General features: G+C 72.1%; 55 protein-coding genes (1 of these 55 running past the window's edge). 16 read left to right on the forward strand and 39 right to left on the reverse strand.

Going from position 1 to position 54,839, the window contains the following annotated elements:
* The 6 genes from LG391_RS28875 to LG391_RS28900 all read right to left on the reverse strand — a co-directional run.
* A partial coding sequence (locus LG391_RS28875; protein ID WP_225771575.1) for a prepilin-type N-terminal cleavage/methylation domain-containing protein occupies positions 1-815 on the reverse strand: 815 nt, incomplete at its 3' end.
* Entirely contained in the window at positions 812-1,207 is a 396-nt protein-coding gene (locus tag LG391_RS28880) for a prepilin-type N-terminal cleavage/methylation domain-containing protein (RefSeq protein WP_225771577.1), read from the reverse strand. The genes LG391_RS28880 and LG391_RS28875, both read right to left, overlap by 4 nt.
* Positions 1,197-1,688 (reverse strand): GspH/FimT family pseudopilin, encoded by a 492-nt coding sequence (locus LG391_RS28885; protein ID WP_225771578.1) that lies wholly within the window; start codon positions 1,686-1,688, stop codon positions 1,197-1,199. Before LG391_RS28885 ends, LG391_RS28880 begins: the two co-directional genes overlap by 11 nt.
* Positions 1,663-2,106 (reverse strand): type II secretion system major pseudopilin GspG, encoded by a 444-nt coding sequence (gspG, locus tag LG391_RS28890; protein ID WP_225771580.1) that lies wholly within the window; start codon positions 2,104-2,106, stop codon positions 1,663-1,665. The genes LG391_RS28885 and gspG overlap by 26 nt, the downstream gene beginning before the upstream one ends.
* Before the next feature lie 6 nt (positions 2,107-2,112).
* Positions 2,113-3,333 carry a type II secretion system F family protein gene (locus LG391_RS28895; protein WP_225771582.1) on the reverse strand — a complete coding sequence of 407 codons (1,221 nt, stop codon included), beginning with the start codon at positions 3,331-3,333 and terminating at the stop codon, positions 2,113-2,115.
* A 4-nt stretch (positions 3,334-3,337) separates the two neighbouring features.
* The gene (locus LG391_RS28900; RefSeq protein ID WP_225771584.1) at positions 3,338-5,023 is read right to left on the reverse strand and encodes a GspE/PulE family protein; all 1,686 of its coding nucleotides are present in this window, start codon (positions 5,021-5,023) and stop codon (positions 3,338-3,340) included.
* Positions 5,024-5,381: 358 nt separating this feature from the next.
* Here LG391_RS28900 and gspD point away from each other — a divergent pair, with 358 nt between their 5' ends.
* Together gspD and LG391_RS28910 are read left to right on the forward strand one after the other, a co-directional pair.
* A complete protein-coding gene (gene gspD / locus LG391_RS28905) occupies positions 5,382-7,580 on the forward strand; it encodes a type II secretion system secretin GspD (RefSeq protein WP_225771586.1) in 2,199 nt (732 codons plus the stop codon).
* Between the two features lies 1 nt (position 7,581).
* The gene (locus LG391_RS28910; protein ID WP_225771588.1) at positions 7,582-8,313 is read left to right on the forward strand and encodes an A24 family peptidase; all 732 of its coding nucleotides are present in this window, start codon (positions 7,582-7,584) and stop codon (positions 8,311-8,313) included.
* On the opposite strand, the gene LG391_RS28915 is transcribed toward LG391_RS28910, so the two are convergent.
* From LG391_RS28915 to LG391_RS28955, 9 genes are all read right to left on the reverse strand, one after another.
* Positions 8,310-9,869 (reverse strand): copper resistance CopC/CopD family protein, encoded by a 1,560-nt coding sequence (locus LG391_RS28915; RefSeq protein WP_225771590.1) that lies wholly within the window; start codon positions 9,867-9,869, stop codon positions 8,310-8,312. The genes LG391_RS28910 and LG391_RS28915 overlap by 4 nt on opposite strands.
* 203 nt (positions 9,870-10,072) lie before the next feature.
* Positions 10,073-10,591 (reverse strand): YcnI family protein, encoded by a 519-nt coding sequence (locus tag LG391_RS28920; RefSeq protein WP_225771592.1) that lies wholly within the window; start codon positions 10,589-10,591, stop codon positions 10,073-10,075.
* Between the two features lie 54 nt (positions 10,592-10,645).
* Positions 10,646-11,248, reverse strand: coding sequence for an SCO family protein (locus LG391_RS28925; protein WP_225771593.1), 603 nt, complete (start codon positions 11,246-11,248; stop codon positions 10,646-10,648).
* Position 11,249: 1 nt separating this feature from the next.
* Positions 11,250-11,735, reverse strand: coding sequence for a copper chaperone PCu(A)C (locus tag LG391_RS28930; RefSeq protein WP_225771595.1), 486 nt, complete (start codon positions 11,733-11,735; stop codon positions 11,250-11,252).
* Positions 11,736-11,829: 94 nt separating this feature from the next.
* A complete protein-coding gene (locus LG391_RS28935) occupies positions 11,830-12,216 on the reverse strand; it encodes a hypothetical protein (RefSeq protein WP_225771597.1) in 387 nt (128 codons plus the stop codon).
* Positions 12,217-12,303: 87 nt separating this feature from the next.
* The gene (locus tag LG391_RS28940) at positions 12,304-13,068 is read right to left on the reverse strand and encodes an HpcH/HpaI aldolase/citrate lyase family protein (RefSeq protein WP_225771599.1); all 765 of its coding nucleotides are present in this window, start codon (positions 13,066-13,068) and stop codon (positions 12,304-12,306) included.
* A 31-nt stretch (positions 13,069-13,099) separates the two neighbouring features.
* On the reverse strand, positions 13,100-13,891 hold the full coding sequence (locus LG391_RS28945) for a DUF1835 domain-containing protein (RefSeq protein WP_225771601.1): 792 nt from the start codon (positions 13,889-13,891) through the stop codon (positions 13,100-13,102).
* A 68-nt stretch (positions 13,892-13,959) separates the two neighbouring features.
* Positions 13,960-15,426: a DHA2 family efflux MFS transporter permease subunit gene (locus tag LG391_RS28950; protein WP_225771603.1), complete on the reverse strand. Its 1,467-nt coding sequence runs from the start codon at positions 15,424-15,426 to the stop codon at positions 13,960-13,962.
* A 74-nt stretch (positions 15,427-15,500) separates the two neighbouring features.
* On the reverse strand, positions 15,501-16,085 hold the full coding sequence (locus LG391_RS28955; RefSeq protein WP_225771605.1) for a glutathione S-transferase N-terminal domain-containing protein: 585 nt from the start codon (positions 16,083-16,085) through the stop codon (positions 15,501-15,503).
* Positions 16,086-16,334: 249 nt separating this feature from the next.
* On the opposite strand from LG391_RS28955, the gene LG391_RS28960 reads away from it, so the two are divergent.
* The 4 genes from LG391_RS28960 to LG391_RS28975 all read left to right on the forward strand — a co-directional run bounded on the left by LG391_RS28960 (position 16,335) and on the right by LG391_RS28975 (position 21,809).
* The gene (locus tag LG391_RS28960) at positions 16,335-18,767 is read left to right on the forward strand and encodes a Tex family protein (RefSeq protein WP_225771607.1); all 2,433 of its coding nucleotides are present in this window, start codon (positions 16,335-16,337) and stop codon (positions 18,765-18,767) included.
* Between the two features lie 165 nt (positions 18,768-18,932).
* The gene (locus tag LG391_RS28965) at positions 18,933-20,162 is read left to right on the forward strand and encodes a serine aminopeptidase domain-containing protein (protein WP_225771609.1); all 1,230 of its coding nucleotides are present in this window, start codon (positions 18,933-18,935) and stop codon (positions 20,160-20,162) included.
* A 153-nt stretch (positions 20,163-20,315) separates the two neighbouring features.
* Positions 20,316-21,389: a LacI family DNA-binding transcriptional regulator gene (locus tag LG391_RS28970; RefSeq protein WP_225771611.1), complete on the forward strand. Its 1,074-nt coding sequence runs from the start codon at positions 20,316-20,318 to the stop codon at positions 21,387-21,389.
* A gap of 108 nt (positions 21,390-21,497) precedes the next feature.
* A complete protein-coding gene (locus LG391_RS28975) occupies positions 21,498-21,809 on the forward strand; it encodes a hypothetical protein (protein WP_225771613.1) in 312 nt (103 codons plus the stop codon).
* A gap of 7 nt (positions 21,810-21,816) precedes the next feature.
* On the opposite strand, the gene LG391_RS28980 is transcribed toward LG391_RS28975, so the two are convergent.
* Together LG391_RS28980 and LG391_RS28985 are read right to left on the reverse strand one after the other, a co-directional pair.
* Entirely contained in the window at positions 21,817-22,497 is a 681-nt protein-coding gene (locus LG391_RS28980; RefSeq protein WP_225771615.1) for a haloacid dehalogenase type II, read from the reverse strand.
* A 16-nt stretch (positions 22,498-22,513) separates the two neighbouring features.
* Positions 22,514-22,879: a helix-turn-helix domain-containing protein gene (locus LG391_RS28985; protein WP_225771617.1), complete on the reverse strand. Its 366-nt coding sequence runs from the start codon at positions 22,877-22,879 to the stop codon at positions 22,514-22,516.
* Positions 22,880-22,955: 76 nt separating this feature from the next.
* On the opposite strand from LG391_RS28985, the gene LG391_RS28990 reads away from it, so the two are divergent.
* Complete coding sequence (locus LG391_RS28990) at positions 22,956-23,285, forward strand: nuclear transport factor 2 family protein (RefSeq protein ID WP_225771619.1); 330 nt, start codon at positions 22,956-22,958, stop codon at positions 23,283-23,285.
* Positions 23,282-24,085, forward strand: a complete 804-nt coding sequence (locus LG391_RS28995; protein ID WP_225771621.1) for an SDR family oxidoreductase — start codon at positions 23,282-23,284, stop codon at positions 24,083-24,085. The genes LG391_RS28990 and LG391_RS28995 overlap by 4 nt, the downstream gene beginning before the upstream one ends.
* Positions 24,086-24,095: 10 nt before the next feature.
* On the opposite strand, the gene LG391_RS29000 is transcribed toward LG391_RS28995, so the two are convergent.
* The gene (locus LG391_RS29000; protein ID WP_225771622.1) at positions 24,096-25,040 is read right to left on the reverse strand and encodes a 2-hydroxyacid dehydrogenase; all 945 of its coding nucleotides are present in this window, start codon (positions 25,038-25,040) and stop codon (positions 24,096-24,098) included.
* 123 nt (positions 25,041-25,163) lie between these two features.
* On the opposite strand from LG391_RS29000, the gene LG391_RS29005 reads away from it, so the two are divergent.
* Complete coding sequence (locus LG391_RS29005) at positions 25,164-25,703, forward strand: glutathione peroxidase (RefSeq protein ID WP_225771624.1); 540 nt, start codon at positions 25,164-25,166, stop codon at positions 25,701-25,703.
* Positions 25,704-26,115: 412 nt separating this feature from the next.
* Complete coding sequence (locus LG391_RS29010) at positions 26,116-27,249, forward strand: helix-turn-helix transcriptional regulator (RefSeq protein WP_225771626.1); 1,134 nt, start codon at positions 26,116-26,118, stop codon at positions 27,247-27,249.
* On the opposite strand, the gene LG391_RS29015 is transcribed toward LG391_RS29010, so the two are convergent.
* The 4 genes from LG391_RS29015 to LG391_RS29030 all read right to left on the reverse strand — a co-directional run bounded on the left by LG391_RS29015 (position 27,225) and on the right by LG391_RS29030 (position 32,261).
* Positions 27,225-27,827: a hypothetical protein gene (locus LG391_RS29015; RefSeq protein ID WP_225772076.1), complete on the reverse strand. Its 603-nt coding sequence runs from the start codon at positions 27,825-27,827 to the stop codon at positions 27,225-27,227. The genes LG391_RS29010 and LG391_RS29015 overlap by 25 nt on opposite strands.
* Entirely contained in the window at positions 27,827-29,572 is a 1,746-nt protein-coding gene (locus LG391_RS34915; RefSeq protein WP_304608577.1) for a c-type cytochrome, read from the reverse strand. The genes LG391_RS29015 and LG391_RS34915 overlap by 1 nt, the downstream gene beginning before the upstream one ends.
* Complete coding sequence (locus LG391_RS29025) at positions 29,569-30,969, reverse strand: hypothetical protein (RefSeq protein ID WP_225771628.1); 1,401 nt, start codon at positions 30,967-30,969, stop codon at positions 29,569-29,571. Before LG391_RS29025 ends, LG391_RS34915 begins: the two co-directional genes overlap by 4 nt.
* A gap of 512 nt (positions 30,970-31,481) precedes the next feature.
* Positions 31,482-32,261 (reverse strand): gamma-glutamyl-gamma-aminobutyrate hydrolase family protein, encoded by a 780-nt coding sequence (locus LG391_RS29030; RefSeq protein WP_225771629.1) that lies wholly within the window; start codon positions 32,259-32,261, stop codon positions 31,482-31,484.
* 187 nt (positions 32,262-32,448) lie between these two features.
* Here LG391_RS29030 and LG391_RS29035 point away from each other — a divergent pair, with 187 nt between their 5' ends.
* The 3 genes from LG391_RS29035 (at position 32,449) to LG391_RS29045 (ending at position 34,268) form a co-directional block, all read left to right on the forward strand.
* Positions 32,449-32,850, forward strand: coding sequence for an SET domain-containing protein (locus LG391_RS29035; RefSeq protein ID WP_225771631.1), 402 nt, complete (start codon positions 32,449-32,451; stop codon positions 32,848-32,850).
* On the forward strand, positions 32,847-33,335 hold the full coding sequence (locus LG391_RS29040) for a GNAT family N-acetyltransferase (protein WP_225771633.1): 489 nt from the start codon (positions 32,847-32,849) through the stop codon (positions 33,333-33,335). Before LG391_RS29035 ends, LG391_RS29040 begins: the two co-directional genes overlap by 4 nt.
* Positions 33,336-33,407: 72 nt before the next feature.
* Positions 33,408-34,268 carry a hypothetical protein gene (locus LG391_RS29045; RefSeq protein WP_225771634.1) on the forward strand — a complete coding sequence of 287 codons (861 nt, stop codon included), beginning with the start codon at positions 33,408-33,410 and terminating at the stop codon, positions 34,266-34,268.
* 22 nt (positions 34,269-34,290) lie between these two features.
* Here the strand turns inward: LG391_RS29045 and LG391_RS29050 are convergent, their stop codons facing one another.
* From LG391_RS29050 to LG391_RS29075, 6 genes are all read right to left on the reverse strand, one after another.
* Entirely contained in the window at positions 34,291-34,692 is a 402-nt protein-coding gene (locus LG391_RS29050) for a GNAT family N-acetyltransferase (RefSeq protein WP_225771636.1), read from the reverse strand.
* A 3-nt stretch (positions 34,693-34,695) separates the two neighbouring features.
* Positions 34,696-35,322, reverse strand: coding sequence for an outer membrane lipoprotein carrier protein LolA (locus tag LG391_RS29055; protein WP_225771637.1), 627 nt, complete (start codon positions 35,320-35,322; stop codon positions 34,696-34,698).
* A gap of 226 nt (positions 35,323-35,548) precedes the next feature.
* A complete protein-coding gene (locus LG391_RS29060) occupies positions 35,549-37,549 on the reverse strand; it encodes an alpha/beta hydrolase domain-containing protein (RefSeq protein WP_225771639.1) in 2,001 nt (666 codons plus the stop codon).
* A gap of 45 nt (positions 37,550-37,594) precedes the next feature.
* Entirely contained in the window at positions 37,595-37,912 is a 318-nt protein-coding gene (locus LG391_RS29065) for a hypothetical protein (protein ID WP_225771641.1), read from the reverse strand.
* Between the two features lie 264 nt (positions 37,913-38,176).
* The gene (locus tag LG391_RS29070; protein ID WP_225771643.1) at positions 38,177-39,502 is read right to left on the reverse strand and encodes an acyclic terpene utilization AtuA family protein; all 1,326 of its coding nucleotides are present in this window, start codon (positions 39,500-39,502) and stop codon (positions 38,177-38,179) included.
* Positions 39,503-40,792, reverse strand: a complete 1,290-nt coding sequence (locus tag LG391_RS29075; RefSeq protein ID WP_225771645.1) for a CitMHS family transporter — start codon at positions 40,790-40,792, stop codon at positions 39,503-39,505. It abuts the gene before it with no gap.
* Positions 40,793-40,902: 110 nt separating this feature from the next.
* Here LG391_RS29075 and LG391_RS29080 point away from each other — a divergent pair, with 110 nt between their 5' ends.
* Entirely contained in the window at positions 40,903-41,817 is a 915-nt protein-coding gene (locus LG391_RS29080) for a LysR family transcriptional regulator (RefSeq protein ID WP_225771648.1), read from the forward strand.
* Between the two features lie 69 nt (positions 41,818-41,886).
* On the opposite strand, the gene LG391_RS29085 is transcribed toward LG391_RS29080, so the two are convergent.
* The 5 genes from LG391_RS29085 to LG391_RS29105 all read right to left on the reverse strand — a co-directional run bounded on the left by LG391_RS29085 (position 41,887) and on the right by LG391_RS29105 (position 47,459).
* On the reverse strand, positions 41,887-42,330 hold the full coding sequence (locus LG391_RS29085; protein ID WP_225771651.1) for a hypothetical protein: 444 nt from the start codon (positions 42,328-42,330) through the stop codon (positions 41,887-41,889).
* A gap of 283 nt (positions 42,331-42,613) precedes the next feature.
* Positions 42,614-42,859 (reverse strand): hypothetical protein, encoded by a 246-nt coding sequence (locus tag LG391_RS29090; RefSeq protein ID WP_225771653.1) that lies wholly within the window; start codon positions 42,857-42,859, stop codon positions 42,614-42,616.
* Between the two features lie 317 nt (positions 42,860-43,176).
* Complete coding sequence (locus LG391_RS29095; protein WP_225771654.1) at positions 43,177-45,825, reverse strand: DNA translocase FtsK; 2,649 nt, start codon at positions 45,823-45,825, stop codon at positions 43,177-43,179.
* Positions 45,822-47,048: an aminotransferase class I/II-fold pyridoxal phosphate-dependent enzyme gene (locus LG391_RS29100; protein WP_225771656.1), complete on the reverse strand. Its 1,227-nt coding sequence runs from the start codon at positions 47,046-47,048 to the stop codon at positions 45,822-45,824. Before LG391_RS29100 ends, LG391_RS29095 begins: the two co-directional genes overlap by 4 nt.
* A gap of 264 nt (positions 47,049-47,312) precedes the next feature.
* Positions 47,313-47,459, reverse strand: a complete 147-nt coding sequence (locus LG391_RS29105; protein ID WP_225771658.1) for a hypothetical protein — start codon at positions 47,457-47,459, stop codon at positions 47,313-47,315.
* 93 nt (positions 47,460-47,552) lie between these two features.
* Between LG391_RS29105 and LG391_RS29110 the strand changes: the two genes are divergently transcribed.
* Positions 47,553-48,776 (forward strand): UbiH/UbiF/VisC/COQ6 family ubiquinone biosynthesis hydroxylase, encoded by a 1,224-nt coding sequence (locus LG391_RS29110; RefSeq protein WP_225771660.1) that lies wholly within the window; start codon positions 47,553-47,555, stop codon positions 48,774-48,776.
* Between the two features lie 4 nt (positions 48,777-48,780).
* Here LG391_RS29110 and thpR read toward each other — a convergent pair whose 3' ends face one another.
* The 4 genes from thpR to LG391_RS29130 form a co-directional block, all read right to left on the reverse strand.
* Positions 48,781-49,329 carry an RNA 2',3'-cyclic phosphodiesterase gene (gene thpR, locus LG391_RS29115; RefSeq protein ID WP_225771661.1) on the reverse strand — a complete coding sequence of 183 codons (549 nt, stop codon included), beginning with the start codon at positions 49,327-49,329 and terminating at the stop codon, positions 48,781-48,783.
* Positions 49,215-50,306, reverse strand: coding sequence for a transcriptional regulator FtrA (gene ftrA / locus LG391_RS29120; protein ID WP_225771663.1), 1,092 nt, complete (start codon positions 50,304-50,306; stop codon positions 49,215-49,217). Before ftrA ends, thpR begins: the two co-directional genes overlap by 115 nt.
* A gap of 65 nt (positions 50,307-50,371) precedes the next feature.
* Positions 50,372-51,772: a dihydrolipoyl dehydrogenase gene (gene lpdA / locus LG391_RS29125; RefSeq protein ID WP_225771665.1), complete on the reverse strand. Its 1,401-nt coding sequence runs from the start codon at positions 51,770-51,772 to the stop codon at positions 50,372-50,374.
* Between the two features lie 106 nt (positions 51,773-51,878).
* Positions 51,879-52,370 carry a MarR family winged helix-turn-helix transcriptional regulator gene (locus tag LG391_RS29130; protein WP_225771667.1) on the reverse strand — a complete coding sequence of 164 codons (492 nt, stop codon included), beginning with the start codon at positions 52,368-52,370 and terminating at the stop codon, positions 51,879-51,881.
* Between the two features lie 285 nt (positions 52,371-52,655).
* On the opposite strand from LG391_RS29130, the gene LG391_RS29135 reads away from it, so the two are divergent.
* The gene (locus tag LG391_RS29135) at positions 52,656-53,495 is read left to right on the forward strand and encodes an alpha/beta fold hydrolase (protein ID WP_225771669.1); all 840 of its coding nucleotides are present in this window, start codon (positions 52,656-52,658) and stop codon (positions 53,493-53,495) included.
* A gap of 243 nt (positions 53,496-53,738) precedes the next feature.
* Here the strand turns inward: LG391_RS29135 and LG391_RS29140 are convergent, their stop codons facing one another.
* Together LG391_RS29140 and betC are read right to left on the reverse strand one after the other, a co-directional pair.
* Positions 53,739-54,677, reverse strand: a complete 939-nt coding sequence (locus tag LG391_RS29140; protein ID WP_225771671.1) for a choline ABC transporter substrate-binding protein — start codon at positions 54,675-54,677, stop codon at positions 53,739-53,741.
* On the reverse strand, positions 54,650-54,839 hold the 3' end of the coding sequence (betC, locus tag LG391_RS29145; protein ID WP_225771673.1) for a choline-sulfatase. 1,400 nt of this gene lie beyond the right edge of the window; 190 of the gene's 1,590 nt are visible here — the last part of the coding sequence; the start codon falls outside the window, past its right edge; the stop codon is at positions 54,650-54,652. The genes LG391_RS29140 and betC overlap by 28 nt, the downstream gene beginning before the upstream one ends.

The raw sequence follows: 54,839 nt of genomic DNA on the forward strand, positions 1-54,839 counted from the left end.
GCGGCGGGGGCGCCGCCGGGGGACTCGGTCGCGGCCTGCGTGCCCTCCTGCGGCTGGGACGGGGGCTGCTGCCGCTGCGGCGGCTGGCCGGCCTGCGGCCCCGACGGCGCATTCTGACCAGCCGGCGCGCCCGGCTGCTGCCCGTCCGGGGCGGGGCCGCTGGTCGCCGCGATGGTGCGGACGCAGGCGGGCTCGAGATCGACCGGCAGCGGCACCACGATGTCGGGCCACACCGCCAGCCCCTCGGCGTCGCGGCTGCGCAGGCGGATCAGCCGCGGCGGCGCCTCCCGGTCCGGCCAGGGCGTCACCCAGCGCGGCCGCGGCTCGCCGGGCACGGTGCCGAAATAGTCGAAGCGGTACGCCACCGGCCCGCGGCTCAGCACCAGGTCGTCGGTCGGCTTGGCGTCGGCGAAGCCGTCGAGCCGCGGGTCGAAGCGGGCGCGGGAATAGCGCAGGGTGGACCGGCCGGGCTGCACGTCGACATAGAAGAAGGCGATCGCCAGGCCGGGATCGCCGGGGAAGCCGGGATCGGCCACCACCAGCCCGACCCGGTCGGCCTCGCCGCGGAAGGTCGCGGTGGGCTTGGTGCCGGGCGGGGCCTGCCAGGTCAGGCGCCGGGCCGCCGCCGCCTCGCGCCGCAGCGTCGACTGCACCAGGGCGATCGTCTCCGACGCCTCGGCTGCCCGGGCGCCGCGGTCCCAGCCGGCGGTGACGAAGCGCAGGCCCCCGGTCAGCAGCACCATCACCAGCGCCAGCACGACCATGGCGATGATTGTCTCGAGCAGCGTGAAGCCGCGCTGGTCGCGGGCGCTCATTGCACCGCCACCAGCGCCAGGGTGGTCATCTCGAAGCGCGGGCCCGTCCCGGCGGCCTCGACGGCGATGCGCAGGCGGGCCAGCCGGGCCTGGCGGCTGCCCACGATCACGGTCTGGCGTGGCGCCTCGTCCCAGCCGTCGGCGACGATCCGCCAGCGATAGCCGTCGCCGGTCTCGCCGGACAGGGTGCCGCCCATCCGCAGCGGCGTCGGCATCGTGTCCAGCTGCGCCGCCAGCCCTTCGGCGACGATGGCGGCGCGCTGCAGCCCGTCGGCGCGGGCCATGCCGGTCAGCCCGGTGCCGAAGATCCGGAAGATCACGGTCAGGATCAGCCCCAGCACGGTCAGGGCGACCACCACTTCGATCAGGGTGAAGCCGCGCTCACGTTTCATCGCCGGCCTCCGCGATCCGCACCCGGCCGGTCAGCCAGTTGACCTCGACCCGGTAGGCGCGGCCCTGGCCGGCCAGGCGGATGGTGCCGCCGGTCGACCGGCCGTCCGGCAGGAAGCGGATGCCGGGCCGGCCGTCGCGGTCGGCGGCGATCCCGGCGCTGGTGACGTCGACCGTGATGCCGTCCGCGATGCGGTGGCGCAGCGGCGCCGCGACCGGGCCGAAGCTGCGGCCCACCGGGTCGATCACCACGCCCTGCGGCCCGTCGCGCAGGATGGCGTCGCTGCGGGCCTGCCGCAGCTCCGACGCCAGCGTCGCCACGGTGCGCTTCAGCTGCGCCTGGCCCGACCCGCGCGCCAGCATCGGCGGCACCAGCGCCGCCACAACGCCGAGCACGACCAGGACGACCAGCAGCTCCAAGAGGGTGAAGCCGCGGCTGCCTTGGCCATGGGCCCGGTCACCAGCTGGTGATGTCGGCGTCATCGCCGCTGCCGCCCTCCCGCTTGTCGGCGCCCAGGGAGTACAGGTCGAAGGCCCCGTGCTGCCCCGGCGCCCGGTAGTTGTAGGCGCTGCCCCACGGGTCCTCCGGCAGCGCGTTGCTGCGCAGATAGGGGCCGTTCCAGCCGCGCACCCCGCCGGGATTGGCCAAGAGGGCCTTCAGCCCCTGGGCGGTGGTCGGATAGCCGCCGACATCGATGGCGTAGAGGTCGAGGGCGGATTTGAAGTTCTCGATCTGCAGCCGCGCCGAATCCGCCCGGGCGCCGCCCAGATAGGCCAGCACCCGCGGCCCCACCAGCCCGGCCAGCAGGCCGAGGATGACGAGCACGACCAGCAGCTCGATCAGGGTGAAGCCGGCCTGGCGGCGGCGACGGAGGGCGGCGGGCGTATCGGTCTGGGTCATGGTCTCTCAGAAAGCGAGGTCGTTGATGCTGATGACGGCCAGGAGGATGGACATGACGATGCCGCCCACCGCCAGGCCGAGAACGATGATCAGGGCCGGCTCGACCAGCGTGACCAGCCGCTTGATCGCGGCCTCCAGCTTGCGCTCATAGGCCTCGGCGATATGCGCCGAGGTCATGTCGATCCGCCCCGTCTCCTCGCCTACCCGCAGCATCTGCACGGCCAGCGGCGGGAACAGGCCGATCTCCGCCAGCGGGTCGGCCAGCCCCCGCCCTTGTCGCACGCCGGTGATGACAGTCTCCATCGCGGCGCCGACGGCGCTGTTCGAGACCACGTCGCGCGACAAGGCGATGGCCGAGGGCAGGTCGACGCCGTTGCCGACCAGGGTCGACAGCGTTCGGCAGAAGCGGGCGGTCGCCAGGGTGCGCACCAGGGGGCCGACCAGCGGCAGGCGCAGCGCCGCGCGGTCCCAGGCCAGGCGCGGCCCGGGCAGGGCCAGGACGCGGCGCGCCACGATCACCGCGGCGACCACGCCGAGCCCGACCATCCAGCCGTATTCCTGGCAGAAGCGGCCGATGGCGATGACGATGGCCGTGGGCGTCGGCAGCGCCGCCCCGGCATCCTTGAAGATGGTCTCGAACTGCGGCACCACGAAGGTCAGCAGCAGGAACACCGAGGCCAGCGAGACGATGATCAGGATGGCCGGGTACAGCATGGCCGAGACCACCATCTCGCGGGTCTTCTCGCCGCGCTCGCGCAGGTCGGCCAGCCGCTCCAGCACCACGTCCAGCGTGCCGGAGCTCTCGCCGGCGCGGATCATGTTGACGTAGAGCCGGGGGAACACCGGCCCCTGCTCCTCCAAGGCCGTGCTCAGGCTGGCGCCGGCCCGCACCCGCGCCAGCACCTGGGCGGCCAGGGCGGCGACCGGGCCGCTGCCGTCGGCCAGCGTCACCAGCGCCTGCTCCAGCGGCTGGCCGGCCGCCACCAGGATCGCCAGCTCGCGCGTCATCTGGGTGATCTCGCCGGGCTTCGGCCCCCGGCGTCGGCCCAGGGTGCCGACGGCCGCCCCGCCGCTGCGGCCGGCCTGGCTGCGCACCGGCGCCACGCTCAGCGGCAGGATGCCCGTGGCCTCCAGCTTCGCCGTCAGGCTGGCCTCGTCCGCCGCCTCGGCCCGGCCTTCCACCACCGCGCCGCTGCCGTCGATCGCCTTGTATGCGAAGACCGGCATGGCCTCACCACTCCTCGGTGACGCGGTGGACCTCGTCCAGCGTGGTCAGCCCGGCCAGGCATTTGTGCAGCCCGTCCTCGTACATCGTCACCATGCCGGCCCGGCGCGCCGCCTGGGTCAGGGCGGCGGTGGAGATGCGGTCGCGCAGCAGGTCGCGGATCTCGTCGTCCGGCGCGAAATACTCGAAGATGCCGATCCGGCTGGTGTAGCCCAGGTCGTCGCAGGCCGGGCAGCCGACCGCCTCGTACAGCTGCGGCGTCGGCGTCGCCAGCGGCCGGGCGGCGGCGGCGCGCTCGACCAGCCCAGCCGGCGTCTCGATGGGGCGGCGGCATTCCGGGCACAGCCGCCGCACCAGGCGCTGGCCGATCACCCCGGTGATGGTCGAGGTCAGGAGATAGCCGTCGACATGCATGTCGAGCAGCCGGTTGATCGCGCCGGTGGCGCTGTTGGTGTGCAGGGTCGACAGCACCAGATGGCCCGTCAGCGCGGCGTGCACGGCGATGTTCGCCGTCTCGCCGTCGCGGATCTCGCCGACCATGATCACGTCCGGGTCGTGGCGCATGCAGGACCGCAGCACCCGGGCGAAGTCCAGGCCGATCTGGGGGCGGACGTTGATCTGGTTGACGCCCTTGATCTGGTATTCGACCGGGTCCTCGACGGTCAGGATCTTCCGGCTGGGCTGGTTCAGGATCCGCAGCGCGCCGTACAGGGTCGTGGTCTTGCCGCTGCCGGTCGGGCCGGTGACCAGCAGGATGCCGTGCGGCCGGGCCAGCTGCTTCATCAGCAGCGCCTCGACCTCCGGCGCGAAGCCGATCGCCGACAGCTCGATGTCCATGCCAGCGGTGTCCAGCAGGCGGATGACGACGTTCTCGCCGTGCAGGGTCGGCACGGTGGCGACGCGCATGTCCATGCTGCGGCCGCCGACGGTGAAGCGGGCGCGCCCGTCCTGCGGCAGCCGGCGCTCGGCGATGTCCAGCTTCGACAGGATCTTGATCCGGCTGATCAGGGCCGGGGCCAGGCGCACCGGCGGCGCCTTCATCTCGCGCAGCAGGCCGTGGATGCGGTAGCGGACCTTCACCTCGTCGCGATAGCACTCGACATGGATGTCCGAGGCGTGCATCCGGATCGCGTCGCTGAAGATCTGGTTGACCAGGCGGATGACCGGCGCTTCCTGCGCCAGGTCGCGCAGATGCTGCACGTCGGGGTCGCCCGCCGCCTCCTCGGTCTCGCCGCCGATGTCGTCGACGATCCGCTCGACCGCGCTGCGGCCGCTGTCGAAATAGCGGGCGAAGGCGTCGTCCAGGTCCTCGGCGGCGGCGACGCAGGGCTTGGCCGGCCGGCGCGTCGCCAGCTCCACCGCCCGCCGGGCGTAGGCGTCGCCGGGATCGGCCATGGCCAGGACCACGCCGTCCTCGGCCTCGGCCAGCGGCAGCACCCGGCTCTCGCGCAGGAAGCGGGGCGACAGCCAGCCGTCGAACAGCGGCGCCGGCGGGAAGGCGTCGGGGCCGACCAGCGGCACGCCGTGCTGCAGCGACAGGGCCAGCGCCTGGTCGCGGCCGGAGACCAGCCCCAGCTTCGACAGCAGCGCCGGCACGGCGTCGCCCGAATTCTCCTGCAGGCGCGACACCCGCGCCCGGTCCTCGGGGCCCAGCTTCCCGAGCTCGACGAGAATGTCCAGGAGCGGTTTCACATTGCCCTTCCGGTGCCGGTCCCCCGCGCGACCCGCCGCGCCCCTTATCATCGCCGGGCGGCGGGCGAGCGGCAATCTCGGCCGTCATGGGATTGCGGTCAAACGAAATGTTTTTGTCTTATCAAGGGCTTGGTAAACCGATTTCAATAAAACTTAACATGAATGCAACAATTTCGGCTCGAATCGAGGTCGATTGCTCTTGTCACTTGTCGAGCGGGGGCCGGTCGGTTATGGCTCGGCGTCGCTGCGGGGGATGGCTTCAGTGGCTTTCAGGGCGTTTTCCTTTAGAATCCTAGGGGTTCCGTTGTTGCTCGCGCTGATATCGTGCGGGCAGCAGAAGCCGGACCAGCCACCCTCGATGTTCGACGACCTGGCCAACCGGTCCCTGGCCGCGCCCGCCGACGCCCGCTCCCGCTCCAACGTCGTGGCCTCGGCCGGCCGCACCCAGCCGGTGCGCCAGGCCCAGGTCTATCCCGGCATCGACGCGGTCCCGGGCGAGCCGGCGCCGATCGGCGCGCCGATCCAGGCGCAGCCCGGCGGCTACCAGGTCAACTTCAACAACGCCGACCTGCCCCAGGTGGTGCAGGCGGTGCTGGGCGATCTGCTGCACCAGCCCTACACCATCGACCCGCGGGTCACCGGCACGGTGACGCTGTCGACCCAGGGCCCGATCAGCCCGAACGACCTGATCGCGATGCTGGAGACGGTGCTGCGCGCCACCGGCGCCGCGCTGGTGCAGGACGGCAGGGCCGGCTACCGCATCGTGCCGCTGGGCGAGGCGGTGTCCGGCCGCACCGTGATGCAGCTCGGCACCGATCCGAAGCCGCTGCCGGCCGGCTACGGCATCACCATCATCCCGCTGCGCAACGTCTCGGCCGAGACCATCGGCCCGCTGATCGCCCCGGCGACGAATCCGGAGCTGGTGCGGGTCGACCCGACCCGCAACCTGGTGCTGATCTCCGGCACCAGCGCCGACCGGGCGGCGCTGGGCGCCACCGTCCAGTCCTTCGACGTCGACTGGCTGCGCGGCATGTCGTCGGGGGTCTTCCCGCTGCGGCAGGCCCAGCCCGAGGCGGTGATCAAGGAACTCAGCGCCGTGTTCGGCGGCGCGCCCGACCGCGGCCCGCTGAAGGGGCTGATCACCTTCATGCCGGTGGAGCGGCTGAACGCCGTTCTGGTGGTGTCCTCCCGCGTCGACAAGCTGAACGAGGCCGGCCGCTGGATCCGGCGGCTCGACCAGGGCGATTCCGACGAGGAGCGGGTCTACGTCTACATGGTGCAGAACGGCACTGCGGCCAACATGGCGCGGGTGCTGGGCCAGGCCTTCGGCAAGGTCGACGAGATGGGCGCCTCGCCCTTCGACGACGAGCTCGGCTCCGACGTCGCCCGCGGGCTGGGTTTGACCACCAGCAGCAGCAACGGCACCGACCAGGCCAACGCCGCCGGCACCGGCGCCCAGGGCACCACCGGCCAGACCACGCCGGGGCAATCGGGCACGGGAACCACGTCGCAATTCGCGCCGATCGACTTCAACGCCCAGCAGAAGGACGGCGACGCCTCGATCCTCGGCCTCGCCGGCTCCCAGGCCGGCAAGGCGGCGGTGTTCAGGCTCGACAAGCTGGGCGAGGTGCGGGTGGTGCCGGACCGGGACAAGAATGCCCTCCTGATCCGCGCCCGGCCGGCCGCGTTCCGGCTGATCGAATCGGCCCTGCGCGCGATCGACGCCAGCCCGCTGCAGGTGGTGATCGAGGCGACGATCGCCGAGGTGACGCTGAACGACCGGCTGCAATACGGCGTCCAGTACTATCTCGAGACCGGCTTCGGCGCCGCCGGCTTCACCACCCGGGACCCCGGCAGCTCGCCGTCCGGAATACTCGGCGCCCCGCTGCCGCAGGCCGGCTCCGGTCTCAATCTGGCGGTCTCCACCGGCGGTGCCCGGGTCGTTCTCAACGCGCTGTCGTCGATCACCAATGTCCGGGTGGTCTCGGCCCCGACCCTGTCGGTGCTGAACAACCAGACCGCGCGGCTGCAGGTCGGCAACCAGGTGCCGGTGCGGACGCAGCAGAGCCAGTCGACCGTCAACGCCGATTCGCCGGTGATCAGCAACATCGAATACAAGGACACCGGCGTGATCCTGAAGGTGACGCCGCGGATCAACTCCAACAGCGACGTCAGCATGGACGTGCAGCAGGAGGTGTCGAGCATCGTCAACGACGCCGCCTCCACCGAGGCCGACGCGCTGGCGCCGACGATCTCGACCCGCCGCATCGGCTCGATCGTCTCGGTCGCCAACGGCCAGACCGTGGTGCTGGGCGGGCTGATCCAGGAGAACCAGCAGAACGGGCGCGGCGGCGTGCCGGTGCTGCAGGACATCCCGCTGCTCGGCAACCTGTTCTCCTCCACCAGCAGCAGCCGCGACCGGACCGAGCTGGTCGTCTTCATCACCCCGCGGGTGATCCGCAACGCGGCCGACGCGGCCGCCATCGCGGAGGAGCTGCGCTCGCGCATGGAGGCGCTGCGGCCGCGCACCACCACCACCCGGCCGCGCCAGCTGTGACGTGACCCCGATCCAGGTCGGGCTCGTCGCGGTCTCGCCGATCGTCGGCAGCTTCCTCGCCGCCGCGGCGCACCGCCTGCCGGACGACGTCCGCGGCCTGCTGGTCGGTCGTTCGCGCTGTGACCATTGCCGGCAGCCGCTGGGGCTGCGCGACCTGGTGCCGGTGCTCAGCTGGATCGCCCTGCGCGGCCGCTGCCGCATGTGCGGCGGCACGATCGACCCGGCCCATCCGGTGATCGAGCTGGCGGCGATCGGCATCGCGCTCGCGGCGCTGGCCGGCGACGCGGCCCTGATGCCCGGCACCTGCCTGCTCGGCTGGGGGCTGCTGCTGCTCGGCGCCATCGACCGCCGCACCGGGCTGCTGCCGGACATGCTGACCCTGCCGCTGGCCCTGGCCGGCCTGCTGGCGGCGCTGTTCGAGCCGGGCGCGGCGCTGCCGGACCGGGCGGTCGGCACGGCCGTCGGCCATCTCCTCTTCGCCGGCCTCGCCGTCGCCTATCGCCGGCTGCGCGGGCGCGACGGGCTCGGCCTCGGCGACGCCAAGCTGCTGGCGGCCGGCGGCGCCTGGCTCGGCTGGCAGGCTTTGCCCTGGGTGGTGCTGGCCGGGGCCGGCGCGGCGCTGCTGGCCGTGCTCGTCTCCGCCCGCGGGCCGGTGGCGCGGGACACGGCCATCGCCTTCGGCCCCTGGCTCGCCCTGGGCATCTGGCTGATGCGGCTGGTCGGGCCCCCTTAGGGGCGGATGTCGATCATATCCTCCAGCTTCGCGATCTCGAAATCCGAGATCAGCACGTCGATCCGCGCGGTCCAGCGGCCCGGCACCGGGACCACCAGCCCGTCGACCCGCCAGCTGCCGTCGCCGGCCCTGGCCGCCTTGCGCCGGATCGGCTCGATCCCGGCGCCGGGGTTGGACAGCACCAGCGTCACCTCCTTGGCGTCCAGCGGCCCGAAATCGCCGGTCATCACCACGATCGAGGCCGTGACCGGGCCGGCCCGGCCGGGGGTGACGGTCAGGTCGGCCATCGCCGGGGCGGTGTGGATGTGGATCGCGGCCGGCCGGGCCTCGGCCTCCGCCAGGGCGCGCGGCGGCGGGGTGAAGCGCCAGGCCGCGGCCGCGGCGAAGATCGCCAGCACCAGCGCCGTCTCGACCGCGGCCGAGCGGGCCAGGTGCCGGGCGGCCCGGCCGTCGCCGGCCTCGGCCGGGGCGGTCAGGCGCCAGCGGTTCAGCGCGGCCAGGCCGAACAGCGCCAGCAGCAGCGCCAGCTTGACGAGGAAGACGCAGCCATAGGCGGTGGGCCACAGGGCCGAGACACGGCCGAGCTGGATCACGGCCAGCAGGATGCCGGCCGCCGCCAGCGGCAGGACGGCGAAGGGGATGAGGGCGGAGAAGCGGCGCAGCGCCGCCGCGGCGTCCGGCCCGCCGGCGCGCAGATGCAGCCCCAGCGGCAGCAGCGCCCCGGCCCAGGCGGCGATGCCGACGGCGTGCAGGAACACGGCCGGACGGGTCAGGGCCTGCGGCGCGGCCGCGCCGGCATGGCCGCTGGCGGCCAGCGCCGTCCCGGTCGCGGCCAGGGCCAGCAGCGCGGCCGCCGCCGCGGCCCGGCCGCGGCGCAGCGCCAGCGCCGCGAGGCCGAGCGCCATGGCCAGGGCCGCCAGGGCGGCGGTGGCGCCGTAGCTGGTGCTGCAGCCGGTGGCCCAGGCGATGCGCCGGCCCAGCCCCGCCAGCGGCATCTCCAGCGCGTCCAGCCCCTGCAGCCCGACCGACAGCGGCGCCGCCGCCAAGCCCAGCAGCATCAGCACCACGGCGGCGCGGGCGGCGCCGCGCGGCAGGGGCGCGACCCAGGCCCGGAACGCCACCGCGCCGACGCCGAGGAACAGCGCGGCATAGAGGGCGATCCGGACCAGCCAGATCGCGGCCTGCACCGGCCGGTCCGCGGTGTCCGCCGCCTGGGGCGGTGCCGCGCCGGGCGCGCCGATCGAGAACACGATGGAGCCGCCGACCGGGTGCCCGTCCTCCGACACCACGCGCCAGCTCAGCACATGGGTGCCGTTTCCGAGGCCGGGCGGCGCCGGGATCACCAGCGTCGCATCCTCCAGCCGGGCGTCGGCCAGCGTCACGGCGGTGCCGTCCGGCCGGATCAGCCGCAGCACCAGGGGCGACACCGGCTCGTTGAAGCCCAGGCGGAAGCCGTCCGGCGCCGCCGCCAGCACCGCATTCTCCGCCGGCTCGGCCTGCACCAGCGAGGCGTGGGCCAGCGCCGCCTGCGGGGCGAGGAGGGCGAGCAGCAGCACCAGCCAGGCGAGGTAGCGCTCCGATTGCCTCTCCCGCCTGGCGGGAGAGGTCGGGCTCGCGCAGCGAGCCCGGGTGAGGGCTGGCCCAGGCCTCGACAAACGCCCCTCACCCGGAGCCGCTGGCGCGGCTCCGACCTCTCCCGCAAGCGGGAGAGGCAACCCTATGGTCGGGCGAGGTCTGGCCACTTCGGAGGCTCTACAGGTCACCTCTTCGGCAGCAGCTTGAGGCCCGGCGCCGGGGTCTCGTAGTCGTCGGCGTCCTTGCCTTCGGCCGGGATCTCGATCCAGCGGTCGACCCCCGCCTCGCATTCCTGCACCACCGGGAAGTACAGATGCGCCCCCGGCGTCAGCCCGGCGGTCAGATAGCCGCGGAAGACGAACTCGTCGTAGAATTCGTCCGGCAGCCTGCCGCCGCTCCACACCACCTCCTTCACGCCCTCGCTCGTGGGCGTGCCGTAATAGTCGTAGGACGCGGCGTATTTGCCCTTCACCGTCTCCAGGGTCCAGCCGGGCTTGGGCATCGGCTTGACCGCGATCACCCCCTCGGGGATCTGGACGCGGATCCTGACGGTGGGCGAGCCCTCGCAGCCGTGCGGCACGCGCAGCACCGCCTTGTAGGTGGCGCCGACCGGCGCCTCCTGCGTCTCCAGCGTGACATGGGCGAAGGCGGGGGCGGCGGCGAGGGCCACCAGCGCAAACGCCGGAATGAACGACTTCAGCATGATGCGTCTCCAGGTCGCCGGCCCGGCCGGCGACGGTCGAAAAGGGGAATGGGGTCAGGCGCCGGCGATCAGGCGGCGCAGCGCGGCCAGCCGCTCCGGCTCGGGCGTGCCGTAGGCGATGGTGTCGGTGAAGCGGCCCTCGGCATCCATCAGATAGACCATGGCCGAATGGTCCATGGTGTAGTCGCCGTCGCCGGTCGGCACCTTGCGCCAGTACACCCGGTAGGACTTGGCCACGGCCGCGATCTCGTCCGGCGTGCCGGTCAGCCCGGTGATGCGGCGATCGAAAGACTGCAGGTAGTCCCGCAGCATCTCCGGCCGGTCGCGCTCCGGGTCGACGGTCACGAACAGCACGCGCAGCCGGTCGGCGTCGGGGCCCAGGGCCTCGAGCGCCTGCGACATCTCCCACAGCGTGGTGGGGCAGATCTCCGGGCAATGGGTGAAGCCGAAGAACACGGCGAAGGGCCGGCCCTTCAGGTCGGCGTCGCTCAGCGTCGCCCCGGTCTGGTCGGTCAGCCGGAACGGGCCGCCCGGCAGCGCGCCGGACACCACCGGCCGGGTCGCCGGGTCCTTGGAATAGACCAGCAGGAAGCCGGCGCCCCCCACCAGGATGGCGGCGACGGCCAGCAGCACCGGCACCAGGATGCGGGGGCGCATCTCAATGCCCCGCCCCGGTCGAGCCGATGGCCTGGACGTCGAAGGTGACGGCGACGGTGCCGGCCTTCTCGAAGGTCATCGTGCCGGCGAAGCTCTCGCCCGCCTTCAGCGGCCGCTTCAGCTCCAGCAGCATCAGGTGGTAGCCGCCGGGCGCCAGGGCGGCGCTGCCGTTGGCCGGAACGGGCACGCCGCCCTCGACCGGCCGCATGGTCATGACGCCGTCCTTGACGGCCATCTCGTGGATCTCGACCCGGCCGGCGACCTCGGCGGTGACCGAGACCAGCCGGTCCGGCTCCGGCCCGTCGTTGCGGATCTCGGCATAGCCGCCGCCGACCTTCGCGGCCGGCGGCGTGGCCCGGGCCCAGGGGTGGACCACCTCGATCGGACCGGACTTGAACTCGTGCGCGGCGGCCGGGCCGAGGGCCAGCAGGGCCAGGGCGGCGGCGACAACGGCAGGGCGCAGGCGCGCCATCGCGGACAGGGACATGGGATCTGCTCCAGGCTGGGCCGGGCGGCGCGTCTCTGGCGCCGGGATCCGGCCGTGAACCGACTTGGACCCGCCGGCGGCGGGCCCGGCTGGATCAGGCCTGGGCGGGGGGTGCTCGCGGGTTGGCCGGCGACCGCTGCGGCGCGGCCGCGACCGGGGCCAGGGGCAGGGGCGCGGGCTCGGTCCGGCCGGCCAGATGCGGCACCAGCAGCACCGCGACGAAGGCCGGCACCGGCGCGCCGCTGAACATGCTGCAGCCGGTGGTGCAGCAATCGGGCAGGTGCGGATGGCCGGCCGGCAGGTCCTGGCGGGCGGGGACCGTCCCGTCATCGGTGCGGCAGAGGGCGGAGAGCGGGTCGAATGCCGCCGGCGCGGCGCTGGCGCCGATGGCGAGGCCGCCGAGGATGGCCTGGACGAACAGCAGATAGGCCGCGCCGAGCGCGACCCACGATGCCCGTTTCCGTGCCCATCTCAAGCGCACGTGCCAGTGCTCCCCCTTCGTCCCGGCCGGGATATCACGGCCGCGGCCGGGCGCAAACCCGGCCGGTCTGCGACATGGTGCCCGTATTCAGCCCTTGAAGCCACGGGCCAGCGCGTCGGCGTTGCGGGCCAGGAGGCCGAGATCGGTGCCGACGGCGACGAAGCGGTAGCCCCAGTCGAGATAGCGCCGGGCCTCGGCCTCGACGGAGGTGAGAATCCCGGCCGGCTTGCCGATCGCGGCCAGGCGCCGGGCCGCGTCCTGGATCGCGGCCTGCACCTCCGGGTGCTGGGAATTGCCGATATGGCCCAGCGAGGCCGACAGGTCGGACGGGCCGATGAACACGCCGTCGACGCCGTCGACAGAGGCGATCTCCTCGATCCGCGCCAGCGCCTCGCCGGTCTCGACCTGCACCAGCACGCAGATCTCCGAGTCGGCCGTCTTCAGATAGTCCGTCACCCGGCCGTAATGGCTGCCGCGGCCGCTGGTGGTGATGCCGCGGATGCCGGCCGGCGGATAGCGGCAGGCGGCCACGGCGCGGCGCGCCTCCTCGGCGTTCTGGACGAAGGGGATCAAGAGGGCCTGGGCGCCGATGTCGAGGATGCGCTTGATCAGCACCGGGTCGTTCCAGGCCGGCCGCACGATGCCCGTGGCCGTGCCGCGCGCCGCCGCCTGCAGCTGCGACAGCAGGCCCGGCAGGTCGTTCGGCGAATGCTCGGTGTCGAACAGGATCCAGTCGAAGCCGCTGTCGGCGACGATCTCTGCGACGATGTTGCTGCACAGGCTGCTCCACAGCCCGATCTGGGTCTGCCCCGCGGCCAGCGCCGCCTTGAACCGGTTGCGGTCGAGTTCCATCGGTCGTCCTTCCGTCATCCGCCGTCGTCGATCAGGCTCGCCGCGCCTCGCAGCGGCGGATCGCCGAGATGTCGCCCCGGATCTCCACCTTGCCCTGCGCCGCCAGCTGGCGCAGCCGCCAGAAGCAGAAGGCGTCGGTGGCGAAGAAGCCGGTGATCGTGCCCATCGGCCGGCCGACCGCGCGGCCGGCCGGCATCCAGTCATCGCCGACCGCCGCCAGGATCTCCGGGTCATGCGCGTCGATCGGGTGGGTGGTGATGGTGCCGTCGCGGTGGTGGCGCAGGCCGCCGCTGTCGGCGCGCAGCCGCTCCCACTCCGCCGCCAGCGCCGCCCGCCGGTCCGCCGGCACGGGGCGTCCGCCCGCCTCGGCCGCCGGCACGCGCCGCCGCTCCAGCATCGCCACGGCGGTCATGCCGTCGCCGCGGCGATCGTCCGGCGCGACCGCGACCTCCCGCACCGGCAGCGCGGCGTCGCGCAGCGCCCACAGCGCCCGGCGCAGCATCAGCTGCTCGGCGGCGCCGTTGCCGTGCCAGATGACGAAGGCCTCGGCCGCCTCCGGCAGGTCCCGCAGCGCCGCCGCCTCCGCCGCCAGCTGGTCGACGAACGCCCCGCCGGTCTCGATCGCCTTGCGGTCCTCGTCCGGGAACACCGCGTGCCAGAAGGCGGCTCGGGCGTCGGGCCGGTCGCTGTCGACATCGCCCAGCGGCCCCACCGCCAGGTCGTCGCGCAGGATCTGCACCGCGGTTTCGGGCAGGGCCAGCCCGGCGCGGATCACCTCGGCGGCGCTGTCGCCGCAGCACAGATGCAGCACGGGAACGGACATCGCGGGTCCTCCGGATCGGATCCGGGACTATAGCAACCCGGGCGCGGCGGCACAGTGCGGCAAGGGGCCTAAGAGGCGGCCGGCTCGGCCTCGCGCGATGTTTCCGCCGCGGGCGGCGTGCGTAGCAGCACCGCGCCCAGCACCGCCGCCAGCGCGGCGAAGCAGGCCCCGGCCAGGAAGGCGGCCTGATAGCCGCCGACCAGCGCCGCCGGCGTCCCGGCGCCGGCCGCCAGCAGCCCGCCGGTGCGCGATGCCGCCAGGCTGGCCAGGATGGCCAGACCCAGCGCCCCGCCCATCATGAAGGCGGTGTTGACCATGCCGGAGGCGAGGCCGGAATCGGTCGGCGCCACCTCGCTCATCGCCGCCAGCAGCACCGGGTTCAGCGCCATGCCGCAGCCGAGGCCGAGCAGCAGCATGCCGGGCAGCACATGCAGGGCGAAGCGGCCCTCCACCGGGGCCCAGGCGAACAGCGCCAGACCGGCCGCGGCCAGCAGCAGCCCGATCACGATCGGCAGGCGGATGCCGAAGCGCATCACGAGCCTGGCAGAAAGGCCGAGCGAGAAGGCCGCCATGATCAGATTGGCCGGCAGGAAGGCGAGGCCGACCTCCATCGGACCGTAGTCCAGCACCTGCTGCATGTAGAGGGCCGACAGGAAGAACCAAGCGAACATCGCGGCGGCCCACAGCATGCCGATGACGCTGGCGACGGCCAGGCTGTGCCGGCGGAACAGGCCCAGCGGCATCAGGGGCACGGCCACCCGGGTCTCGATCGCCAGGAACGCGATCAGCAGGACCACGGCCGCGGCCAGCAGGCCGAGCGTCCGGGGGGAGGTCCAGCCCACCTCGTTGCCGTTCACGACGGCGTAGACCGCCAGCATCATCGCCGCGGTCACGGTCACCGCTCCGGCGATGTCGAGATGCCGGGCCGCCTCGTTGCGGCCGCCCGCCGGCAGCAGCATGAGCGACAGGGCGAAGACCGCGGCGCCGATCGGCAGGTTGATCAGGAAGATCCAGTGCCAGCTCAGCCAGCCGGTCAGGAGGCCGCCCAGCAGCACGCCGATGCTGCCGCCGCCGGCGGCGACGAAGCCGTAGACGCCCATCGCCTTGGCTCTATCCGCCGGCTCGGTGAACAGGTCCATGATCAGCGACAGCGCGACGGCGGAGACGACGGCGCCGCCCAGCCCCTGCACCGCCCGGGCGGCGACCAGGACGCCCTGGCTGCCGGACAGGCCGCAGGCCAGCGACGCCAGGGTGAACCCGGCGAGGCCGATCAGAAACAGCCGGCGGTGGCCGAACAGGTCGCCCAGCCGGCCGCCCAGCAGCAGGAAGCCGCCGAAGGTCAGCATGTAGCCGTTCACCACCCAGGCGAGGGCCGATTCGGTGAAGCCGAGATCCGCCTTGATCGAGGGCAGGGCCACGTTCACCACGGTCGTGTCCAGCACGATCATCAGCACGCCGAGGCACAGCACGGCCAGCGCCAGCCAGCGCCCGTCCCGATGCGCCGCCGATGGAGACTCGGCTCGGCGGTCCGTCATGGCGTTCTCCCTCGCTGTGCGGTGCGGCCGGCTGATCGGCCCGGGGCGCGGCCCCCGGCGCCGGGCCGCCGGCGTCAGATCAGCCCCTCGTGCCGCAGCGCCAGCTGCACCGCCGGCCGGGCCTCCACCCGGTCGAGATAGGCCGGCAGCGGGTCCGGCAACGGCAGCTTCAGGTCCCTGGCCCAGCGCAGCATGACGTAGAGATAGGCGTCGGCGACGCTCATCTCCCGGCCGAACAGATAGTCGCCGGGCAGCCGCTCGGCGATGTAGGCGAAGCGCTGCGCCGCCACCCCGTCGACGATCTCCTTCTCCTGGTCGCTGATCGGGAAGATCGACCGGATCAGCAGCTTGTGCAGCTCGGCGCCGATGAAGCTCAGCATCTCGGCCAGCCGGACGCGGCCCAGCTCGCCGCCCGGTGCCAGCTGCGGCGCGCGCTCGGCCACCCAGGTCAGGATCGCGGCGTTCTCGGTCAGCACCGTGCCGTCGTCCAGCACCAGCGCCGGGATGTAGCCCTTCGGGTTGACCTTGGTGAAATCGTCGCCCGATTCGGTCCGCCGGGTCGGGATGTCGACGCGGATCCGCTCGAACTCCAGCCCGGCCTCGTGCAGGGCGATGTGGTCGGCCAGGCTGCAGGCGCCGGGGGCGAGATACAGTTTCATCGCGACAGCCTCCTCGATGGGCGGGCCGGCGGCGCGCCGAAGCGGCGCTCGGCGGTGAAGCTCCCGTGCCGCAAGGATCGTTCGCCCATGGCGTTCCCTCCCGGTGCGGCGTTATTGCTTAAGCGAGAAGTTGAGTATCATGGCAGCCGGGCGGAGACAAGGCGGCCGCCGGCGGTTTTGACCTGGACAGCAGCGGCGCGGTAGAAGCAGCCCCTTCCGGTTTCTCATCACAACATCTCCGGTCGTTCGATGATCTCCATCAGCCAGCGCATCGCCGACGAGCTCTCCGTGCGCGAGGCCCAGGTCGCGGCCGCGGTCGAGCTGCTCGACGGCGGCGCGACCGTTCCCTTCGTCGCCCGCTACCGCAAGGAGGCGACGGGCGGGCTGGACGACGCCCAGCTGCGCACGCTGGACGAGCGGCTGCGCTATCTGCGCGAGCTGGAGGAGCGCCGGAAGACGATCCTCGACAGCATCGCGGAGCAAGGGAAGCTGGACGACGCGCTGCGCGCCCAGATCGAGGCGGCCGACACCAAGGCCCGGCTCGAGGACATCTACCTGCCCTACAAGCCGAAGCGCCGGACCAAAGCGATGATCGCCCGCGAGGCCGGGCTGGAGCCGCTGGCCGACTCGCTGCTGTCGGATCCCAGCCGCGACCCGCAGGAGGCCGCGGCCGCCTTCGTCGACGCGGAGAAGGGCGTGGCCGATGCCGCCGCGGCGCTGGACGGCGCCCGGTCGATCCTGGTCGAGCGCTTCGGCGAGGATGCCGACCTGATCGGCGCCCTGCGCGAGGAGGCGTGGACCCGCGGCCGGCTGGTATCGAAGGTGCGCGAGGGCAAGGAGCAGGCGGGCGCCAAGTTCTCCGACTATTTCGACTATGGCGAGAAGCTCACGAAGCTGCCCTCGCACCGCATCCTGGCCCTGTTCCGGGGCGAGAAGGAGGAGGTGCTGTCGCTGACGCTGGAGCCGGAGGAGCTGCCCGACTCGGCGGACCGAAAGGCGCCCGGCCTGTACGAGCAGCGCATCGCCCGCCGCTTCGGCATCGCCGACCAGGGCCGGCCGGGCGACGCCTGGCTGATGGAGACGGTGCGCTGGGCCTGGCGCACCAAGATCCTGGTGCATCTCGACATCGACCTCCGGCTGCGCCTGTGGCAGGCGGCGGAGGAGGAGGCGGTGAAGGTCTTCGCCGGCAATCTGCGCGACCTGCTGCTGGCGGCGCCGGCCGGCACCCGCGCCACCATGGGGCTCGACCCGGGCTTCCGCACGGGGGTGAAGGTCGCCGTGGTCGACGCCACCGGAAAGGTCGTCGCCACCACCGCGATCTACCCGCATGAGCCGCAGAAGCGCTGGGACGAATCGATCGCCACTTTGGCCGAGCTCGCCAAGGCCCACGCCGTCGACCTGGTCGCCATCGGCAACGGCACGGCATCGCGCGAGACCGACAGGCTGGCCGCCGACCTGATCAAGCGCCACCCGGAGCTGAAGCTGACCAAGGCGGTGGTGTCGGAGGCCGGCGCCTCGGTCTACTCCGCCTCCGCCTACGCCTCGCAGGAGTTGCCGGAGCTCGACGTGTCGCTGCGCGGCGCGGTGTCGATCGCCCGCCGGCTGCAGGATCCGCTGGCCGAGCTGGTGAAGATCGACCCGAAGTCGATCGGCGTCGGCCAGTACCAGCACGACCTCAGCGAGACCAAGCTGTCGCGCTCGCTCGACGCCGTGGTCGAGGACTGCGTGAACGCGGTCGGGGTCGACCTCAACACCGCCTCGGCGCCGCTCCTGGCCCGGGTCTCGGGCGTCGGCGAGGGGCTGGCCCAGAACATCGTGCAGCACCGCGACGCCAACGGCCCGTTCCGCAGCCGCGCGGCCTTGAAGGACGTGCCGCGGCTCGGGCCCAAGGCGTTCGAGCAATGCGCCGGCTTCCTGCGCATCCCGAACGGCGACGACCCGCTCGACGCCTCGGGCGTGCATCCGGAGGCCTATCCGGTGGTGCGCCGGATCATCGAGGCCACGGGCGGCGAGATCAAGGCGCTGATCGGCGACAGCGCCACCCTGCGCGGGCTGGAGCCGGAGCGCTTCACCGACGAGACCTTCGGCGTGCCGACGGTGACCGACATCCTGCGCGAGCTGGAGAAGCCGGGCCGCGACCCGCGCCCGGCCTTCAAGACCGCCAGCTTCAAGGACGGCGTCGAGAAGCTGACCGACCTGCAGCCCGGCATGGTGCTGGAAGGCGTGGTCACCAACGTCGCGGCCTTCGGCGCCTTCGTCGACATCGGCGTGCACCAGGACGGGCTGGTGCACATCTCGGCCATGTCCAAGACCTTCGTGAAGGACCCGCGCACGGTGGCCAAGCCGGGCGACGTGGTGAAGGTCAAGGTGCTGGAGGTGGATGTGCAGCGCAAGCGCATCGGCCTGACCATGCGCCTCGACGACGACGGCCAGTCCCGCCCGGCGCGCCGCGAGAACGGCGCTGCCGGCGGGCGGCACGACGGCCGGCGGGACGATCGGCCGCGGCACCAGCCGCAGGGCCAGCCGCGCCACGGCCGTCCGGGCCAGGACGCCGGATCGCAGCGCCCGGCCCAGCCGAAGCCGCAGCAGCCGCAGAAGCCCCGCGCGCCTGCGCCGGAGCCGGACGGCGCCATGGCCGAAGCCCTGCGCCGCGCCGGCCTGGTGACGGGCAAGCGCAGCTAGCCGTCATCGCCGGACGGCGGCACCCGTTCGGCGGATCCTGCTGATCATCGGCGGAATATTCGCCGCGTTTCCGTGAGGCCCCTGGGGAATCAGGGCCTCTCGCCGCGGCATGGGTCTTGCTGGTTCCCCCGTCACACGGCCTTCGCCGTGAATGGGGGGACGACCATGAGATCCATTGTCACGATTCTGGCCGCCGCCGCTGTCGCGCTGGCCGCAACCGGTGCCGGCGCGGCCGGCCTGACGCTGATCGACATACCGGCTCGCGGCGACAGGCCGGCCCTGACGGGCGGGGTCTGGTATCCCTGCGCCGCCGTCCCGGCGGAGATCGGCTTCGGCCCGCTCAGCGTGACGGCGGCGCGGGACTGCCCCGTCACCGGCAGCGGCCACCCGCTCGTGGTGATGTCGCACGGCGTCGGCGGCTGGTTCGGGGGGCACCACGACACCGCCGAGGCGCTGGCCGATGCCGGCTTCATCGTCGCCGCGATCAACCACCCGCTGGACAGCGGCCAGTCGAAGATCCGGCGCCCGGGAGACATCGCCGCCATGATCGAGCGGCCGCAGGACATCAGGCGGCTGGTCGACCACATGCTCGCCGACTGGCCTGAGTCCTCGCGCATCGATCCGGACCGGATCGGCGCCTTCGGCTTCTCCAGGGGCGGCTATACGGTGCTGGCGGCCGTCGGCGGAACTCCGGATTTCCGGATGATCCTCTCGAACTGCCCGACCTATCCCGGCAACCGCTGGTGCGAGCAGATCCGCGACGGCGCCGCCCTGGCCGAACCGCTCGCCCGCGACGCCCGGATCAAGGCCGCCGTGATCGCCGACCCGGCGCTCGGCTTCACCTTCACGCCGGGCGGCCTGGCGGATGTGGCGGTCCCGGTCCAGATCTGGGCGTCCGAGCATGGCGGCGACGGCGTGTTGCCCCGCGACGCGGCGGCGGTCGACCGGGGCCTGCCGGCGAAGCCGGAGTACCGGGTGGTGCCCGGGGCCGGCCATTTCGCCTTCCTGGCGCCGTGCGGCGCCGCGCTCGCCAAGGCGGTCGCCGATTTCGGCGAGCCGGAGGTCTGCGCCGATGCGGACGGCTTCGATCGCGTGGCGTTCCACCGGCAGTTCAACGCGGCCGTTCTCGCGTTCTTCGACCGCCATCTGCGGGCGGCGGCACCCTGCCCCGCCGATGAGACGGGCGCCTGCCGGCACCGGGACGGGCCCGGCGTCAGCAGGCTTCCCGCAGCCGCAGCCGCGGGGCGACCCGCAGCGGAGGCGGCCGGCATCCGTCTTCGTCCGGCCCGGCCGCTGCGGTCGGCTTCGGCGCTGCGGCCTCCTGCTCCGCGGCGAACGCCTCCAGCTCCGCCGCCACCGACGGCGGCAAGTGGCGGAACCGCCCGCCCAGCCTGATCTGCATCAGATGGCCGACCAGCGGGAACCCGGTCATGAGCATCATGACGGCCTCCTTTGAATCGATTTTTTGAATCGATTCATAATCACCCCGCCCGAGCCTGCCGTCAAGGAGTTTTTGAATCGGTTCAAGATCGCGGCTAGGGTGGAGCCATGCCCGAGGATGCCGTCCCCGCCAAGCCCAAGGCCCGCCTGCGCGACATCGCCGCCGCAGCGGGGGTGGCGCAGGGCACCGTCTCCAACGTCTTCAACCATCCCGAGCGGGTCAGCGACGCGATCCGCGCCAAGGTGATGGAAGCGGCCGAGGCGCTCGGCTACCAGGGGCCGGACCCGCTGGCCCGCATGCTGCGCACCGGCCAGATCGGCACCGTCGCGGTGATGATTCCGGAGGGGCTGGGCTACGCCTTCGGCGACCCGGCGGCGCTGGCCCTGATCCAGGGCGTCGCCGCGGTGTGCGACGAGACCGGGCGCGGCATCTCGGTCTACGCCGCCTCGGATGTGGAGGCGGCGCGCAAGGCCCTCGCCTCGGCCGCGGTCGACGGCTTCATCATGTACTGCATGGAGGAGGAGCCGGGCGTCCTCGACATCATCCGCAGCCGCGGCCTGCCGGTGGTGACGGTCGACCAGCCGCTGGTCGAGGGCTGCCGCACCGTCACCGTCGCCGACCGCACCGGCGCCGAGGCCGCGGCCCGCCACCTGCTCGGGCTGAGCCACCGCCGCATCGGCGTGCTGTCGATGGAGCTGATGCCGGATTCGCGCGAGGGCGCGGTGTCGCCGCGCCGGATCCGCGACTCGATCTACGCCGCCTGCCAGCAGCGGCTCTACGGCTATCTCGACGTGCTGGCCGAAGCCGGCATCCCGGCCGGGCGGGTGGCGATCGAGGAATGCCTGTTCGAGGCCGAGTCGATCGAGCGCAGCATGCCGCGGCTGATGCGGCGCCAGCCGGGCATGACCGCGATCCTCGCCACCTGCGACCGGCTGGCGCTCTGGGCGATGGACTGGCTGGCGCGGCAGGGCCTGTCGGTGCCGGGCGACGTCTCGGTGATCGGATTCGACGACATCGCCGCGGCCGCGACCTCCCGGCCCCCCTTGACCACCATCCGCCAGCCTCTGGTCGAGAAGGGGCGGGCGGCGGCGGAGCTGCTGATCGATCCGCGCGGCCGCCAGGAGATCCATTTCGGCACCGAGCTGGTGCTGCGCGCCTCGACCGGCCCGGCGAAGGGCTAGCGGCGCTATCGGCCCCGGCGGAACGAATAGCGGCGGGACGGGGTTCTCTCGCCGCCCGCAGGGTCATGGCCCGGCGCGGGATCTCGAAAGCGTGGGGAGACGCATTCCGTGAAGCCGTTCCTTCTTGCCGCGGCCCTGGTGCCGCTGCTGGCCGTGCCCGCCTTCGCCGGCTGCGGCGAGGATTTCATGGCGCAGTCGAAGGCCATTCCGCCGCTGCAATCCGCCAGGCTGAAGAGCCTGATGGCGCCGCAGGCGGAGAAATGCGCCGCGCATAAGAGCCTGATCGACGCCTATGTGAAGCTGGGCGACCTGTACAAGACCTGCCAGGCCGACCTCCGCTTCAGCGATGCGGACCTGCAGGACTTCCAGAACACCGTCGGCGAGGAGCAGAAGAGCTACGCCGAGGAGTGCGGCTCGTAGCCGGCGGTCACGCGCCGACCAGGCCAGGCAGCGCCGCGAGCGTGTCGACCTCGCGGTCCGGCGCGCCGGGAAGGCGCTCCCGTGGCTGGCGGCTGCGGTTGCACCAGACCACCTGCATCCCGAAGGCCGAGGCGCCATAGGCGTCCCAGCCGTTCGAGGACTGGAAGGCGATCGCCCGGGCCGGCAGGCCGAGGGCGTCGAGCGCCAGCTGGTAGACGCGCGCATGCGGCTTGTAGGCGCCGGCCTGCTCCACCGACAGCAGCGCGTCGAACTGCCCCTGCAGACCGGCCCCGGCGACCAGTGCTTCGATCATGTGCGGCGTGCCGTTCGACAGGATCGCCGTCTTCAGCCCGGCGGCGCGCAAACGGCGCAGCACCTCCGGCACCTCCGGATAGGGGTCGAGCGTCAGGTACAGCTGCATCAGCCGGTCGCGCAGACCGGATCGGCCGATTGCCAGGGCCTCCAGCGCGAAGTCCAGCGCGTCGCCGGTCACCTGCCAGAAATCGGCGTGGCGGCCCTGCACCGCCCGCAGCCAGGTGTAGGCCAGCTGCTTCTCGCGCCACAGCGCCGCCAGCGGGCCGGCCTTGTCGCCCAGGAGGTCGGCGCTGCGGCGGGCCGCCGAGGCGGTGTCGAACAGCGTGCCATAGGCATCGAAGACGCAGGCCTTCACCCCGGTCAGCGCATCCATGGTCCGGCTCCCCTGCTCAGCTTTCGGGCTCGGCGGGCGTGGCCGGCCGCTGCTCGGCCCAGGTCAGGATCGCGTCCAGCGCCGGACACAGCGCCTGGCCCCAGTCGGTCAGAGCGTATTCCACCTTGGGCGGCACCTGGTGGTGGACGATGCGGCGGACGATCCCGTCCGCCTCCATCTGCCGCAGCTGCTGGACCAGCATCTTCTGCGAGATCGCCGGGATCGCGCGCTCCAGCTCCGAGAAGCGCAGCAGCCTGCCGCCGAACAGGTGGAACAGGATCACCAGCTTCCAGCGCCCCTCCAGGACCTTCAGCGCCTGCTCGACACCCGCGGCGGCGGAGCCCGGGGTATAGGCCGGGCGCTTACCTTCGGGTAAGTACATTACTTTTTCGTGCGTACTTGCCATCACGAAACCCTATTCCCATCCTCGGCGTCCCGCAACTGACCCGAGGATTGCCATGACGCTCACGCTCCCCCAGCCCATCGCCGCCTATGTCGCCGCCGACAACGCCGGGAACGACGCGGCGCTGGCGGCATGCTTCACCGGCGATGCCGTGGTCCATGACGAGGGCCGCACCATCCGCGGCATCGACGCCATCCTGGCCTGGAAGGCCGAGTCGAAGCGGAAATACCAGTACACGGTCGAACCGATCGCCGTCGCCGAGGCGGAGGGCGGCGCGGTCCTCACCGGCCGGGTCTCGGGCCGGTTCCCCGGCAGCCCGGTCGATCTGCGCTACGCCTTCGGGCTGAGGGACGGCCGCATCGCGACGCTGGAGATCCACGGATGACCGCGCGGCCTGCCTTCCCGGCCGATCCGCATGAGCTCGCGGGCAAGCGTGCCCTGGTGACCGGCGGCGGCCGCGGCATCGGCGCCGCGGTGGCGGCGCGGCTCCGCCGGGCCGGAGCTCATGTCCTGGCTGTCGCCCGCAGCCGGCCGGCCGACCTGGAGGAATCCGAGCCCTTCGTGACCGCCGACCTGACCGAGGCCGAGGGCTGCACCGCGGTGACCGAGGCGGTGCGGGCCCGGCTCGGCGGCGTCGACATCGTCGTTCATGTCCTCGGCGGCTCGAAGGCCCCGGCCGGCGGCTTCGCGGTGCTGGACGACGGCGAATGGCAGCGTGCGCTCGACCTGAACCTGCTGCCGGCGGTGCGGCTGGATCGGGCGCTGCTGCCCGGCATGCTCGGCCGCGGCGCCGGCGTGATCATCCATCTCGGCTCGATCCAGAGCCGCCTGCCGCTGCCGGAGGCCACCATCGCCTATGCCGCAGCCAAGGCGGCACTGTCGGCCTACAGCAAGGCGCTGTCGAAGGAGGTCGGGCCGAAGGGCGTGCGCGTCGTCCGGGTGGCGCCCGGCTGGGTCCAGACCGACGGCGCCACCGGGCTGATCGAAGAGCTGGCGGCCCGAAACGGCATCGACGCCGATGGCGCCCGCAAGCTGCTGATGGCGTCGCTCGGCGGCATCCCGATCGGCCGCCCGGCCTGGCCGGAGGAGGTGGCGGAGCTGGTGGCGTTCCTGGCCTCCGACCGCGCCGCCGCGATCCATGGCAGCGAGCATGTGATCGACGGGGGCACGATCCCGGTGGCGTGAGCCGCCGGCGTCACACCGCGTTGGGCAGCGGCCGGCCGGCGAAGAAATTGTCCAGGCTCTCGATCGTCATCCGGCACATCTCGCGATGGGCGGCCTCGGTCAGGCTGGCGATGTGCGGCGTCAGCACCACGTTCTCCAGCCGCTTCAGCGCCTCCGGCACCTCGGGCTCGTGCTCGAACCCGTCGAGGCCGGCGCCGGCGATGGTCCCGGCCTCCAGCGCCGCGATCAGCGCCGGCTCGTCCAGCACCTCGCCGCGGGCGATGTTGATCACATGGCCCCGCGGCCCCAGCGCCTCCAGCACCGGCCGGTTGACGATGCCGCGGGTGCTCTCGTCCGAGCGGCAGGAGACGACCAGGATGTCCGCCCATTCCGCCAGCGACATCAGCGTCGCATGATAGGTCCAGGGCACGCCCGGCTTCGGCTTGCGGTTGTGGTAGGCTACCTCCATGTCGAAGGCGGCGGCGCGGCGCGCCACCTTCTCGCCGATCGCGCCGAGGCCGAGGATGCCGACGCGGCGGCCGCCCAGCCCGGTCGAGATCAGCTCCGCCGGCGCGGCGGCGCGGGTCCAGCGCCCGGCGCGGAGATAGCGGTCGCCCTCGCCCAGCCGGCGCACGCTGGCCAGCAGCAGGGTCATCGCCATGTCGGCGACGCAGGCGGCGTTGGCGCCGGTGTTGCTGGTCACGACCACGCCCCGCTCGCGCGCCGCGGCCACGTCGATCCGCTCATAGCCCGAGCCGTAGCAGGCGATGATGCCGAGCTTCGGCAGCCGCTCGATCAGCGCCCGGTCGATGCCGATCACACCGATGGTCACGACGCCGCGGATGCGGTCGGCCTCGGGGAGCAGGCCGGCGGCGGCGCTGGCGCGGGAATGCTCGATCAGGTCGTAGCGCTCGCGCATCGGGCGCAGCGACGCCTCCGGCATGCCGGGGTGCAGGTGCAGGACGGTTTCGGGCACGGGCGGGGTTCCATCGCCGGGGGATCGGCCCCGTCCTACCACGGGAGTCCGCGACGGGCATCAGGGTCTTGCGCCCGGCGGCGCGGCGGGGCAGCGTGGGGACGTCCCGTCGGAGGTCCCACGATGCTGGCCCGACTGCTCGCCCTGGTGCTGATCATGATCGCGACTCCCGCCGCGGCCCGGCCGCTCGACTGGTCCGCCGTGCCGCTGCCGAAGCTGGAAGGCGGCGCCTTCGCCCCCGACGCCTTCGCCGGCAAGGTGGTGCTGGTGGTCAACACCGCCTCCTTCTGCGGCTACACCCGGCAGTATTCCGGCCTGCAGGAGCTGTGGGCCCGGCACCGCGACGGCGGCTTCGTGCTGCTCGGCGTGCCGTCGAACGATTTCGGGGCGCAGGAGCCGGGCTCGGAAGGCCAGATCAAGGAATTCTGCGAGACCACCTTCGGCATCGACTTCCCGATGCTGGCCAAGCAGCCGGTGACCGGCGCCGACGCCCATCCGCTGTACCGCTGGGCGGCGCAGCAGGATGCGGCGGCGGTGCCGAAATGGAACTTCCACAAGCTGCTGATCGGCCGCGACGGCACCCTGCTGGCCGCCTTCCCCAGCGCCGCCGAGCCGACCGGGCCGGAGGTGACGACGGCGGTCGACGCCGCGCTGGCGCGCTGACGGGACGGAAGCCACAGGATAACGAGCGTCTTCGCGTTGCCCCTCCCGCTTGGCGGGGCCTGTCCGGAATCCCCAAATCCGTCCTCCCCGCGAAAGCGGGGATCTCGTCACGCTTTGACCGCCCGGGCAGCGCCGGGGCGGCCGCGTCACGGCTGTGATCCGCAAACGACTCGCTTTGGGCAAACGGTCCGCAGTGGTATGGTGCCTTATTACACTGGATGGCGCGTCCGGTCGCGGTTTTGGCAAGTCTTCGACCCTGGCGAAGACTATTCCTGTCCAGGCGGCATTTGGAACGTCGATCGCATCACCGATAAGCCCGCGCCGAAGGTGCCGTCCCCGATGATTTTTCTTGAGCGCGACGGAGGGGCTTGGGCCGAGAGCAATGGATCGAGCAGATGCAATTCTGCAGGCCGTGCAGCGGATCTATGATGCCGCGGTGTCTCCGGGCGACTGGGCCCCGGCGCTGAACTCCACCGCGACCGCCGTCGGCGGTCTCTGCGGCTTCCTGATGGCGGGAAACCAGCCAGGGCGCCGGATCGACCTGTCGGTCGGCGTCATGGCCAATCCGGGCCTGCTCGCGCGCTTCTCCTCCGCCCTCGAAACCGGCCCATTGCCGCCGTGGATCGAGACCATGGCCGTCGGCCAGGCCCGCCGCATCTCCGACATGCAGTCCGAAAGCGACTATGCCCGGTCCGAATTCTATAACGAGATCGTGCGGCCCCAGGATGCGTTCTACGGAGCGTTCGCCCAGCTGGAGAGCACGTCGAACCAGCGCAGCATCATCGCGTTCGGCCGCACCCGGCAGGCCCGGGATTTCGCCGACGGGGGCGTCGCGGCCTTCCAGGCCGTCGTTCCCCATCTGATCAATGCCCTAAGGCTGCGCCAGCGCCTGGGAGAGGCGGATCTGCGCGCCGCCGATGCCGACGCCGTGCTCGACCGGATCGATCTGGGGGTGATCCTGGTCGACGACCAGGCGCGGCCGGTCCGCCTCAACAGTGCCGCGGAAGCCATCGTGGCCCGCTCCGACGGCCTGTCCGCGGGTCCCGCGGGCCTTGCCGCGGGGAGGGCCGACGAGACGCGCCGGCTGCGCCGGGCGATCGCCATGGCGGCGGCCGCCGGAACCGGCCCGACCAGCACGGATGCCGCCGTCCGCGCCGCCACCGCGGCCGCCCGGCTGCAGGTCTCCCGGCCGTCCGGGCTTCGTCCCCTGATCCTGACGGTGATCCCGATCCGGAACCTTTCCACGTCTCGGCAGCAGGGGCGTGTGCAGCGGGCAGCGGTGTTCGTGGCGGATCCGAACCGGACCCTCGACACGCCCGTCGGGGTCCTGCGGGAGCTGTTCGGCCTGACCGCGGCGGAGGCGGCGCTGGCGATCGAGGTCGGCCAGGGCGACGGCCTGCAGGCGGTCGCCGACCGGCTGTCGATCGCCACCACCACGGCCCGCACGCATCTGACGCGCGTCTTCGAGAAGACCGGCACCAACCGTCAGGCGGAGCTCGTCCGCCTGCTGGCGTCCTGTCATCAGCCCGCGCTGCGCGGCGACTGACCGGCCGGGGCGCGGACCGCCGCCGTTCTGAAGAAGCCGCAGATCCTGGCCGCGCCTGTCAGCACCACCAGGGCGCCGAGTGCCCAGCCCGGGATCGAGTCCGGCCAACTGCGGAAGATGGCCGAGGCCACGATGAAGCTCGCTGTGATCAGCAGCCAGTTCAGCACCCGGACCGCCGTCACGCCCCATCCCGGCCGCAGCGGCAGCCAGGCCAGGGCGACGTCGAGGGTCCACAGGGCGGTCGCGAGATAGTTGGTATAGGCGTTCCAGCCCTGGCGCTCGGCGATGGCGGCGAAATCGCCGTGGTAGCTGCGGAACACCGCCCACCAGAAATGCAGCAGATAGGCCAGGAGGCCGGCCGTCCAGAAGCTGCGCCACCATGGGCCCGGGGCCTGTCCCAGCATGCCGAGGACGATCGCCGGCGCGGCCAGCCCCATGGCCAGCAGCGCGGTCCATCGCGTCCGCGCGTAGCTGACGTCGTCGGCGGTCATCGACGCGAAGGTGACGATGGCCACGCCCAGGCCGAGGGCGAGCAGGGCCAGGCCAAGGGGCAGCGGATCGAAGCGGCGTGCGATCATCACAGAGTCCCCAGATAGGCGAGCAGCGCCTCGAGGTCGGGCCGCGGAACGGCGTCGCGCGGGGGATACTCGTGGCCCTTGTTGGAGTTGCCGGGCTTCTCGGTGTCGAACAGGAACCCGGCCTGCGGCGGGCAATGTCCGTCGACCGGCTCCACCACGGCCAGGCCTACGGCCGCCGGGTCGTAGCCGGCCCGGCCCCGGCAGAAGCGGGTCGGACGATCCTCGAGACCGATCAGCCCCCGCAGATTCGGCACGCTGCCATTGTGCAGATAGGGGGCGCGCAGCCACAGGAAGGGCAGCGGCGCGTTGAGATAGCCGGCCCGCATCGCGATCTTCCGGGGGTCGAAGGCCAGGCTGTGCCCTGCCGGAAACTGGCGGGCCCGGGCGTCGAACCGGTCGATCGCCTGCAGCCACCAGTCGGCCTGGGCCAGGTCTCGCCCGCGCGCAGCCAGACCTGCGCGGTCCTGCAGCGCCTGGCGCTGCGCGGCGAGGTCGTCGCCGGTGGCCGGCAGCAGGGTCGCCAGCGCCGTCGGCAGCATGTCGGCATGGCGGAACGTCATGCGGGCCGGGTCCGTGCCGATGTCCGCGAGAGGCGCGATCGAAGGCTCGCCCGGGGACGGCTCCGACACGGTCCAATGCGCGCCGTCGGGCACCCCATGGCAGGCGGCGCAGTGCTGGCCGTAGACCGCGCGCCCCCGGGCCATCGTTTCGGCCGAGGGCCGCGGCAGGGTCGGGAACGCCTCGGCCAGCTTCGGCAGCGGCGGATCGTCCCCGAGCCGCAGCGTATAGGCGGCCGCCTTGCGGATGTTGTCCGCGATCTGCGGGTCGTCCAGCGCGGCCAGGGACGCGCCGGAGGTGAAGACGGCGACCATGCTGCGCACGACCGGATCGCCGATGCTGCCGTCGAACTGGCTCCAGGGCGTATTCTCCTGCATCGCCACCAGCGGCACCTTGGAATAGGCGACATTGCCGTCGCCCGGCAGGTCGAGCACGTTGCGCACCACGCTGCGGAACGGGCGGGTGCGGCTGGGCCCGGTCGGGATGTTCTCCGGGTCGCCGATCTCCTCCCCATGGAACGGCAGCTCGTATTTGGTGGCGTTGAGGCGGGCCAGGGTCCGGGCTCCGTCCAGCCACTCGCCGATGAAGAACGCCTCGACTTGGCGGCCGGCCCATCCGGCCGGGCCGGAGGCTTCGCCCGGGCATTGCCGGTCATAGGCGTCGAGGATCGTCCCGGCGGTCAGGCCGGGGTCGAGGACCGCGTTCTGGAAGGCGTCGGCGAAGCCGATCACGTCGGCGGTGTGCGTGCCCGCGCCCAGGATCGGCGGGCCGTCGCCGACCGCCGTCGAATGGCAGGCGGCGCAGGTCAGGCCGACGAAGCGGACCGGCACCGGCGACGCACTGCCGGGCAGCCGGTTGCTGACGCCGAAGCCGACCGGCAGGTTGCCCGGGGCATCCGCCGCGCAGCGGCCCTCGGCGCCGGGGCTGCGGGGAAGGAACCCGAAACGCTCCGGCCAGGCCGGGCCGCCCTGCTGCTCGAGCGCATGACGCGAGACCGTCCCGGCGACCAGGAGGTATTTGAGCGGGGCCAGCTCCAGGCCCAGCGTGCCGTCGGCGAAGGCCTGTTCCGGCGTCAGCGGCTCGAACCGTCCCCAGCGGGATTCGCCGAACCACCAAGCCCCGCTCGCCAGCAGCAGCAGGGCGCCGAGGATGCCGGCCGTGGTGCCGGCGATGCGGCGGGTGGTCATGGCTGCGGCGTCTTCAGCCTGATGATGCGGATCTCGCAAGGGTCGATGCCCATGAGGTCTGCGATCACCCGCTGCCAGCGCCCGACGCGGTCCTCGTTGCCCAGCACCCAGACCGACCTCCGGCTTCCCAGCCAGGCGAACGGGTGAAGGTCGTCCTTGGTCATCTTCATCTTTTCCGCGAAGCGCTCGGGCTTCACCAAGGTGATCGGCTTCGCACCCTTTTCATCCCGCACGGTCACGCCGATGTCGGCATCGTCGACGATCAGGAGATCGGAGTCGGTCCAGGGCCACAGCACCCGGCCGTCGTCATACTCCATTCCGGTCGACGGGGATCGCGACTCTTGGTGGGCCGCAAGCTGCGCGAGCTTGACCAGGGGGAGGTAGCGGCACACGCCCAGCGCGAAGGCGAATTCGGTGCCGATGCCGACGGCCAGGCTGGTCTTCCCGGCCTTCGGCGGGCCGACGATCAGGAGGTGCCGGACCGGCGGCGTGTTGGGCGGAACCACATCCGGCCCGAACAGGACCGTCCGCAGGCTGACCTGCCGATCCTCGAAATTGCAGACGTGGATCACGGCATCGGCGTCCGGGTCTTCGATCTCGGCGGTGAAATTGGCCAGGCGGTAGAGATAGGGCAGCCCGGCCTGCTGGAAGGCGAGCTTGCGCCGCAGCCACCAGCAGGCGACGTGAAAGGCGGGCCACAGGGCAACGGCCGTGACGCCCAAGAGGATGAGAAACGCCACCAACGGCTGGTGCCAATTGGCGGAAGATATCCAATCGCCCACCGTCCAGCCGACAAACGGTGCGGCGCCGAGCAGGCCGCCGATCCCGATGTAGAGAAGCGCGGTCTTCACGTTCCAGCGGATGTCGCCGGCGTTGAACTTGAACTCCTTGCCGGCGCGCCGCCTCGTCTTCTCGAAATCCTCGCGCTCCTTCCAGACCCATACGGCGAACCAAAGGCCGGTGAGGACCGCGAAGACGATGATGCGCCAGAAACCGGGCAGGCCGAGCCACGCCATGACGCAGTCCGCGATCCAGCAGGCCAGCAGCGTCGGCACCAGCCCGATCGCGACATGGCCGATCTGGTCCGCCATCCAGACATAGCTGGCGGTGATCGCGTTCTGGACGTCCTTGGTGCCGAAGAGGTCGTGACGGACCTGGTCCATGATCTGCGGCAGGCCCAGCGCCGGCGCATCACTCCGGCCGGGACGGTCGAAGGCGAGCCCGGCACGCGCGGCATCCGCCGGCAGGGAATCCGGGCCGCCCGGGCGGCCCGGATCGAGAAACGCGTCGGCGACGGCGCCGCGCCCCTCCAGCACATCTGTCATCTCGCTCTCCCCCTGTCGCTGGCGCAGCCCCGGTCGGCGGAGCGCCGATCCGTGCCACGCCACGGCGGCCATCGGCGCGCGCCGCGTGGGCGATCGCTGCGCGCTCTCGACGCAGCCCGCGCTGCGTGGAGGAATCTCAACGGCTGCGGCGCGCGCCGTCATCATACGAACGGAGGAGGCGCGATGTTTTTTCCCCGGCGGACCTAGCCGCCGGTCCCCAGCCGCTCCAGCAGCGCGGCGAGGAAGGGGCGGAGGCGGCGCAGCTCGTCGCGGTGGCATCGACCGCGCCCGGCTGCTGCGCTCGGGCGGGCAGAGGTAGAGCTATACAAGGACAGGCGGCGGCCTATCCCTTCCATCCTCCCTCTCCCCTTGGGGGCTACGCCATTCACACATCGCCTCTTTTAAGTCCCCTCCCGCAAGGGGAGGGGGACTTAAGGACTCTTTTCGAGATGTGTGAATCTGATAGCCCGCAAGGGGAGGGGGAGAGTGGACAACAGATGCCGGTTCAGGTGATCGAATTCTGACAAGACCTTGCAAGCGGAAAGGCAACGCCTTCGCAGGCCGGACGACAGGGCTGGCCCGAACTACTCCGCCGCGGCGCGGCGGCCGTCGCGGTCGGCGGCGTAGCGGCGGACGGCCTGGCCGAAGGCTTCGAACAGCGCCGTCGAATCCGGGTTCTCGCGAAACTTCCATTCCGGATGCCACTGCGTCGCCAGGCCGAAATAGGGCGCGGCCTCGATCCGCACCGCCTCGATCTGGCCGTCCGGTGCCGTCGCCTCGACCTTCAGGCCGGCGCCCAGCTTGTCGATGCCCTGGGCGTGGATGGTGTTGACCGTGGTCTCGGCCTTGCCGAACAGCGCCGCCAGCGCGCCGCCCTCGGCCAGCGCCACCGGATGGGCCGGGCCGTACTGCACCTCGACCGGCTTGCTCTCGTCGGCGCGGTGGTCGGCGCGCCCGGGCACGCGCTCGACATGCTGGTGCAGCGTGCCGCCGCAGACCACGTTCAGCTCCTGCAGGCCGCGGCAGATCGCCAGCAGCGGGATGCCGCGCTCGATCGCCCGGCGGATCAGCGGCAGGGTGGTGGCGTCGCGGTCCGGGTCGTGCAGCGTGCCGGGCTCGCTGGCCTCGCCGGCATAGTGAAGCGGCTCGACATTGGACAGGCTGCCGGTGATCAGCAGGCCGTCCACCCGGTCCAGCACCGCGTCGACATCGTGCCAGGCGCCCAGCGCCGGGATCAGGAAGGGCAGGCAGTCCGCCCCCTCCGACACCGCGCGGATGTACTTGTCGCCGACGACGTGGAACGGATGGGCCCCGAGCGGCTTGACGCAGGCGGGGATTCCGACGACGGGACGGGATGCGGACATGGGCTGGCTCCAGGACGACGCGTCATATTCCGCCGCCGCGGCCGGGTTCGACCAGCCCCGCGCGGGCGGGAAGGGCCCGGCGGCAGGCGCAGGGCCCCGCCCGCCGCGACAAGCCCTTGCGTGCCCTCTTCCGGCCGACCGCGATCCGTGGGTATAAGCGATTCGCAGAGCGAGAGCGGGGGGCCCTATGTTCCTGGTTCCGACCTATGTCGCACCCAGCGCGATCCACGGCCTTGGCGTGTTCGCCGCGGCGCCGATCGCCAAGGGCACGCCGATCTGGCGGTTCGAGCCGGCGGTCGACAAGGTGGTGCCGGAGGAGGTGGTGGCCGCGCTGCCCGAGGTGCCGCGCCGCTTCTTCGAGACCTACGCCTATCTGTCGCCGGACATCCCGGGCGGCTATGTGCTGAACGGCGACGACGCCCGCTTCCTGAACCACGACGACGACCCGAACACCGACAACTCCGGGCCGGTGACCCTGGCGGCGCGCGACATCGCGGCGGGCGAGGAGATCACCTGCGACTACCTCGTCTGCTGCCTGGAGGAGCGGGACGGCCCGCTGGCGCGGCGACTGGAACCCGCGGAGTCGTGAGCGACCTGGTCCTGCGTCCGATCCGCGAGGCCGACCTCGACGCCGTGCGCAAGCTGCAGGCCGACTCCTTCTCGGCCCTCGCCGGCGACAGTCACAGCCCGGCGCAGATCGCGGCGCATGTGGCCCTGATCATGGCGCCGGACTATGCGGGCGAACTCCTGTCCAACAACATCCTGGTGGCCGAGGCGCCGGGCGGCGCGCTGGTCGCCACCGCCGGCTGGTGCCGGGTGCCGGACGACGCTGCCGTGGCCCGGCTGCGCAAGGTCTTCGTCGCCCCGGACCGGGCCGGCCAGGGCCTCGGCCGCCGCATGGTCGAGGCGGCGGAGGATGCGGCCCGCGCCGCCGGCTTCCGCCGCTTCCGGGTGCGCGCCAACGCCAATGCCGAGGCGTTCTACGCCCGGCTCGGCTACCGCCCGGTCGGGCGCGAGGAGATGCCCACGGCCGGCGGCGTGGCCCTGCCGACCGTGATCATGGTCAAGGGCTGAGGGGCGGGCCGGCGAATGGGTTAACGCAATGTGCATTGCTTGACCGCCCGCACCTCGTTCATGATACGTTCCATGGACACAGGCGCGGACTCCGATCTCGACATCCAGACCTACTGCCGCAGCCTCGCGCTGCAGCAGGTCCGGATGCTCACCCGCCTGGCCGAGATCGCCATGCAGCTGGCCGAGGCCGAAGGCACTCGCGCCGTCGCCGCCCAGGCCCGGGCCGCCGCGCCCGAAGCCGATGACGACGCGGTGCAGGCGGCCCGGGCCGAGGCGCAGCAGGCCGGCACGGCCTTCGGCCGCTTCTCCCGGTCGGTGCAGCGCTCGCTCGACCTGCGCTCCCGCGCCGCCGCCGACCTCTGCGCCCGCGACAAGGCGGACCGGCGCGCCCGCCGGGCCCGCCAGCGCAACCACGTCACCGAGGCCCTCTACGCCCTGATCTGGGATCCCGGCCAGGAGACCCGGGAGCTCGACGAGGCCGACTACCACACCAACAATCTGCACGAGCGGCTCGACGCGCTGTACGAGGACGAGGAGGACCGGATCGAGGACCGGCCGGTGGGCTCGGTCATCACCGGCCTGGCTTGCGGCCTCGGCCTGTCGGACGAATGGCGCCGCCGGGCGGCCGACTGGTCGGGCCCGCCCTATCCGCCGCCGCCGACCGGCAGCCCGGGCGAGATCCGGGCGCGGCGCCGGGCCCGGCTGCTCGATCTGATGAAGCGGACGCTCGGGGCCATCGATCCCGCCAAGGCTCCCGGCCTCGAGGCCGGGATCGAGGCTCGGCTGCAGGAGCCCGACGTCCCGGCCCTGATCGACGCCGAGCCGCCCGCCCGGGCCGCCGCCCGCCTCTGCCGCTCCCTCGGCGTCGACTTTGCCGGCGACGACGAGGAACCCGAGGAGCCGGGCAAGCCCTGCGGACCCGACACCGGGTGACCGGCCGCGGCGCGGGCCGCCGTCACCGCAGCCGGACCAGCCCGGCCTCGGTCGGCTGGAAGCCGCAGGCGTCGAAATAGAAGCCGCGCAGACGCGGATCGAAGTCGACATGCAGCCACTCGCAGCCGGCGGCGCGGGCCTGGCGGACCGCTTCCTCGACCAGCCGGGTCGCATGGCCCTGCCGCCGCAGCGATGCCGTCACCGCCGTGTCCAGCAGGAAGGCGTGCACGCCGCCGTCCCAGGCGACATTGACGAAGCCGGCCAGGCGTCCGGCCACGCGCAGGCTCGCCCAGCCCAGGCTGTGCCGGTTGACCTGGCCCCACCAGTCGTCGTCGAGCACGGGATGCCCGAAGCATTCGGCATGCAGGGCGTTCAGCTCGTCATTGCCGAAGGCGCTGCGCCATTCGAGGGTCGGTTCGGCCACCGCTCAGCGGTTTCCCTTGCCGCGCGGCACGATGAACAGCTTGTTGTCCAGCTGCACCCCGGGCTGGATGCCGGTCAGGTCGACCTGGGTGACGTTGCCCTGCTGGTCCACCGACACCCAGCTCTGCAGGATCATCGGATTGCTGGTGAAGTTCAGGGTCAGGGCGCCGTCCTCGGGCTTGTCGGTCTGCACCAGCTGCACGCTCAGCAGGTTGTTGCCGCGGCTGACCTTGGTGACCGTGACGTCGCCCGACAGCTTGACGTTGGCGCGGGTAATGAAGTCGGCGATGGTCGATCCCAGCGGCACGTCCTTCCGCTGCCGCAGATCGGCATCGTAATAGGTCAGCCAGGTGCCGTCGGCGATGTACATGTAGGAGATCGGCGGCTCGTATTCGAGCCGCATCTTGCCCGGCCGCTTCAGGTAGAAATGGCCGCGATACAGGTCGGTGTTGTTGGTGGTCTGGACGAAGTCCGCCTGCACCGTGGTCAGGCTGCCCAGATACTGCTCGACCCGCTGCAGGTCGGCCCGGTCCTGGGCGGTCAGTTGCGCGGGCTGCACCGCGGCCGCGGCCGGCCCGGCGGCGATGAACAGCGCGGCCAGGGCCGCGGCGATGAAACGGAAGATGGTCATGTCGGTCCGGATACACGGGGTCTGTGTTCCAAGTAGGGCACCGACCCCGCGAGGTCCAGGGCGGCGACTTGCCGCCGCTCTCAGAGACCGTTTGGAAATGCGCTGGTGTGAGTCGGCTGGCGGTGGTTTCGAGAACCGGCGCGCAGCGGACGTTATAGTCCGTGAGCACCGGAAGCGCAGAAACCGCCGTCAGACGGCCGCACCAGTAGCATTTACAGGCGGTCTCTCAGTCCTTGAGCACGTCGCTGGCTTCTGCCTGGGCCGCCAGCGTGGCGGCGTCGTCCGGCAGCAGCCATCCGGCGGCGACCTGCTGCGCCACGGCCGCCTTCACCCGCGCCACGAAGCCGGCATGGTCGCGATAGCGCTCCTGCAGCGACGGGCGCGGGTCATGGGCGGCGATCCGCTCAGCCCGGGTCCGGGCGAAGGGGATGAAGCCGCCGAGGAAGGAGCAGCCGCCGCCCGCGCCGTAGCCCTGGGCCAGCACGTTCCAGCCGGTATAGGTGCCCAGCGGCACCAGCGCCTGGACCGAGGGCACGCCCGCGACCTCGTTGCCGTCGGCGTCGACCCGCACGACCTTGGACGGCAGCGCCTGCCGGATCCGCGGCGGCAGGAAGTCGGGCACGCCGCTCAGGTCCTGATAGCGGAAGCCGCGGCCGACATCGTAGTCGAGGAAGATGTTGAGCTTGCCGTCCGGCCGCGGCGCGCCCGGGATGGCGGGCCAGCCCATCGCCCGCGAGGTCGGGTCGACCAGGTCGCCCGCGGCCAGGGTCGGATAGCGGCTGGCCGGCGGCTCCTTGCCCGACCGGACCCAGTCGACCAGCGCCCGGCGCAGGGCCCGCAGGGTCATGGCCGACGGGTTCGGGTTGCCGGGCATCACGCAGGCGGGCGAGCCGGGGAAGGCCGGGTCGCCGGTGGTCGAGAAGCCGCCGATCGACGACCCGCCATGGGTGACGCCGGGGAAGTAGTAGCGCCGCACATCGGCCGGCAGCTTCAGGTCGGCCCGGGCATCGGTGCCGACCAGCCCGGGGGACAGGCGCAGGCCCCACAGCTCCGCCGCGCCGAAGGTCTCTATGATCTTCGGGCATGTGCCGGTGGCCCGGCAGCGGTCCAGCAGGCTCGAGGTGCCGCGCCGGCGGGCCCGGTCGTCGTACCGCGTCCACCACAGCGTGCCCTCGCTGCCCAGCTCGTACAGCGTCGCGGCGCCGCCGGGCACGCCGAAGCGGATGTTCATCGGCAGCTGCCGCGCGGCGATGTTCGGGTTCATGCCGTCGAACACGATCCGGCCCTGCTCGTCGGCGTTGAAGCCGAGATTGAGGAAGCTCTTCAGGAAGTTGCCGGATTGCGAGGTGCCGGTCGCCACCGTCCAGCGCACCAGCCCGGCCGCCGGGTTGGCGGTGCCCGCATCGTCCGCCGCGGCGTGGCGCAGGAAGGCGTTGAGGTCGCGGGTGGCGGCGAAGCCGATGCCCAGCACCTTCGGGTCCTTGCCGGTATAGGCCAGGCCATAGGCGAAGCGCGGCTCGAAGCCGCCGCGCAGGCAGATCCAGCCGGGATCGGGCGTGCCCGGGAAGGCACTGTCGCTGCAGTTGCCGAAGGCCCAGTCGCGCGGCGGGACCGGGATCGCCGGCCGGTCGTCGGCCGATTGCCGGAACAGCCGCGCCCGGCGGGGGTCCAGCGTCGCCGGCCCCGGCCCGGGCCCGGTGCGGGAGAAGCCGACCAGGATCGGCAGGCTGGTGGTCCCCGCCTTCATGTTGGTGAAGCGGGCGAAGGCCGGCCCGGTCGGGCCGCTCGCGACCGGCACCTCCGCCGTCTGCAGCCCGTCGGTGGCCGGGATGTCGCCCTGCCAGCCGCTGACCACGCGGATGTGGCCGTCCGGATCGGCAGCGACGCCGCCGTTGCCGCGGTTCGGCACGTCGTAGACCAGCACGCCGCTGGCCTGCTTCGGGTCGGCCGGCAGGGCGATGGCGAAGGTGGCGGAATACTCGACCCGGCCGCGGGCGTTGCGCGGCGCCTGCCGGATGTCGGTGATGATGGCGTTGGCCGGATCGGCCGGGTCCAGCTCGCCGCGGAAGGTGCCGCGCAGGACCTCATAGGCCGGGGCGCCGGGTTTGGCCGGGGCCGCCGCCTCCCGCCGCTCCACGGTCAGGGTGGTCAGGCGGGCCTGCGCGATATCCGGCAGGCCAAGGGCGAGAACCGACAGCGCCGCGGCGCGGATGATGCAACCCCTCATGCGTTCCCCCGTTGTCGTGTTGGTTCGGCCGGCGACCGCGCCGGTTCAGCTGTCGTCGGGCAGCTCCAGGTCGAGCAGGGCGGAGGACAGCGACTTGCCGTGGCTGTCCAAGGCCAGCGAGGTGGTGACGCCGCTGCCCAGCACGCCGCTTCCGACGAAGTGCAGCGCCGCCAGGCCGGGCAGCTCGAAGCGGGTGAAGCGGCCGGCGGCGGCGCCGCACAGATGCGTCTCCACCCGCTCCGCCGTCACCGCGCGGCGCAGGCGCTCGTAATCGGCGGGGTCGCGGGCGATCACGCTCAGCGTCGTGGTGTCGCCCTTGTCGCCGGCGCGGGCATGGGCGAGTTCACCAAGTCTAGCCCGCATTTCTCCCCCTCCATGCGGCCTGCGTTGCCTTGCGGCGAGGTGAATGCGGTTCCGGGCGGCGAAGAGCGTATCGAGACATACGGTCGAGCCGCCCGGGGCCGCAGGCGCCCGCCGCAAGGCAACCCTTCGGGCCGGTTGAAGACGCCGGCAGGGTGCGTCGCCGCGCTTGCCCGATGTCGTGCATCGGGCTGCGCCCGGCTCCTGCCCTGCCGGCGTCTTGAACCGGCGCAGGCCACACGGAGGGGGAGAAATGCGGGCTCGCCATCATGCCTCCAGGATCTCGACCGCGGGGCTGACGGCCCGCCGGTCGATCAGGGTCGAGACGATGCCGATCACCGGCCGCAGGGCGCTGCGCACGCCGCCCCCCGCCGCCGGGCCGTTGGTGTAGAGGCTCTCGACCTCATGCGCGGCATCGGCCGCGGCCTCGGCGGTGGCGGCGCGGGCGCAGAGGCGCAGCCGGACCTCCGACGGCGATCCGCTCCGCAGCCGGCCGGGCAGCAGCGAATCGACGCCGACCAGGTCGAGCCGCAGGTCGGTGATGTCGCCGCGCCGCTCCAAACGGGTGCGCACGATCTCGGCCGCACGCCGGCCGCGCTCGACCGCGCCGCCGCCGCCGTAGGAGATGCCGGCCTCCGCCTCCCACCCCGCCTCATAGGCGACGCTGACCTTCAGCGAGTCCGGCCGCGTCCAGCCGCGCGCCCCGGCGACGGCGACGCGGTCGGCGCCCTGCTCCGCCACCGACACGCCGGTGACGTCCAGCACCACGTCGGGCGTGACATAGGCGCCGGGGTCAGTGACCTCGTACAGCAGCTGCTCGGTCACCGTGGCGCGGCTGCCCCGCCCGCCGGTGCCGGGCAGCTTGGTGATGGTGATCGCGCCGCCCGCCGTCACCTCGGCGATCGGGAAGCCCAGATCGGCCAGGCCGGGCACGTCGCTGCCGTCGCCATCGGCGAAATAGCCGCCGGTGACCTGCCCGGCGCATTCCATCAGGTGGCCGGCCAGGGTGGCGGTGGCGATGCGGCTCGCGTCGTCCAGCGACCAGTCCAGGCGCCAGGCCAGCGGCGCCACGAACAGCGACGGGTCGGCGACACGGCCGGTGATCACCAGCTGCGCCCCGGCCTCCAGCGCCGGCAGCATGGCGTCGGCGCCGAGATAGGCGTTGGCGGCGATCAGCGGGCCGTGCGCGGCCAGCGGCCTGCCGTCCTCGAGCGCCGGCGCGGCCGGGTCGATCCGGTCCAGCACATCGTCGCCGGTCACCACCGCGATCCGAAGCGGCACGCCCAGCTCGCGGCACAGGGCGGCGGCGCGGCGGCCGGCGCCCTCGGGGTCGGCGGCGCCCATATTGGTCAGCACCCGGATGCCCTGGGCGGCGACGCCCGGCAGCACCGGCCGCAGCCGGCGCTCCAGCAGCGGGTCGAAGCCGGCATCGGGATCGGCCCGGCGGCGGCGATGGGCCAGGGCGATGGTGCGCTCGGCCAGGCATTCGAACACCAGCGTGTCGAGATGGCCGCGCGCCACCAGCTCCGCCGCCGGCTCCAGCCGGTCGCCGGCGAACCCGGCGCCGGCCCCGATCCGCATCGCTTTCGGCATTCAGATGGCTCCCGTGGCCCAGGCGACGGCCGTCATGACGAGGGTCCAGGCGAAGGCCCATTTGAAGATGAAGCGCTGATGCGCGCCGAGCTGCACCCCGGTCAGCCCGACCAGGATGAAGGTCGAGGCGGTCAGCGGGCTCAGGGGGAAGCCGGTGGTCATCTGGCCCAGGATCGCGGCGCGGCCGATCGCCAGCGGGTCCTGGCCCAGCGCCCCGGCGGTCCCCGCGAAGACCGGCAGGATGCCGTAGTAGTAGGCGTCCGGCGTGAACACCAGGCTCAGCGGCATGCCGGTCACCGCCACGATCTGCGACAGGTAGGGCGCCAGGCTCTGGGGCACGATGGCCACCAGCGCCTCGGCCATGGCGCCGATCATCTTGGTGCCGCCCAGGATGCCGGTGAAGATGCCGGCGGCGAAGATCATCGCGGTGACGGTGACGACGCTGTCGGCATGCTTCACCAGCCGCTCGCGCTGCTGCTCCCAGCGCGGATAGTTGACCACCAGCGCGATGGCGAAGGCGGTGATGAACAGCACCGGCAGAGGCCACAACCCGGCCAGCAGTGCCACGATCAGGGCGATGGTCAGGGCGGCGTTGAACCAGGTGAGGTGCGGCCGGCGCGCGGCCCGCTCGGCCTCGGTCGGCTCGACCAGCGCCACCGCGTCGAGGCCGTCCGTCACGCCCAGGCGCCTGCGCTCGCCGCGGCCGATCAGCCAGGCGGCGACGAACACCCAGGCCAGGCCGGCGACCATGGCCGGGATCACCGGGTTGAACAGGGCCGCGGCGTCGGTCTTCAGCACCGCCATGGCCCGCGCCGTCGGCCCGCCCCAGGGCAGCAGGTTCATGGTGCCGGCGGCCAAGCAGATGATGCCGGGCAGCACCAGCGGGTTGAGGCCGAGGCGGCGGTGCACCGGCAGGACGGCCGTGACCGTGATCAGGAAGGTGGTGGCTCCGTCGCCGTCCAGCGCGACCAGCATGGTCAGCAGGGCCGTGATCAGGCACAGCCGCACCGGGTCGCCCCGCACCAGCGACAGCAGGGCCTTGATCGGCCTGTCGAAGATGCCGGTGTCGATCATCAGCCCGAAATACAGCACCGCGAACATGATCATGATGCCGACCGGCGCGACCTTGATGAGGCCGTCCAGCATCATCGGGCCCAGGCCGGCGCCGAAGCCGCCGATCAGGCCGCCGGCCAGCGGCACCAGCACCAGCGCCACCAGCACCGAGACGCGGCCGCTGAGGATCAGCGCCAGGAACACCGCGATGGTCAGGAACCCCAAAGCCGCCAGCATCCGCCGTCCTCCCCTTGCGGGCGGCCGTCCTTTCGCCGGCGACCGCTCGGGCCTCAGCACGCCATGGCGGGCGGTAGAACCGGAAGTGAATTTGTGTCATCGATTGATGCATGAAGCGCATCAACCTGTCGCTGTTCGAGATCGAGGTGTTCCTGCAGGTCGACCGGCTGCGCAGCTTTCGTGCGGCGGCCGAGGCGCTGGGCATGTCGCAGCCCGCGGTCAGCCGGGCGGTGGCGCGGGCCGAGTCGCGGCTGGGCGTCCGCCTGTTCGACCGCAACACGAGGACGGTCGAGCCGACGCCGCAGGGCCGGGAGTTCGCCGCCATCGCCGGCCGGCTGATCGGCGACCTGCGCAGCTCGCTCGACGATCTCGGCGACTATTTCCGCTCGGCCCGCGGCCGGGTCGCGGTCGCCGGGCTGCCCTCGGTCACGGCCGGGCTGCTGCCGCCGGTGATCGACCGGTTCCGCCGCAGCCACCCGGGCGTGTCGGTCGGCGTCATCGACACGCTGCTCGACGGCGTCGTCGGCGCGGTGCTGAGCGGCGAGGCCGATCTCGGCATTGCCGGCCGTCCGGCGGCCGATAGCAAGGTGGACTTCACCCGGATCATGTCGGACCGCTTCGTCGCCATCCTGCGCCAGGACCACCCGCTGGCACGGTCCGGCGCCGTGACCTGGGCCGATCTGGCGGGCTTCCCCTTCGTTGCCATGTCGCGGATCACCAGCGTCCGTCCGCTGACCGACCGCGGCTTCGCCCAGGCCGGGATGGCGGTGGAGCCGGAATTCGAGGTGTCGCATCTCGCCACCGCCGGCGCGCTGGTGGCGGCCGGGCTCGGGGTGACGGCGCTGCCGGTGCTGACCCTGCCGGTGCTGGCCCATCCGGCCCTGACCACGCGGCTGCTGCAGGGGCCGGAGGTGACGCGCGACATCGGCGTCCTGACCCGGTCGAGCCGGACGCTGTCGCCCGCGGCGGCCGCCTTCCGCGACACGGTCATCGCCTCGGGCAGCGACCCCGCGTCCCGGGCATGAAGAAGGCCCGGCCGCTGGTGCGGCCGGGCCCTGATATTCGTCGCCGATGGTGCGGCGATCCTGGCCGGATTACTCGGCCGGCGTCGTCCCGTCCGACGGCATGGTCTGATCCATCGACGGAGCCTGCTCCATCGAGGGGGCCTGCTCCATCGTCCCGGGCTGCATCGGCTGGGCGGGCGCCATCTGGCCGGGCAGGACCTGCTGCGGCGTGGCCCCTGCGCTCAACTGCTGCTGGTTCAACTGGCGGGTCTGCTCCTCTTCCGCCGCGTTCTGCGCGCGCTTGCTGCCGGGGCGGCGGGGGGCCTGGGGCTGCTCCTCGGTGTTCGAGGACTGGGTGTGCTTGCGGTGGTACTGCTGGTTGGTTTGGGCCGGCTCCGCCGGCATGTTCGCGGCGGGAGCCTCGACCGACGGCGCCGTCCCGGGCACCGCCGGCTCGGTCCCGGTCTGGGCCAGGGCGGGCGCGGCGGTCAGCGCCGACACGGCGAGGGCGGTAAAGACAAAACTCCTGCGCATGAAGGTCTCCATCGAGGGATGCCTGAAGATCGGGGCCGACGGCACAGACGGCCGCAGCACGCGAACCGATCCACCCCCTAACGACGGGACCGCCGATACCGATCCGAGGAAAATGCCTTCATGAACGATATTTCATGTTCCGGGGCATCGTCTGACAACCCGCGGGCGAATCCTGGCGGCGGGTGAAAAAAGAGGCCCGGCCGCTTGTGCGACCGGGCCTCGGGACCGCGACCCTCGCCTCGGAAGGGGGGTGGGGGAGAGGGTCTGTTGCGGTCCGAAACGCTTACTTCGCCTTGGTCAGCTGCTCCTCGTTCAGCTTGCGGGTCTGGTCCTGTTCGCTGTTGGCGCTGCGATGCGCGACCGGCTTGCGGTGATGAGTCCCCGCGGTGTGGTGGGTCTTCATCTTGTGCGGCGCGGTGGCGGCCGGTGCCGCCGCGGCGGGCTGGGCCGGGGTCTGCGCCATGGCCAAAGCGGGGGCGAGGGCCAGGGCAGGCACCGCGAGAACGGCGAACAGAAGGCTCCGGCGCATGAACGATCTCCATCGAGGGGACAACGAAGATCGGAGGAGAGGCGGGCGGGAGGCCACGTCTTGGCTCCGACGAACTCACCCTACGTCGCCGGAGCTAACGTGCTTGTGGGCGGGAGATGAATTCCGCGTAACGATCGGGACCGACCGAAGCGGCGGACTCTCCCTCTGACCGTCATGGCGAGGAGGCGAAGCCGCCCCTTTGACTTAAGGATGGGCCATCCCGGGGGCGGTGCGAGCGGCCCTGGATGGCCACGCCCCCAATTGGACTCAGGGCGGGGCTCGCCATGACGGTGAGGGGAGCGGCTATCCCGCCCGGGTCAGTGATTCCCCGCCAGCACTTCGCGCTTGCCGACATGGTTGGCCGGGCTGACCACGCCCTCCTGCTCCATCCGGTCGATCAGCCGCGCCGCGCGGTTGTAGCCGATCTGGAGGTGGCGCTGGATGAAGCTGGTCGACGCCTTGCGCTCGCGCGCCACCAGCGCCACCGCCTGGTCGTACAGGTCGTCGCCCGACCCGCCCTCGCCGTCCAGCGCCAGCGCGTCGAAGCCGCCGCCGTCCTCCTGGTCCTCCAGCACGGCGTCGTTGTAGGCCGGCTCGCCCTGGGCCTTGAGGTGGCGCACCACCTCCTCGACCTCGCCGTCGGAGACGAAGGGGCCGTGCACGCGGGTGATGCGGCCGCCGCCGGCCATGTACAGCATGTCGCCCTGGCCCAGCAGCTGCTCGGCCCCGCCCTCGCCCAGGATGGTGCGGCTGTCGATCTTGGAGGTGACCTGGAAGCTGATCCGGGTCGGGAAGTTGGCCTTGATCGTGCCGGTGATGACGTCGACCGAGGGGCGTTGCGTCGCCATGATCAGGTGGATGCCGGCGGCGCGCGCCATCTGCGCCAGCCGCTGGATCAGCGCCTCGATGTCCTTGCCCGCCACCAGCATCAGGTCGGCCATCTCGTCGACGATGATGACGATGTAGGGCAGCTCGGTCAGGTCGATCGGCTGGTCCTCGAAGATCGGCTTGCCGGTGTCGGGGTCGAACCCCGTCTGCACCCGGCGGGTCAGCACCTCGCCCTTGGCCTTGGCCTCGCGCAGCCGCTGGTTGTAGCCCTCGATGTTGCGGACGCCGACCTTGGACATGGACCGGTAGCGGTCCTCCATCTCGCGCACCGCCCATTTCAGGGCGACCACCGACTTCTTCGGGTCGGTGACGACCGGCGCCAGCAGGTGCGGGATGCCCTCGTAGATCGACAGCTCGAGCATCTTCGGGTCGACCATGATGAAGCGCACCTTGTCCGGCGGCAGCCGGAACAGCAGCGACAGGATCATGGTGTTGATGGCGACGGACTTGCCCGAGCCGGTGGTGCCGGCCACCAGCAGGTGGGGCATGCGGGCCAGGTCGGCGATGATCGGGCCGCCGCCGATGTCCTTGCCGAGCACGAGGCCGAGCTTCGACCCCGCCTTCTCCATCTGGTCGGAGCCGAGCAGCTCGCGCAGCAGCACCATCTCGCGCTTCTGGTTCGGCAGCTCGATGCCGATGACGTTGCGGCCGGGCACCACGGCGACGCGCACCGACACGGCGCTCATCGACCGCGCGATGTCGTCGGCCAGGCCGATGACGCGGCTGGACTTGGTGCCGGGCGCTGGCTCCAGCTCGTACAGCGTCACCACCGGGCCGGGATTGACCTTCACGATCGAGCCGCGGACGCCGAAATCGCTCAGCACCTGCTCCAGCGCCGCGGCGTTCTGCTCCAGCACCCGCGGGTCGGCCACGGCCGGGCGCTTGGTCGGGTCCGGCAGGGTCAGGAGGTCGAGCGGCGGCAGCTCGTAGGTGTCGGGCGGCGCCAGCTCGAAGCTGGTCTGGCGCGGCGGCGGTGCCGCCGGGCGGCGCGGCGCCGGCTCCAGCGCCGCGGGGGCCACGCGCTGCGGCGCGGCGGGGGGCATCGAGGCGCCGGGGCGGCGCGGCGGCTCCTCCACCGGGCGCAGCGAGGGCAGGTCGATCAGGTCGTCGTCCTCCTCCTCGGGCAGGTCGAGATCGGGCTCGGTACGGCCGCCGCCGATGATGAGCGGCGGGCGCGGTGCCTCGCCGGGCTCGGCCTCCGGATCGGCGATCCGCGGCCCCGGCGGGTTGGCGCGGGCGAAGCGCGGCCGCGCGGCCGGACCGGTGCCGGGCATGGCGAAGGCGGCCGGCGCCTCGGGGGCCGGCTCGCGCCGCATCATGCTGGCGGCAACGGTGCCGGCGCCGTGCAGCGTGCGCAGGCCCAGCCATTGCAGCACCCGGCCGAGCGCCCGCAGCAGAGACCCCGTCAGCGACGCGCCGGCCCGGGCGCCGGCGCCGGTCACGGCCCCGACGCGGTGCCATTCGGTGGAGGACAGGCCGAGCGCGACCAGCACCAGCAGCAGGCCGACGGCGCCGGTGGCCAGGGCCAGCCAGAAGGTGGCGACCGGTCCGGCCGAGAGGATGACGGTGTCCGAGATGCGGCGCAGGATCATCGATCCGACGGCGCCGCCCAGCGAGCCGCGCTCGGCCCAGCCCTCGATCGCCGGCAGCGGCGACAGCCCGGCGGCCAGGAACAGCACGCCGAACAGGAGGCTGGTGACCCGCCACCACACCCGGTCCAGCGGCTGGTGCCGCATCAGCCGCCAGGCCCAGAACAGCGGCAGCACGGCCAGGAGGAAGGCGCCGATGCCGAGCGTCTGGATCAGGAGATCGGCTACATGCGCGCCCGGCCGGCCCAGCAGGTTGGCGGCGGGCCCGGCCTTGGCGGTGTTCCAGGACGGGTCGGTCGGCTCGTAGCTGACCAGCGCGATCAGGAGGCCGCAGCCGAACACGGCGATGCCGAGGCCGCTCAGCTCGCGCACCCGGTTGCGAAGGAACTCCTGCACCACCGGGGGCAGGAAGGAGCGCTTGCTCGAGGCGCCGCGCCCGGAGCTGCGCGTCACCGCGGTTCGGCGGGAGGAGGTTCCGGCCATCGTCATTCTGCCGCCTCGGCTCGGGACAGGACTTCGCCGAGCCGGGTCAGGGCGCGCCTGACCGTCTCGGTGTCGTGGACCACGGCGACGCGCAGCCAGCGCCGGCCGATCTCCGGCCGGTCCAGGCGCGTGATGTAGCCGCCGGGCAGGGTGCGGATCGCAGCCTCGGCCCACAGCCGGCGGGCGGCGGCCTCGCCGTCGCCGACATCGAGCCACAGGAAGAAGCCGCCCTCAGGCCGGCGGAAGCCGAAGCGCCCGCCCAGCGCCGCCTCGGCGGCGTCGAACTTGGCCCGGTACAGCGCCCGGTTCTCGACCACATGCGCGTCATCGGCCCATAGCGCGGCGGAGGCCGCCTGGATCGGCAGCGGCATGCCGGCGGCGGAATGGCTGCGCAGCCGCAGGAAGGCGGCGACCAGCGCCGGGTCGCCGGCGACGAAGCCCGAGCGCAGCCCGGCCGCGTTCGACCGCTTCGACAGCGAATGGAACACCAGCAGGTTGTCCAGCGACCCGCCGTCCCGGCCGGCCGCGACCTCCAGCACGCCCACCGGCGGCTCGCGGTCGTAGATCTCGGCGTAGCACTCGTCGGCCGCCAGGATGAAGCCGTGCGCCCGGGCCAGGCCGATGGCGCGGTCCAGATACTCCCGGCTGGCGACGGCGCCCTGCGGGTTGGTCGGGTTGCACAGATACAAGAGCTTCAGCCGCGCCAGCAGCGGCGCGTCGGCCTCCAGCGCGTCGAGATCGGGCAGGAAGCCGGTGGCGGGCCCGGCCGGCAGGAACACCGGCTCGGCCCCGGCCATCACCGCGGCGCCCTCATAGGGGGCATAGAACGGGTCGGGCAGGGCCACCGCCGGCACCTGGTTGGCGCCGGGGCGGTGATCGACGGCCAGCTCGGCGACCAGGAACAGCGCCTCGCGGGTGCCGGACAGCGGCAGGATATGGGCCGGGTCGACCAGCCCGCCGGGCAAATGGAAACGGCGCTGCAGCCAGCCGGCGCAGGCCTCGCGGAAGGCCGGAGTGCCGGCCACCGGCGGATAGCGGTTCCAGCTGTCGGCATGGGCCGCCAGCACCTCGGCCAGGAAGGCCGGCGGCTGGTGCTGCGGCTCGCCGACCGACATGGCCAGCGGCGCTACCCCCTCCGGGGGCGTGACCCCGGACAACAGCGCCGCCAGCCGCGCGAACGGATAGTCCGCGAGCCGTTCCAATGCCTCGTTGAGTCGGCCGCCCCGCATGCTCTTCTGCAACACCCTATTCCGCGTCGGGCCGGCTGCCGCCGGCCTCATCCCTCGCTTCCGGCGGCCGGTGCCGCCGCGAAACAGCTCTTAGATTCCAATCACTTTATCCGGTCTTCTGACCTCTCCTGTCAAATCCAGCGTCGCCGGCCGGCCGGTCCGGCGCGCTTTTCCGGCCACGGTGTGGCCGGCCCGGCACGGTCGCGGAACATCCGGACGAATCACGAACGAATCAGGATCTTCGCGCGACGCGAAATTGCCGGGTTACAGGCCGAAGGGGATCGACAGCGACATGATGCTGCCGGCGCCGCCGGACGAGCCCCAGCTGCCGCCGGCGGCGACGCCGACGCCCCGCCGCTCGGCACATCCGGCGGCCAGGACCAGAAGGGACAGGAGAAGAATCCGGACCATGCCGGAATCCTACCACGAAACCGCGGCCGGACACCCGCTGATGTGACACGCGGCCACTGGACAGCGCGCCACCGCGCTCCGATGCTGCGCGCCATGAATGACACCTCTTTGCGCACCCAGGTCGTGGTGGTCGGCGGCGGCCTCGCCGGGGCGACCATGGCGGCGGCCCTCGGCCAGGCCGGGATCGACACCGTGATCCTGGACCAGGAGCCGGCGGCCGCCCGCACGCTGCCGGAGTTCGACGGCCGCACCACCGCGCTCTCCTACGGCTCGCGCCGGATCGTCGCCTCGGCCGGGCTGTGGGATGCGGTGGCGGGCCGGGCCGAGCCGATCCTCGACATCCGCATCGCCGACGGCCGCGCCCCGGTGTTCCTGCATTTCGACCATCAGGAGATGGCCGGCGAGTCGGACGGCGCCCCCTTCGGCCACATCGTCGAGAACCGGCTGCTGCGGCTGGCGCAGTTCGAGCGGCTGGAGGCCCTGCCGGCGGTGCGCCATGTGGCCCCGGCCAAGGTGGTGGCCGTCGAGACCGGCACCGGCCATGCCGCAGTGACCCTGGCCGACGGAAGGGTGGTGCGGGCCGACCTGGTGATCGGCGCCGACGGCCGCGGCTCCCTCACCCGGCAGCAGCTGGGCATCCCGGCGCGCAGCTTCGCCTACCGGCAGAAGGCGGTGGTCTGCGTCATGGCGCATGCCGAGCCGCATGAGGGCGTGGCGGTGGAGCATTTCCTGCCGCCCGGCCCCTTCGCGGTCTTGCCGATGACCGACGACGAGGAGGGCAACCACCGCTCCTCGATCGTCTGGACCGAGCATCCGGACACCGCCGACGACCTGGTGCACCGGCCGGCCGCCGCCTTCGACGCCGCGCTGCAGGCCACGGTCGGCGATTGGCTGGGGCCGGTGCGGGCACTCGGCAAGCGCTTCACCTATCCGCTCGGCGTGGTGCATGCCCGGCGCTACGGCACCCGGCGGGCGGCGCTGATCGGCGAGGCGGCGCACGGCATCCACCCGATCGCCGGCCAGGGCCTCAATCTCGGCCTGCGCGACATCGCGGTGCTGACGGAGCTGCTGGTCGAGCGCAGCCGACTCGGCCTCGACCTCGGCGATCCCACGACGCTGCAGCGCTACGAGCGGCTGCGGCGGCCGGACAATGTCGCCATGATCCTGGCGACCGACGGGCTGAACCGGCTGTTCTCGACCGACCTGGCCCCGGTGCAGCTGGCCCGCGACCTCGGCCTCGCCGCGGTCGGCCGCCTGCCGCCGGTGAAGCGCTTCTTCATGCGCCAGGCGATGGGGCTGGGAAGCCGGGCGCGGTGACGTCCTATCCGTTTGGCGGGGCGAGCGGATAGCTCTCCAGGATCTCGTACACCGCGCCCTCGCGGCCGACATGGCTCTGGTACAGATGGAAGGCGTCGACCGGGAAGGGCTCGGCCCGGAAGGGCGCATGTTCCAGCAGCCAGCGCTCGACCCGCTCGGCCGGGGCCTGGCGCAGCCGGGCCAGGGTGACGTGCGGGGCGTAGGCGCGGTCGTCCGGCGGCTGGCCCGCGGCGACCAGAGCCCGGTCGACCTTGGCGTGCAGGAACTGCAGCGCCGGCTCCGCCGCCACCCCGGCCCAGAGCGTCGAGGCGGCACGCTTCGTGCCGAACTGGCCGACGCCGTCCAGCGCCAGGCTGAAGCCGGGCGCGGCCAGGGCGTGCAGCGCCTCGTCGATCTCCTCTGCCTCCAGCGTGTCGACCTCGCCGATGAAGCGCAGGGTCAGGTGGAAATCGGCCGGGTTGGTCCAGCGCGCCCCGGGCACGCCGCCCTGCAGCAGCGACAGGCGGGGCCGCAGCGCGGCGGGGATGGCGATGGCGACGAAGAGGCGGAGCATGGTGATACCTCGGCTCCCCCGAGGCTGAAGCCCGCGCGGTATCGCGCGGGGCTGGTGGCGAGGCGGCGGCGGAAATGGGGGCGCGGCGTGTCGGCCGAGCCGAAGCCGCATTCGGTGGCGATGCGCTCGACCGGCAGGGCCGTGGTCTCCAGGAGCTCGCGGGCCAGGGCCAGGCGCTCGCCGACCAGCCATTCCGCCGGGGTGGTGCCGGTGGCCTCGCGGAAGCGGCGCAGGAAGGTGCGCAGGCTCATCCCCGCCTGGTCGGCCAGACGCTCCAGCGGCAGCTCCTCGGCCAGATGGCGGCGGGCCCAGTCGAACAAAGCGGCCAGGCGCGGCCGCTCCTCGACCTGCACCGGCCGGTCGACATATTGCGCCTGGCCGCCCTCGCGATGCGGCGGCACCACCAGGCGCCGCGCCACCTGGTTGGCGATCCGCGCGCCCCAGTCGCGCCGGACGATGTGCAGGCACAGATCCAGCCCGGCGGCGCTGCCGGCCGAGGTCAGCACCTGGCCTTCGTCGACATACAGCACGTCCGGCACGACCCGGATGTCGGGATAGCGGGCGGCCAGGGCCTCGGCGTAGCGCCAATGGGTGGTGGCTCGGCGGCCGGCCAGCACGCCCGCGGCCGCCAGCACGAAGACGCCGGAGCAGATCGAGACCAACCGGGCGCCGCGGTCATGGGCCCGGCGCAGCGCGGCCAGCAGCGGCTCGGGCGGGGTCTCGCGGAAATCGCGCCAGCCGGGCACGACGATGGTGCCGGCCTGCTCCAGCGCCTCCAGCCCGGCTTCGGCCTGGACCTGGACGCCGCCGATGGCGCGCAGCGGGCCGGGTTCGGCGGCGCAGACGGTGAAGCGGTACCAGTCCTGGAATTCCGGGCGCGGCAGACCGAACACCTCGACCGCGACGCCGAACTCGAAGGTGCACAGCCCGTCATAGGCGAGCACGGCGACGGCGCGGTTCGGAGGAGGCGAAGGCATCAGCGATGGGAACGCCATCGCGGCCGGGGCGTCAAGGACGGGAGTCCCGACGCCCCGGCCTGCGATCAGATGTGGATCGGCCGGCCGTCGACGGCGAGGGCGGCTTCCTTGACCACTTCGTTCAGGGTCGGATGGGCGTGGCAGGTGCGGGCGATGTCCTCGGCCGAGGCGCCGAACTCCATCGCCAGCACGCATTCGGCGATGATGGTGCCGGCCTCGGCGCCGATGATGTGCACGCCCAGCACCCGGTCGGTCTTGGCGTCGGCCAGGATCTTGACGAAGCCGTCGGTGGCATTCATGGCCCGCGCCCGGCCATTGGCCAGGAACGGGAACTTGCCGGCCTTGTAGGCCACGCCGGCCTGCTTCAGCTCCTCCTCGCTGCGGCCGACCGAGGCCACCTCGGGCCAGGTGTAGACCACGCTCGGGATCGCGTCGTAGTTCACATGGCCGGCCTGGCCGGCCAGGATCTCTGCCACGGCCACGCCCTCGTCCTCGGCCTTGTGCGCCAGCATCGGCCCGGCGATGACGTCGCCGATGGCGTAGATGCCCTCGACATTGGTGCGGAAGTGCTTGTCGGTCTTCACCCGGCCGCGCTCGTCCAGCTCGACGCCGGCGACGTCCAGGCCCAGCCCCTCGGTGTAGGGCCGGCGGCCGATCGACAGCAGCACATAGTCGGCCTCGATCGTCTCGGCGTCGCCGCCCTTGGCCGGTTCGACGATCAGGGTGACGCCCTTGTCGGTCTTCGTCGCGCCCGTGACCTTGGAGCTCAGCTTGAACGCCATGCCCTGCTTGGCCAGGATGCGCTGCATCTGCTTCGACACCTCGCCGTCATTGGTCGGCAGGATGCGGTCGAGGAACTCCACGACGGTGACCTTGGCGCCGAGGCGGGACCAGACCGAGCCGAGCTCGAGCCCGATGACGCCGCCGCCGATCACCACCAGGTGCTTCGGCACCTCCGGCAGCGACAGCGCGCCGGTCGAGGTGACGATCCGCGTCTCGTCGATCTCGACACCCTTCAGCGGGGTCGAGTCGGAGCCGGTGGCGATGATGAAGTTCTTGGCGGCGTAAGTCTTGCCCTCGACCTCGATCCGGTCCTTCGCGGTGAAGCGGGCATGGCCGAGCAGCCGGTCGATCTTGTTCTTCTTGAACAGGAAGTCGATGCCGTCGGTGTTGGCCTTCACCACCTTGTCCTTGTGGCCCATCATGCCGGGCAGGTCGAGCTCGACCCCCGCCACCTTGATGCCGAAGGCGGCCAAGGCGTGCCCGGCCTCCTCGAACTTCTCCGAGGCGTGCAGCAGCGCCTTGGACGGGATGCAGCCGATGTTCAGGCAGGTGCCGCCCAGGGTTGGCATCTTCTCGACGCAGGCGGTCTTGAGCCCGAGCTGGGCGGCCCGGATGGCGGCGACATAGCCGCCGGGGCCGGCGCCGATCACGATCACGTCATAGGTGGCGGTGGGTTCGGTCATCGCTCGCACTCAGCTTGCGGGAAAGTCGCGCGCAAACTGCATGAGCCGAAGCGGCGCCGCAACTGCGTCGAGCGGGCAGCTGCCATCGTCCGGCCGACGCCGCGGATCACTCCGGCCGGCCGAGATGCGCGTCGAGGGCGGCGGCCAGGTCCCGGATCTGGCGGTTGAGGGCGTCGAGCTGCGGCATGGTGAGGCCGGAGCGGCGCAGCAGCGCCTCGCCCAGGCACTGGCTGCGGGCGAAGAGGTCGCGGCCGGCCTCGGTCAGCCGGACCTGGACCTCGCGCTCGTTCTCCGGGCTGCGCCGCCGCTGCACGAGCCCTGCGGTTTCCATTCGCTTCACCAAGGGCGTGATGGTGCTCGACTCGAGGGCGAGGCGCGCGGCGATGGCGCCGATGGTCCGGCCGTTCTCCTCGCCCAGCACGTTGAGCACGAGGTACTGCGGATAGGTGATGCCCATCTCGTCCAGCATCGGCTTGTAGGTCCGGTTGATGGACATGCTGGTGCGGTACAGCGTGAAGCAGATCTGCTCGTCCAGCGCGAGCGGGCGGTCCTTCGGCAAGGGCATGCGGCGCACCTTCTGTTCCTGATGCGCGGTCATGTTTATCACGAAAAATGATGTTGCGATAAAAATTTCACTGGACGCGGGCCGGACGATCGGGTAGCTCGTTGATTATCGCGATAATAGTTATTGCGATGTCATCTAATGGTTATCGTGATATCAACGGAGCCGCAGATGGTTCACAGCGAGCATGGGACGGACGGCATTTCGCGCCGATTCGTCCTGGCGGCGGGGGTTGGACTCGCCGCCGCGGCCGCCTTGCCGCAAGCTTCTTCGGCGCAGACCGGCACCGCGCCTTCACGCCCAACAACGGGAGACAGCACCATGAGCAGCGGACTGTTCACCACCAAGGACGGCACCAGCATCTTCTACAAGGACTGGGGCCCGCGCGACGCGCAGCCTCTCGTCTTCCATCATGGCTGGCCGCTCAGCAGCGACGACTGGGACGCCCAGCTGCTGTATTTCCTGGGCCAGGGCTATCGGGTGGTCGCCCATGACCGGCGCGGGCATGGCCGGTCCAGCCAGACCGACACCGGCAACGAGATGGACACCTACGCCTCCGACGTGGCGCAGCTGGCGGCGCACCTCGACCTGAAGGGCGCCGTCCATATCGGCCATTCGACCGGCGGCGGCGAGGTGACGCGCTATGTCGCCCGGCACGGCGGCAACGGCCGGGTGGCCAAGGCGGTGCTGATCGGCGCCGTGCCCCCGGTGATGGTGAAGTCGGAGAAGAACCCCGGCGGCCTGCCGATCGAGGTGTTCGACGGCTTCCGCAAGGCCCTGGCGGACAACCGGGCCCAGTTCTACCGCGACATACCCGAGGGCCCGTTCTACGGCTTCAACCGGCCGGGCGCGAAGGTCTCCCAGGGCGTGATCGACAATTGGTGGCGCCAGGGCATGATCGGCGGCGCCAAGGCCCATTACGACTGCATCAAGGCGTTCTCGGAGACCGACTTCACCGAGGACCTGAAGGCGATCGAGGTGCCGACCCTGGTGATGCATGGCGACGACGACCAGATCGTGCCGTTCGCCGATTCGGCGCCGCTCTCGGCCAAGCTGCTGAAGCACGGCACGCTGAAGGTCTACAAGGGCCTGCCGCACGGCCTGTGCACGACCCATGCCGAGGTGGTCAACCCGGACCTGCTGGCCTTCATCAAGGGCTGAGATGGGATGCGGGCGGCAGGGTACGTCTCACCTGCCGCCCATCCAGACCGTCATGGCCACGCCCCTTCGGGGCTCGCCATGACGGTCTTCTTTTCGGCGAGCCTATCGCCGCCGGGCGAACGACTTAGTGCGAACCGCTGCCGGACTGGCGGCCGCGCATGTAGTGCCGCTCCGGGTGGTAGCGCGGCTTGAACAGCTGGACGATCCAATCCCGGATCACGGTCCACATGAGTCACGGGCCTCCTAGCCCCGGTTCAATGCGGCGCGGACGGCGGCGAGTCCGTCCTGTCCGTCGCGGGTGGTCACGCCGGCCAGCCAGCCGGACAGAAGATCGGGGTGAGCCTTGAGATACTGCGCGGCGGCTGCCTTGCCGTCCGCCCCCTCGCCCAGAATCCCCATGATCTGGTTTTCCATCTCGACCGTGAACGTCAGCTGTGACAGCAGCCGGGCGAGATTCGGGCAATTCTTCGACAAGTCTCGCTTCGTCACGGTGTAGACGGTGGCACGGCCGTAATTCGGGCCGAAATAGGCGTCGCCGCCGCTGAGATAGGCGATCTGGAACTGGGTGTTCATCGGGTGCGGCTCCCAGGCCAGGAAGGCGATCCATTCCTTCCGGCGCACCGCACGGTCCACCTGGCTCAGCATGCCCTGCTCGCTCGATTCGACCAGGGTCCAGCCGCCAAGGTCGAAATCCTTGGTGTCGATCATCTTCTGGATGTTCTGGTTCGCCGGCGCCCCGGGCCCGATGCCGTAGATCCTGCGGCCGAACTGGTCGGCATGCTTGGCCAGATCGGCGAAGTCCTTCACTCCGGCCTCGGCGACATAGGCCGGCACCGCCAGGGTGAAGCGGATGCCGTCGAGATTCGGGCGGATCACCTCGATCGCCTTCTCGGCCACCAGCGGCTCGACGAAGGTCTTCTGCGCCGGCATCCAGTTGCCGAGGAAGACGTCGATCTGGCCGTTCTTCAGGCTTTCGAAGGTCACTGGCGGGGCCAGGGTCTCCACCTTCTGGGTGTAGCCCAGCGGCTCCAGGAGCGTGCCGAGGACGCCGTTGGTCGAGGTGATGTCGGTCCAGCCCGGATCCGACATGCGCACGGTGGCGCAGCTGTCGGGATCGGCCGCGGCGGCGGGCGTGGCCGCCAGCAGCAGGCCGGTCAGGGCAAGGGCGATGAGGCGCGCCATGATTCAGTCTCCCTGTTGTTGTCGTCCCCACTGGGGGCATTGCCGCGCGTGACGCGCGGGAACCGGGCGGCGGCTTCCAGGTCGTCGAGATCCATGTGGTTGCGGATGTATTGCCGGGTGGCGTCCTGCCGCGGCTGCCAGTCCCAGCCGTGCAGGGCGCCC

This window comes from Inquilinus sp. Marseille-Q2685, from assembly GCF_916619195.1.
Taxonomy (GTDB): Bacteria; Pseudomonadota; Alphaproteobacteria; order DSM-16000; family Inquilinaceae; genus Inquilinus.

What these genes read in the sequence shown, in the direction of transcription:
- LG391_RS28880 (WP_225771577.1), bottom strand. Translation starts at nt 1,207, where the DNA reads ATGAAACGTGAGCGCGGCTTCACCCTGATCGAAGTGGTGGTCGCCCTG.
- LG391_RS28885 (WP_225771578.1), bottom strand. Translation starts at nt 1,688, where the DNA reads ATGACGCCGACATCACCAGCTGGTGACCGGGCCCATGGCCAAGGCAGC.
- gspG (WP_225771580.1), bottom strand. Translation starts at nt 2,106, where the DNA reads ATGACCCAGACCGATACGCCCGCCGCCCTCCGTCGCCGCCGCCAGGCC.
- LG391_RS28895 (WP_225771582.1), bottom strand. Translation starts at nt 3,333, where the DNA reads ATGCCGGTCTTCGCATACAAGGCGATCGACGGCAGCGGCGCGGTGGTG.
- gspD (WP_225771586.1), top strand. Translation starts at nt 5,382, where the DNA reads ATGTTCGACGACCTGGCCAACCGGTCCCTGGCCGCGCCCGCCGACGCC.
- LG391_RS28920 (WP_225771592.1), bottom strand. Translation starts at nt 10,591, where the DNA reads ATGCTGAAGTCGTTCATTCCGGCGTTTGCGCTGGTGGCCCTCGCCGCC.
- LG391_RS28925 (WP_225771593.1), bottom strand. Translation starts at nt 11,248, where the DNA reads ATGCGCCCCCGCATCCTGGTGCCGGTGCTGCTGGCCGTCGCCGCCATC.
- LG391_RS28930 (WP_225771595.1), bottom strand. Translation starts at nt 11,735, where the DNA reads ATGTCCCTGTCCGCGATGGCGCGCCTGCGCCCTGCCGTTGTCGCCGCC.
- LG391_RS28940 (WP_225771599.1), bottom strand. Translation starts at nt 13,068, where the DNA reads ATGGAACTCGACCGCAACCGGTTCAAGGCGGCGCTGGCCGCGGGGCAG.
- LG391_RS28945 (WP_225771601.1), bottom strand. Translation starts at nt 13,891, where the DNA reads ATGTCCGTTCCCGTGCTGCATCTGTGCTGCGGCGACAGCGCCGCCGAG.
- LG391_RS28950 (WP_225771603.1), bottom strand. Translation starts at nt 15,426, where the DNA reads ATGACGGACCGCCGAGCCGAGTCTCCATCGGCGGCGCATCGGGACGGG.
- LG391_RS28955 (WP_225771605.1), bottom strand. Translation starts at nt 16,085, where the DNA reads ATGAAACTGTATCTCGCCCCCGGCGCCTGCAGCCTGGCCGACCACATC.
- LG391_RS28960 (WP_225771607.1), top strand. Translation starts at nt 16,335, where the DNA reads ATGATCTCCATCAGCCAGCGCATCGCCGACGAGCTCTCCGTGCGCGAG.
- LG391_RS28965 (WP_225771609.1), top strand. Translation starts at nt 18,933, where the DNA reads ATGAGATCCATTGTCACGATTCTGGCCGCCGCCGCTGTCGCGCTGGCC.
- LG391_RS28970 (WP_225771611.1), top strand. Translation starts at nt 20,316, where the DNA reads ATGCCCGAGGATGCCGTCCCCGCCAAGCCCAAGGCCCGCCTGCGCGAC.
- LG391_RS28980 (WP_225771615.1), bottom strand. Translation starts at nt 22,497, where the DNA reads ATGGATGCGCTGACCGGGGTGAAGGCCTGCGTCTTCGATGCCTATGGC.
- LG391_RS28985 (WP_225771617.1), bottom strand. Translation starts at nt 22,879, where the DNA reads ATGTACTTACCCGAAGGTAAGCGCCCGGCCTATACCCCGGGCTCCGCC.
- LG391_RS28990 (WP_225771619.1), top strand. Translation starts at nt 22,956, where the DNA reads ATGACGCTCACGCTCCCCCAGCCCATCGCCGCCTATGTCGCCGCCGAC.
- LG391_RS28995 (WP_225771621.1), top strand. Translation starts at nt 23,282, where the DNA reads ATGACCGCGCGGCCTGCCTTCCCGGCCGATCCGCATGAGCTCGCGGGC.
- LG391_RS29005 (WP_225771624.1), top strand. Translation starts at nt 25,164, where the DNA reads ATGCTGGCCCGACTGCTCGCCCTGGTGCTGATCATGATCGCGACTCCC.
- LG391_RS29015 (WP_225772076.1), bottom strand. Translation starts at nt 27,827, where the DNA reads ATGATCGCACGCCGCTTCGATCCGCTGCCCCTTGGCCTGGCCCTGCTC.
- LG391_RS34915 (WP_304608577.1), bottom strand. Translation starts at nt 29,572, where the DNA reads ATGACCACCCGCCGCATCGCCGGCACCACGGCCGGCATCCTCGGCGCC.
- LG391_RS29025 (WP_225771628.1), bottom strand. Translation starts at nt 30,969, where the DNA reads ATGGCCGCCGTGGCGTGGCACGGATCGGCGCTCCGCCGACCGGGGCTG.
- LG391_RS29030 (WP_225771629.1), bottom strand. Translation starts at nt 32,261, where the DNA reads ATGTCCGCATCCCGTCCCGTCGTCGGAATCCCCGCCTGCGTCAAGCCG.
- LG391_RS29035 (WP_225771631.1), top strand. Translation starts at nt 32,449, where the DNA reads ATGTTCCTGGTTCCGACCTATGTCGCACCCAGCGCGATCCACGGCCTT.
- LG391_RS29045 (WP_225771634.1), top strand. Translation starts at nt 33,408, where the DNA reads ATGGACACAGGCGCGGACTCCGATCTCGACATCCAGACCTACTGCCGC.
- LG391_RS29055 (WP_225771637.1), bottom strand. Translation starts at nt 35,322, where the DNA reads ATGACCATCTTCCGTTTCATCGCCGCGGCCCTGGCCGCGCTGTTCATC.
- LG391_RS29060 (WP_225771639.1), bottom strand. Translation starts at nt 37,549, where the DNA reads ATGAGGGGTTGCATCATCCGCGCCGCGGCGCTGTCGGTTCTCGCCCTT.
- LG391_RS29065 (WP_225771641.1), bottom strand. Translation starts at nt 37,912, where the DNA reads ATGCGGGCTAGACTTGGTGAACTCGCCCATGCCCGCGCCGGCGACAAG.
- LG391_RS29070 (WP_225771643.1), bottom strand. Translation starts at nt 39,502, where the DNA reads ATGCCGAAAGCGATGCGGATCGGGGCCGGCGCCGGGTTCGCCGGCGAC.
- LG391_RS29075 (WP_225771645.1), bottom strand. Translation starts at nt 40,792, where the DNA reads ATGCTGGCGGCTTTGGGGTTCCTGACCATCGCGGTGTTCCTGGCGCTG.
- LG391_RS29080 (WP_225771648.1), top strand. Translation starts at nt 40,903, where the DNA reads ATGAAGCGCATCAACCTGTCGCTGTTCGAGATCGAGGTGTTCCTGCAG.
- LG391_RS29085 (WP_225771651.1), bottom strand. Translation starts at nt 42,330, where the DNA reads ATGCGCAGGAGTTTTGTCTTTACCGCCCTCGCCGTGTCGGCGCTGACC.
- LG391_RS29090 (WP_225771653.1), bottom strand. Translation starts at nt 42,859, where the DNA reads ATGCGCCGGAGCCTTCTGTTCGCCGTTCTCGCGGTGCCTGCCCTGGCC.
- LG391_RS29095 (WP_225771654.1), bottom strand. Translation starts at nt 45,825, where the DNA reads ATGACGATGGCCGGAACCTCCTCCCGCCGAACCGCGGTGACGCGCAGC.
- LG391_RS29100 (WP_225771656.1), bottom strand. Translation starts at nt 47,048, where the DNA reads ATGCGGGGCGGCCGACTCAACGAGGCATTGGAACGGCTCGCGGACTAT.
- LG391_RS29105 (WP_225771658.1), bottom strand. Translation starts at nt 47,459, where the DNA reads ATGGTCCGGATTCTTCTCCTGTCCCTTCTGGTCCTGGCCGCCGGATGT.
- LG391_RS29110 (WP_225771660.1), top strand. Translation starts at nt 47,553, where the DNA reads ATGAATGACACCTCTTTGCGCACCCAGGTCGTGGTGGTCGGCGGCGGC.
- thpR (WP_225771661.1), bottom strand. Translation starts at nt 49,329, where the DNA reads ATGCTCCGCCTCTTCGTCGCCATCGCCATCCCCGCCGCGCTGCGGCCC.
- ftrA (WP_225771663.1), bottom strand. Translation starts at nt 50,306, where the DNA reads ATGCCTTCGCCTCCTCCGAACCGCGCCGTCGCCGTGCTCGCCTATGAC.
- lpdA (WP_225771665.1), bottom strand. Translation starts at nt 51,772, where the DNA reads ATGACCGAACCCACCGCCACCTATGACGTGATCGTGATCGGCGCCGGC.
- LG391_RS29130 (WP_225771667.1), bottom strand. Translation starts at nt 52,370, where the DNA reads ATGACCGCGCATCAGGAACAGAAGGTGCGCCGCATGCCCTTGCCGAAG.
- LG391_RS29135 (WP_225771669.1), top strand. Translation starts at nt 52,656, where the DNA reads ATGAGCAGCGGACTGTTCACCACCAAGGACGGCACCAGCATCTTCTAC.
- LG391_RS29140 (WP_225771671.1), bottom strand. Translation starts at nt 54,677, where the DNA reads ATGGCGCGCCTCATCGCCCTTGCCCTGACCGGCCTGCTGCTGGCGGCC.